The organism is Azospirillum oryzae, assembly GCF_008364795.1.
Taxonomy (GTDB): Bacteria; Pseudomonadota; Alphaproteobacteria; order Azospirillales; family Azospirillaceae; genus Azospirillum; species Azospirillum oryzae.
Genome location: NZ_VTTM01000001.1, coordinates 55,827 through 110,747, shown reverse-complemented (window position 1 = coordinate 110,747; position 54,921 = coordinate 55,827). Strand labels below are relative to the sequence as shown.

The 54,921-nt window shown below is 69.1% G+C and carries 54 protein-coding genes (1 of these 54 cut by a window edge); 14 read left to right on the top strand and 40 right to left on the bottom strand.

The window, feature by feature from the left end; all coding sequences use genetic code 11:
* Positions 1-20: 20 nt before the first annotated feature.
* Complete coding sequence (locus FZ938_RS00530; protein ID WP_149196777.1) at positions 21-665, bottom strand: MSMEG_1061 family FMN-dependent PPOX-type flavoprotein; 645 nt, start codon at positions 663-665, stop codon at positions 21-23.
* Between the two features lie 112 nt (positions 666-777).
* Here FZ938_RS00530 and FZ938_RS00525 point away from each other — a divergent pair, with 112 nt between their 5' ends.
* Positions 778-1,485, top strand: coding sequence for a TetR/AcrR family transcriptional regulator C-terminal domain-containing protein (locus FZ938_RS00525; RefSeq protein WP_149196776.1), 708 nt, complete (start codon positions 778-780; stop codon positions 1,483-1,485).
* Positions 1,486-1,510: 25 nt separating this feature from the next.
* Here the strand turns inward: FZ938_RS00525 and FZ938_RS00520 are convergent, their stop codons facing one another.
* The 6 genes from FZ938_RS00520 to FZ938_RS00495 all read right to left on the bottom strand — a co-directional run bounded on the left by FZ938_RS00520 (position 1,511) and on the right by FZ938_RS00495 (position 7,177).
* Positions 1,511-3,145: a DUF945 domain-containing protein gene (locus FZ938_RS00520; RefSeq protein ID WP_149196775.1), complete on the bottom strand. Its 1,635-nt coding sequence runs from the start codon at positions 3,143-3,145 to the stop codon at positions 1,511-1,513.
* A gap of 93 nt (positions 3,146-3,238) precedes the next feature.
* Entirely contained in the window at positions 3,239-3,907 is a 669-nt protein-coding gene (locus FZ938_RS00515) for a glutathione S-transferase family protein (protein ID WP_149196774.1), read from the bottom strand.
* A gap of 101 nt (positions 3,908-4,008) precedes the next feature.
* The gene (locus FZ938_RS00510) at positions 4,009-4,494 is read right to left on the bottom strand and encodes a GNAT family N-acetyltransferase (RefSeq protein WP_149196773.1); all 486 of its coding nucleotides are present in this window, start codon (positions 4,492-4,494) and stop codon (positions 4,009-4,011) included.
* 119 nt (positions 4,495-4,613) lie between these two features.
* A complete protein-coding gene (locus tag FZ938_RS00505) occupies positions 4,614-5,858 on the bottom strand; it encodes a TAXI family TRAP transporter solute-binding subunit (protein WP_246798986.1) in 1,245 nt (414 codons plus the stop codon).
* A gap of 187 nt (positions 5,859-6,045) precedes the next feature.
* Positions 6,046-6,540, bottom strand: a complete 495-nt coding sequence (locus FZ938_RS00500; protein ID WP_149196772.1) for a HupE/UreJ family protein — start codon at positions 6,538-6,540, stop codon at positions 6,046-6,048.
* A gap of 97 nt (positions 6,541-6,637) precedes the next feature.
* Complete coding sequence (locus FZ938_RS00495) at positions 6,638-7,177, bottom strand: hypothetical protein (protein ID WP_149196771.1); 540 nt, start codon at positions 7,175-7,177, stop codon at positions 6,638-6,640.
* Between the two features lie 402 nt (positions 7,178-7,579).
* Between FZ938_RS00495 and FZ938_RS00490 the strand changes: the two genes are divergently transcribed.
* A complete protein-coding gene (locus FZ938_RS00490) occupies positions 7,580-9,040 on the top strand; it encodes a Y-family DNA polymerase (protein WP_246457558.1) in 1,461 nt (486 codons plus the stop codon).
* A gap of 3 nt (positions 9,041-9,043) precedes the next feature.
* Here FZ938_RS00490 and FZ938_RS00485 read toward each other — a convergent pair whose 3' ends face one another.
* Positions 9,044-10,000, bottom strand: a complete 957-nt coding sequence (locus FZ938_RS00485) for an acetyl-CoA carboxylase carboxyltransferase subunit alpha (RefSeq protein WP_149196770.1) — start codon at positions 9,998-10,000, stop codon at positions 9,044-9,046.
* Positions 10,001-10,192: 192 nt separating this feature from the next.
* On the opposite strand from FZ938_RS00485, the gene FZ938_RS00480 reads away from it, so the two are divergent.
* Positions 10,193-10,978: a class I SAM-dependent methyltransferase gene (locus FZ938_RS00480; protein ID WP_149196769.1), complete on the top strand. Its 786-nt coding sequence runs from the start codon at positions 10,193-10,195 to the stop codon at positions 10,976-10,978.
* A 121-nt stretch (positions 10,979-11,099) separates the two neighbouring features.
* Here the strand turns inward: FZ938_RS00480 and aceB are convergent, their stop codons facing one another.
* Together aceB and pspF are read right to left on the bottom strand one after the other, a co-directional pair.
* On the bottom strand, positions 11,100-12,704 hold the full coding sequence (gene aceB / locus FZ938_RS00475; RefSeq protein WP_149196768.1) for a malate synthase A: 1,605 nt from the start codon (positions 12,702-12,704) through the stop codon (positions 11,100-11,102).
* 91 nt (positions 12,705-12,795) lie between these two features.
* Complete coding sequence (gene pspF, locus FZ938_RS00470; RefSeq protein WP_149196767.1) at positions 12,796-13,827, bottom strand: phage shock protein operon transcriptional activator; 1,032 nt, start codon at positions 13,825-13,827, stop codon at positions 12,796-12,798.
* A 178-nt stretch (positions 13,828-14,005) separates the two neighbouring features.
* On the opposite strand from pspF, the gene FZ938_RS30395 reads away from it, so the two are divergent.
* From FZ938_RS30395 to pspC, 4 genes are all read left to right on the top strand, one after another.
* On the top strand, positions 14,006-14,170 hold the full coding sequence (locus FZ938_RS30395) for a hypothetical protein (protein WP_174757343.1): 165 nt from the start codon (positions 14,006-14,008) through the stop codon (positions 14,168-14,170).
* A gap of 17 nt (positions 14,171-14,187) precedes the next feature.
* The gene (gene pspA / locus FZ938_RS00465) at positions 14,188-14,859 is read left to right on the top strand and encodes a phage shock protein PspA (protein ID WP_085087733.1); all 672 of its coding nucleotides are present in this window, start codon (positions 14,188-14,190) and stop codon (positions 14,857-14,859) included.
* Positions 14,860-14,933: 74 nt separating this feature from the next.
* Entirely contained in the window at positions 14,934-15,161 is a 228-nt protein-coding gene (gene pspB, locus FZ938_RS00460) for an envelope stress response membrane protein PspB (RefSeq protein WP_085087734.1), read from the top strand.
* Positions 15,162-15,366: 205 nt separating this feature from the next.
* Positions 15,367-15,768 (top strand): envelope stress response membrane protein PspC, encoded by a 402-nt coding sequence (pspC, locus tag FZ938_RS00455; RefSeq protein WP_109154894.1) that lies wholly within the window; start codon positions 15,367-15,369, stop codon positions 15,766-15,768.
* 80 nt (positions 15,769-15,848) lie between these two features.
* On the opposite strand, the gene FZ938_RS31290 is transcribed toward pspC, so the two are convergent.
* On the bottom strand, positions 15,849-15,974 hold the full coding sequence (locus FZ938_RS31290) for a hypothetical protein (RefSeq protein ID WP_281496918.1): 126 nt from the start codon (positions 15,972-15,974) through the stop codon (positions 15,849-15,851).
* A 271-nt stretch (positions 15,975-16,245) separates the two neighbouring features.
* Here FZ938_RS31290 and FZ938_RS00450 point away from each other — a divergent pair, with 271 nt between their 5' ends.
* Positions 16,246-16,812 carry an MAPEG family protein gene (locus FZ938_RS00450; RefSeq protein WP_149196766.1) on the top strand — a complete coding sequence of 189 codons (567 nt, stop codon included), beginning with the start codon at positions 16,246-16,248 and terminating at the stop codon, positions 16,810-16,812.
* Here FZ938_RS00450 and FZ938_RS00445 read toward each other — a convergent pair.
* Together FZ938_RS00445 and FZ938_RS00440 are read right to left on the bottom strand one after the other, a co-directional pair.
* Positions 16,751-17,713: a glycosyltransferase family 2 protein gene (locus FZ938_RS00445; protein WP_149196765.1), complete on the bottom strand. Its 963-nt coding sequence runs from the start codon at positions 17,711-17,713 to the stop codon at positions 16,751-16,753. The two genes, FZ938_RS00450 and FZ938_RS00445, sit on opposite strands and share 62 nt — an antisense overlap.
* Entirely contained in the window at positions 17,710-19,134 is a 1,425-nt protein-coding gene (locus FZ938_RS00440) for a hypothetical protein (protein ID WP_149196764.1), read from the bottom strand. The genes FZ938_RS00445 and FZ938_RS00440 overlap by 4 nt, the downstream gene beginning before the upstream one ends.
* 353 nt (positions 19,135-19,487) lie before the next feature.
* Between FZ938_RS00440 and FZ938_RS00435 the strand changes: the two genes are divergently transcribed.
* Complete coding sequence (locus tag FZ938_RS00435; protein ID WP_246457555.1) at positions 19,488-21,335, top strand: right-handed parallel beta-helix repeat-containing protein; 1,848 nt, start codon at positions 19,488-19,490, stop codon at positions 21,333-21,335.
* A 203-nt stretch (positions 21,336-21,538) separates the two neighbouring features.
* Here the strand turns inward: FZ938_RS00435 and FZ938_RS00430 are convergent, their stop codons facing one another.
* From FZ938_RS00430 to hemC, 4 genes are all read right to left on the bottom strand, one after another.
* Positions 21,539-22,888 (bottom strand): heme biosynthesis protein HemY, encoded by a 1,350-nt coding sequence (locus tag FZ938_RS00430; protein ID WP_149196762.1) that lies wholly within the window; start codon positions 22,886-22,888, stop codon positions 21,539-21,541.
* The gene (locus FZ938_RS00425) at positions 22,885-24,624 is read right to left on the bottom strand and encodes a mitofilin family membrane protein (protein ID WP_149196761.1); all 1,740 of its coding nucleotides are present in this window, start codon (positions 24,622-24,624) and stop codon (positions 22,885-22,887) included. Before FZ938_RS00425 ends, FZ938_RS00430 begins: the two co-directional genes overlap by 4 nt.
* 135 nt (positions 24,625-24,759) lie before the next feature.
* The gene (locus FZ938_RS00420; protein WP_149196760.1) at positions 24,760-25,530 is read right to left on the bottom strand and encodes a uroporphyrinogen-III synthase; all 771 of its coding nucleotides are present in this window, start codon (positions 25,528-25,530) and stop codon (positions 24,760-24,762) included.
* A gap of 25 nt (positions 25,531-25,555) precedes the next feature.
* Entirely contained in the window at positions 25,556-26,494 is a 939-nt protein-coding gene (gene hemC, locus FZ938_RS00415; RefSeq protein ID WP_149196759.1) for a hydroxymethylbilane synthase, read from the bottom strand.
* A 158-nt stretch (positions 26,495-26,652) separates the two neighbouring features.
* Here hemC and tsaD point away from each other — a divergent pair, with 158 nt between their 5' ends.
* Both tsaD and FZ938_RS00405 read left to right on the top strand, forming a co-directional pair.
* Positions 26,653-27,726: a tRNA (adenosine(37)-N6)-threonylcarbamoyltransferase complex transferase subunit TsaD gene (gene tsaD, locus FZ938_RS00410; protein WP_149196758.1), complete on the top strand. Its 1,074-nt coding sequence runs from the start codon at positions 26,653-26,655 to the stop codon at positions 27,724-27,726.
* Positions 27,727-27,754: 28 nt separating this feature from the next.
* The gene (locus tag FZ938_RS00405; protein WP_149196757.1) at positions 27,755-28,774 is read left to right on the top strand and encodes an NAD(P)H-dependent glycerol-3-phosphate dehydrogenase; all 1,020 of its coding nucleotides are present in this window, start codon (positions 27,755-27,757) and stop codon (positions 28,772-28,774) included.
* Between the two features lie 6 nt (positions 28,775-28,780).
* Here FZ938_RS00405 and FZ938_RS00400 read toward each other — a convergent pair whose 3' ends face one another.
* A complete protein-coding gene (locus FZ938_RS00400; RefSeq protein WP_246457552.1) occupies positions 28,781-29,653 on the bottom strand; it encodes a LytTR family DNA-binding domain-containing protein in 873 nt (290 codons plus the stop codon).
* A gap of 14 nt (positions 29,654-29,667) precedes the next feature.
* Here FZ938_RS00400 and FZ938_RS00395 point away from each other — a divergent pair, with 14 nt between their 5' ends.
* Entirely contained in the window at positions 29,668-30,072 is a 405-nt protein-coding gene (locus FZ938_RS00395; protein WP_211101025.1) for a DUF2141 domain-containing protein, read from the top strand.
* 9 nt (positions 30,073-30,081) lie between these two features.
* Here FZ938_RS00395 and FZ938_RS00390 read toward each other — a convergent pair whose 3' ends face one another.
* The 6 genes from FZ938_RS00390 to FZ938_RS00365 form a co-directional block, all read right to left on the bottom strand.
* Positions 30,082-30,777 (bottom strand): helix-turn-helix transcriptional regulator, encoded by a 696-nt coding sequence (locus tag FZ938_RS00390; RefSeq protein ID WP_149196755.1) that lies wholly within the window; start codon positions 30,775-30,777, stop codon positions 30,082-30,084.
* Between the two features lie 23 nt (positions 30,778-30,800).
* Positions 30,801-31,178 (bottom strand): VOC family protein, encoded by a 378-nt coding sequence (locus FZ938_RS00385; RefSeq protein WP_149196754.1) that lies wholly within the window; start codon positions 31,176-31,178, stop codon positions 30,801-30,803.
* A 131-nt stretch (positions 31,179-31,309) separates the two neighbouring features.
* A complete protein-coding gene (locus tag FZ938_RS00380; RefSeq protein WP_149196753.1) occupies positions 31,310-34,471 on the bottom strand; it encodes an error-prone DNA polymerase in 3,162 nt (1,053 codons plus the stop codon).
* 236 nt (positions 34,472-34,707) lie between these two features.
* Positions 34,708-35,229 carry a hypothetical protein gene (locus tag FZ938_RS00375; RefSeq protein WP_149196752.1) on the bottom strand — a complete coding sequence of 174 codons (522 nt, stop codon included), beginning with the start codon at positions 35,227-35,229 and terminating at the stop codon, positions 34,708-34,710.
* 15 nt (positions 35,230-35,244) lie between these two features.
* Complete coding sequence (locus tag FZ938_RS00370) at positions 35,245-35,811, bottom strand: hypothetical protein (RefSeq protein ID WP_149196751.1); 567 nt, start codon at positions 35,809-35,811, stop codon at positions 35,245-35,247.
* A gap of 134 nt (positions 35,812-35,945) precedes the next feature.
* Positions 35,946-37,004: a GGDEF domain-containing response regulator gene (locus tag FZ938_RS00365; RefSeq protein ID WP_149196750.1), complete on the bottom strand. Its 1,059-nt coding sequence runs from the start codon at positions 37,002-37,004 to the stop codon at positions 35,946-35,948.
* Between the two features lie 232 nt (positions 37,005-37,236).
* Here FZ938_RS00365 and FZ938_RS00360 point away from each other — a divergent pair, with 232 nt between their 5' ends.
* The gene (locus FZ938_RS00360; RefSeq protein ID WP_149196749.1) at positions 37,237-39,129 is read left to right on the top strand and encodes a potassium transporter Kup; all 1,893 of its coding nucleotides are present in this window, start codon (positions 37,237-37,239) and stop codon (positions 39,127-39,129) included.
* A gap of 117 nt (positions 39,130-39,246) precedes the next feature.
* Here the strand turns inward: FZ938_RS00360 and FZ938_RS00355 are convergent, their stop codons facing one another.
* The 8 genes from FZ938_RS00355 to FZ938_RS00320 form a co-directional block, all read right to left on the bottom strand.
* The gene (locus FZ938_RS00355) at positions 39,247-39,501 is read right to left on the bottom strand and encodes a hypothetical protein (RefSeq protein WP_085087781.1); all 255 of its coding nucleotides are present in this window, start codon (positions 39,499-39,501) and stop codon (positions 39,247-39,249) included.
* Positions 39,502-39,570: 69 nt separating this feature from the next.
* Positions 39,571-40,167 (bottom strand): hypothetical protein, encoded by a 597-nt coding sequence (locus FZ938_RS00350; RefSeq protein ID WP_149196748.1) that lies wholly within the window; start codon positions 40,165-40,167, stop codon positions 39,571-39,573.
* A 123-nt stretch (positions 40,168-40,290) separates the two neighbouring features.
* A complete protein-coding gene (locus FZ938_RS00345; protein WP_149196747.1) occupies positions 40,291-40,599 on the bottom strand; it encodes a type II toxin-antitoxin system RelE/ParE family toxin in 309 nt (102 codons plus the stop codon).
* Positions 40,596-40,859: a type II toxin-antitoxin system ParD family antitoxin gene (locus FZ938_RS00340; RefSeq protein WP_149196746.1), complete on the bottom strand. Its 264-nt coding sequence runs from the start codon at positions 40,857-40,859 to the stop codon at positions 40,596-40,598. Before FZ938_RS00340 ends, FZ938_RS00345 begins: the two co-directional genes overlap by 4 nt.
* Before the next feature lie 117 nt (positions 40,860-40,976).
* On the bottom strand, positions 40,977-41,912 hold the full coding sequence (locus FZ938_RS00335) for an Hsp33 family molecular chaperone (protein ID WP_246457550.1): 936 nt from the start codon (positions 41,910-41,912) through the stop codon (positions 40,977-40,979).
* Positions 41,913-42,151: 239 nt separating this feature from the next.
* Positions 42,152-43,096 (bottom strand): ornithine carbamoyltransferase, encoded by a 945-nt coding sequence (argF, locus tag FZ938_RS00330; RefSeq protein WP_149196744.1) that lies wholly within the window; start codon positions 43,094-43,096, stop codon positions 42,152-42,154.
* A complete protein-coding gene (locus FZ938_RS00325; protein WP_149196743.1) occupies positions 43,093-44,265 on the bottom strand; it encodes an aspartate aminotransferase family protein in 1,173 nt (390 codons plus the stop codon). Before FZ938_RS00325 ends, argF begins: the two co-directional genes overlap by 4 nt.
* A 122-nt stretch (positions 44,266-44,387) precedes the next feature.
* Positions 44,388-45,191 carry an ABC transporter permease gene (locus tag FZ938_RS00320; RefSeq protein ID WP_149196742.1) on the bottom strand — a complete coding sequence of 268 codons (804 nt, stop codon included), beginning with the start codon at positions 45,189-45,191 and terminating at the stop codon, positions 44,388-44,390.
* A gap of 122 nt (positions 45,192-45,313) precedes the next feature.
* Between FZ938_RS00320 and FZ938_RS00315 the strand changes: the two genes are divergently transcribed.
* Complete coding sequence (locus FZ938_RS00315; protein WP_149196741.1) at positions 45,314-45,910, top strand: regulatory protein RecX; 597 nt, start codon at positions 45,314-45,316, stop codon at positions 45,908-45,910.
* Positions 45,911-46,090: 180 nt separating this feature from the next.
* Here FZ938_RS00315 and rpmB read toward each other — a convergent pair whose 3' ends face one another.
* The 8 genes from rpmB to FZ938_RS00275 all read right to left on the bottom strand — a co-directional run.
* Complete coding sequence (gene rpmB, locus FZ938_RS00310) at positions 46,091-46,390, bottom strand: 50S ribosomal protein L28 (protein WP_042696295.1); 300 nt, start codon at positions 46,388-46,390, stop codon at positions 46,091-46,093.
* Positions 46,391-46,608: 218 nt separating this feature from the next.
* Positions 46,609-47,325, bottom strand: a complete 717-nt coding sequence (locus FZ938_RS00305) for a phasin family protein (protein WP_149196740.1) — start codon at positions 47,323-47,325, stop codon at positions 46,609-46,611.
* 214 nt (positions 47,326-47,539) lie between these two features.
* Complete coding sequence (gene meaB, locus FZ938_RS00300) at positions 47,540-48,538, bottom strand: methylmalonyl Co-A mutase-associated GTPase MeaB (protein ID WP_149196739.1); 999 nt, start codon at positions 48,536-48,538, stop codon at positions 47,540-47,542.
* Positions 48,539-48,800: 262 nt separating this feature from the next.
* Positions 48,801-50,441: an ABC transporter ATP-binding protein gene (locus FZ938_RS00295; RefSeq protein ID WP_149196738.1), complete on the bottom strand. Its 1,641-nt coding sequence runs from the start codon at positions 50,439-50,441 to the stop codon at positions 48,801-48,803.
* A gap of 25 nt (positions 50,442-50,466) precedes the next feature.
* The gene (locus FZ938_RS00290; protein WP_149196737.1) at positions 50,467-51,552 is read right to left on the bottom strand and encodes an ABC transporter permease; all 1,086 of its coding nucleotides are present in this window, start codon (positions 51,550-51,552) and stop codon (positions 50,467-50,469) included.
* A complete protein-coding gene (locus tag FZ938_RS00285) occupies positions 51,552-52,661 on the bottom strand; it encodes a microcin C ABC transporter permease YejB (RefSeq protein WP_149196736.1) in 1,110 nt (369 codons plus the stop codon). Before FZ938_RS00285 ends, FZ938_RS00290 begins: the two co-directional genes overlap by 1 nt.
* 92 nt (positions 52,662-52,753) lie before the next feature.
* Positions 52,754-54,604 carry an extracellular solute-binding protein gene (locus FZ938_RS00280; RefSeq protein WP_149196735.1) on the bottom strand — a complete coding sequence of 617 codons (1,851 nt, stop codon included), beginning with the start codon at positions 54,602-54,604 and terminating at the stop codon, positions 52,754-52,756.
* A 74-nt stretch (positions 54,605-54,678) separates the two neighbouring features.
* Positions 54,679-54,921 carry the 3' end of an extracellular solute-binding protein gene (locus FZ938_RS00275; RefSeq protein ID WP_149196734.1) on the bottom strand. Its footprint extends 1,620 nt past the window's final position, so the window shows 243 of its 1,863 coding nt (coding positions 1,621-1,863); its start codon lies off the right edge, out of view; its stop codon occupies positions 54,679-54,681.

Genomic DNA, 54,921 nt, shown 5'->3' with positions numbered 1-54,921 from the left:
CCCGGCCTTCGTTCCTCCTTTCATTCCATGGGAGGCGATTCGCTGTACAGCTGTTCCGCCAGTCCTTTCTGGTACATCGCGTCGATCTGGTCGGCCGTCAGATCCGCCAGTCCCGCCTGGTCCTTCACCATCTGGCCGGGAGACGGCATGTCGTGCGGTACGGACCAGGCGTCCGGTTGCCACAGATGCGAGCGGCGCAGCGCCTTGCCGCAATGGAAGAAGGCTTCCCGCACGGACAGGCGGATGGCGGCCTTGGGGATCCGCCCTTCCTCCGTCAGCCGTTCCAGCAGGGGCGGGTCCGTGGTGACGGTGGCGATGCCGTTGATCCGCAGGAAGATGTCCACGCCCGGCACCAGGAACACCAGTCCGCACCCGCCGTCGGAGGTGAGGATGTTGGTGATCGACGAAAGCTTGTTGTTGCCGGGCCAGTCGGGCAGGGCCAGCGTCTGGCGGTCTTCGGCATGGACAAAGCCCGGCCGCCCGCCGCGCGGCGAACAATCCATCCCGCTTTCCGCCATGGTGGCGACGAAGACCAGCGGCGATTCGGCGACGAAGCGCAGGCAGTGATCGTCCAGGAAGGGGAAGCTCATCTTCACGATGCGCTCGGACGGCATGTCGTAGAGCTGCCGCAGCGCCTCGACCGTGTGGATGCGATGGGGATCCATGGACGTTCCTCTGCTGGGCCGCGGTGCGCGGCGACGGGTAAACTAACGTTGTTAGATTTGGCCTAACAGCGTTAGTTTGTCAATCCCGGCAGGAAGAGGCGGACTTACGGCCATGCGTGTGCAACGACAGGACATCATCGACGCCGCGATGACCCTGCTCGACGAGGTGGGGATCGAGGGGTTGACGATGCGGCGCCTCGCCGGGGCGCTGCGGATTCAGGCCCCGTCGCTCTATTGGCATTTCGCCGGCAAGCAGGCGCTTCTCGATGCGATGGCCGACGCCCTGCTGGCCGAGATGAGGCTTCCCGCCGATGCCGGACTGCCATGGGACGAGTGGCTGCGCGAGGTGGCGACGGAGTTCCGCCGCGCCTTGAAGTCCCGGCGCGACGGGGCGCGTGTCTATGCCGGAACCTTCCCGGTCATGGACAATGTCCTGCGCGTCAGCGACCGCGCGATTGCGACCCTGCGCGCCGCCGGTGTCGACGAGCGCACGGCGGCCCATATGCTGTTCACGATGCTGTATTTCGTGATCGGCTTCACCATCGAGGAACAGGCGACCCTGCCGCCTCCCGGCGGAAGCGGTGAGGGGATCGACCTGAAACGGGTGGCGCAGCAGCTGACGGCGGAGCAGGAGGCACGCTACCCCCACGCCGCCGCCACGGTGAGGCTGCTCGTCGCGGACAATGACGACGACGCCCGCTTCCGGTTTGGTCGGGACCGTCTGATCGACGGGTTGAGGGCCGCCATCCCCAGTTCCAGCCCCAATCCAAACAAAGCCCCCGATCCAGGTTTGCCGGGATCGGGGGCTTGGCAGGTCTGAAGCTTCGGCGTGCTGTTTGCCGGGCTTACTTCTTCTTCGGCTTTTCCGCCGGGGCCGGGGCCGGTTCGCCGCCGCCGGCCAGCAGCGGGGTCATGTCGGCGCCGTTCAGCAGGAGCTGGCCGGCCTCCGTCACCTCGAACTTGTAGGTGCGGATGTCGGCGCCGGTGTCGTCCTTGCCGGCCTGACCCATGGCCTGGACCATCGCCAGACCGCCCAGCAGATCCTGGGTCTCCTTGTCGGGCTTGGCGCCCGGGGCCGGCTGCATCGCCTTCACCGCGGCGTCGATGCCGCGCAGCAGGACGTTGGCGCCGCCGGTGACGCCGAAGGCGGCCTGGGTGGCGACCTTGACCGCGCCGGTGGCGGTGCCGGCCGTCGCCGGGGTGTCGAGGTTCAGCGCGTCGATCCGCAGCTCCGTCCCGGCCTCGCCCATCGCGGCCATCGCCTGCTGCATGACGACGTCGGAGGAGGGCGGCGGCGGGGCGGCCTTGGCCTTGGCGCCCTTCTTCGGCGGCGGGGCCTCTTCCGCCTCGGCGGCCTTGGCCAGTTCGGTGAAGGCCTTCCACAGGGCGCTGTTCGGCAGCTTGGCGACCGACAGCTTCATTTCGAAGGCGCGCGGGGTGAAGGCGGCGGGGGCGGGCGACGGTGTCATGGCGAAGTCGCGCGCCTCGATGCCCATGCTGACGGTCGACATCGCCTGGTCGAGGTCGGTCAGGCCGCTGCGGAAGGCGAGCTGGCCCAGCGTCACCGTGGTCCCGTCCTCCGGATTGACGACGGACAGGTTGGACAGGCGCATGGCGCCGCTGACGCCGCCGAAGATGCCCTGCAGCTTCGGCAGCAGCTCGGCACTGGTCGGGGCAGCGCCCTTGGCGGCGGTCTGTTCCGACAGCTTCTGCAGCGCGCTGACCTTGGTCAGGTCGACGCGGGTATAGGTGGCCTCGGCGGTGACGCCGCCGATCTTCACCAACTCCTTGTTCTTGTCGTCCTTCACCGACAGGCCGCCGAAGGCGAAGGCGGCCGGGCCGCTCCACAGGGTGGCGCCGCCGGTCCCGGCCTCCGGCTTCAGGTCCTGGACCATGGTCATGGAAGCGACGGAGATCTTGCCCTTGCCGTCGGCGGCGTTGACCGCGATGTCGTTGTAGGCGGCATCGACGGCGAGCAGCGTCTCCAGCGCGCCCGACCAGGTGCTGGTGAAGGACTGCTTGCCGATGGAGATGGTGGCGGCGTCGACATACTCGTCGTTGTCGTCGAGGTTCTGCACCTTGATCGCGCTGGGCAGCGTGATCGACACGCCATACTGGCCGTCATCCTTCGGCGTCACCGACAAGAGGACGGTGCCGATGTCGAACAGCGTGCCTTCGGCATCCTCCGCCGACAGGCGGGGCAGGGCGACGTCGTAATGGTCGCCGGCCGGCTTGACGGTGGGTTCGCCCTGCCATTCGAAGCCGACTCCCTCGCCATCCTCGCTGGGCGGCGGGAACCAGCGGGGCAGGTCCTTCTTCAGCGAGGCGGCAAGCGCCTTGGCCCCGGCGTCGTCGACGGCGGGGGCGGCCTGGGCGGGCGACCAGCCGGCCAACAGCGCCAGCATGCCGCCGGCGATCAGGGCGGGCCTCAGGGAACGGACCGGCAGGGCCGGGACGGGCGAAAGACGGCTGAGACGCATCGAGGAACTTCTCCCGGGTACGATTTGGGAGCACGTTAAGCTTGATACGCGAGGCCGGTCCATGCCCCTGATGGGCCAATTCTCAAGAAGCGGTTAAAAATCCAGGTCGGCGTAGTGCCTGGGCGGCGGGCAGCCGGTGATGTTGTCGGCCAGCAGCGCGCGGAAACTGGGGCGCGACTTGATCCGGGCGTACCAGTCCTTGGCCTCCGGACTGCGGTCCCACGGCACGTTGTCGATATAGTCCAGGCAGGACAGCTGCGCCGCGGCGGCGATGTCGGCCAGGGTGAAGACCGACCCGGCCAGCCAGGGCCGCCGTTCCGACAGGAAGGCGATGTAGTCGAGGTGATAGGTGACGTTGGCCAGACCGGCGCGAATCGCCGGGGCGAAGGGGTGGCCCTGGCCGGACAGCCGCTTGATCAGCTTCTCGCCGACGAGGTTCTCGGTCACCTCGCGTTCGAACTTGTTCAGGAACCAGTCGGCGACCCGCCGCACCTCCGCCCGCGCCGCGATCTCGCGTGGCAGCAGGGGGGTGTCGGGATAGGCCTCTTCCAGATATTCGATCACGGCGAGGCCGCCGGCGGCGACCGTCCCGTCCTCCTCCACCAGAACCGGAACCTCGGCGGCCGGGTTCAGCTTCAGGAAGTCGGTGCGCCGCTCCCATGGCCTTTCGACCACGGGTTCGAAGGGCAAGGCCTTCTCGGCGAGCATCACGCGCGCGGTGCGCGACAGGGCGTGGATCGGGTGGTGGTACAGGGTTCGCATGGCGGCGCGACTTTACCGCAACGCCGCAAAGGAAAACAGCCTGCGCATCCGGGCCTGCGGGTCTCGTTGGGGGTGGGTCGGCGGGGCGGGCGGCAAGCCGTTCACCCCGCCCGCGACAGGCGGTAGAGCACCAGCGCGTCCGGCTGGTCGGAGGGGGGAGCCACCGGCGTCCAGCCGTTGTGTTCGTAGAAGGCGCGGGCGGCGGCGTTGCGGGCGGCGCAGGCCAGTTCGACCGGGTGGGGGCCGCCGCGCAGCAGGGCCAGCGCCTCGCGCAGCAGGGCGGATCCGATGCCGCGCTTGTGCCATTCGGGGTCGATGAACAGGTTGTGGATGACGCCGGCCTTGGGATCGAGCGAGACGAAGCCGACCACCGTCCCGACCACCGTCCCGGCCCCGGCCCCGTCGACCTCGGCGACCAGCACCGAATCCTCGCGCACGCAGTCGTAGTAATCGTCCAGCCCGAATCGGTCGGCGGGTTGCCAGGAGAAGGCCTGGCGGCGGCCGTGCAGGAAGATCTCGGCACAGCGTTCGGAGTCGGTGCTGCGGGCGGAACGGATCGCGATGCGCACCCCTTCCCCGGCCGCCATGCCTCTCTCCTTCTGCCCGTTGCGCCCGATCATGAGAATCAACCGGATCTCCGGTCAGACTATTCCACTGCCGGGCCGTCCGGGAACGGTCCTTTCGTCCTGTCCGGAGCAAGGGAGGTTCAGCGCGGCGCCTTGTCCCCTGCCGCCTTCCCGGTGGCAGTCTTTTCGGCAGGGGGCTTTTCGGCCGGGAGCTTCTCGGCGGGAGGCGTGTCGGCGGGGGGCTTCCCGTTCGCGGCCTTCTCGCCGCCGGCGGGGGTGGTGTCCGTGCCGGTCCCGCCGGTGGGCGCCCGTGCCGGTTCGTTGGCGGCGTTGCCGAGCAGGCCGGCCTCGCGGTAATAGCGCTCCGCCCCCGGATGAAGGGGAACCGAGACGTTGGCGACCGCGCGGGCGGGATCGAAGTTGCGGCCCTGCGGGTGGCCTTCGGCCAGGACGCGGCGGGTGTTCTCGTGCCACAGCGCGCGGACGACGCCATAGATCAGGTCGGGATCGCGGTCGGCGTGGGTCAGCAGTTCCGCCCCCAGGCTGAGCGTCGGGGTGGGGGCGCTGCCGGGATAGGCGTTGGCGGGGATCTCGTGCTCGATATAGAAGCGCTGGGTCCGCAGCAGCCGGTCTGCGGGCTCGCCGTCCAGCGGCACCAGCCGGATCGGCACCCGCGCCGCCACGTCGCTGACCGCCGCCACCGGATAACCGCCGACCATGAAGAAGCCGTCCAGCTCGCCCTTCGCCAGCCGGTCCGCCGCCATGCCGGGCTTCAGGTAGAGCGGCGTGATCGTGCTTTCCGACAAACCGTAGGCGTCCAGGATCAGCCGCGCCTCCACCAGCGTGCCGGAGCCCTCCTCGCCCAGCGAGATGCTGCGGCCCTTCAGGTCGGTCATGCGGTCGATGAAGCCGTCGGAGCGGACGACGACCTGGATCGCCTCGGCATAGAGCATGCCAAGCGAGCGCAGTTCGGCGAACGGGCGCTTGCCGGTGAAGCTGCCGGTCCCGCTGTAGGCCCAATAGGCGACGTCGGCCTGGGCGAAGCCGGCCTCCACCGTGCCGGCGCGCAGCATCTCGACATTGTCGACCGAGCCGTTGCTGGCCTGCGCCACCACGATCAGGCCGGGGATGCCGCAGCTTCCCCCTTTGTCGCAGGGGCGGGAACCCGGCGGGTTGGAGATGGCGTTGGCGATCAGCCCGCCGATCGGGAAATAGGTGCCGGCGGTGGTGCCGGTGCCGATGCGGAAATAGCGCAGATCCTGCGCGGCGGCGGGCGTGCCCAGCAGCAGGCCGGCGGACGGCAGAAGCGGCGCCAGGGCCACCCCGCCCAGCAGGCGGCCCAGCAGACGGCGGCGGGTCAGAATGGGCATCCGGGGGGCGGACATGCCGGGGCCGTCCCGAAGTCCCGATGAGGGGAACTCCGGCGGGGTAAGGCAGGCTTTGGCGTCTGCGCGGGGCACCGGGGCGTTCCGTTCGTCTGGCCCGTTGGTCCCGGAAGGGAGGGGCGGGCGGGAAGGAGGGGCGTGTCTTCAAAGATTTCCGCGCAACCCCGTCATTTCAAGGCGCAACCGGTCAAATCACGCCGACGAGGTCAAGAACGCCGGCGACTGCTACCACACCGCCACACAGCCGCACCGCGCGGTCCGACTCGGCCTGGGTCACCGCGACCGACAGACCCAGCCCGCCGCAGGCGACCAGCATCAGTCCAGCGGCGAAGCCGGCCCAATAAAGCGGCGGTCCCTGGTGGGCATGGCCGTGGAACACGGCAGCGACCGCGGCGATCAGCACCGCCAGCACGGCGGGCGCCCGCACCCCCAGCGCCACCAGCGACCCGACCACCAGCAGCGAGGCGGCCAGTCCCGGCCCGGCATAGGGCAGCCGCACGCCCATCTGGGCGGCGAAGCCCGCCGCCAGCGCGGCGGTCACGGCGGCGGCCGGCACCTGCCAGACCGCGGTGCCGCCGGCCTGTCCGGCCCACATGCCGATGCCGAGGATGCCCAGCAGATGCTGCAGCACCCACACCGGCGTGGTCAGCCCGGTGCCGAAGGCCCCCGTCAGCGTCGTCATGCGCCCGCATCCCCATCCCGTGTCGCTCCGGCAGCCGGTATGGCGGCTGAGGCGGGGCGGGGTCAAGCGGTCAGGCTCCAGGTCGGGGAAGGGGAGGCTACCGCGCCAGCGGGTCGCCCCATTGCCGCAGGTCGTTCTCGCGCTTCATCAGATCGCGCTGGCCCAGCGGGTCGAGCCGTCCCATGGCGTCGTCGGTGCGCATGCGGTCGACCTCCGGCCGGATCAGGTCGCGCTTGAAGGCATCGGTTGCGCTCTGGGACGAGGGCGGGGGCGGCACCGGGATCGGGCGCGGCGGCTGGGGCAGGGCGGCCGGGTCGGGCGGGGGCGACGAACTGCCGCGGCGGCGCTTGGGTGGCGGCCGGTCGGTGTCTCCCGAGTCGCGGCTTGCCTGCGGGACCTCTGCCTCTCGGGTTTGGGTGGTGGGCTTCGAGCCGGCGCGTGACTGCTCCGCCTGGATCTGGCTCCAGGTCCGCCGCTCCCCGCCGCCGGGAATCACCGTCTGCTCGTGGATCGGCGGAAAGGCCTGGGCACGGCCGGGCATGTCGTCGCGCAGGTCCGACGGCGCGCAGGCGCCAGCCGCCAGCAGGAGAACGAGCGGAGCCAGATGATAGGCCAGGGGCTGGAGATGTGGGGTCATCGATGGAATGTCGGCATTGCCGATCGTTTCGGCAAGATGACCCCAAAGGAGGGACTCGCCCCAAGGCCAAGCCAGCGCTAGAATGTTCTTTGTTTGTTCTGGATTGTTGGTTCTCGTATGACGCAGCCCCCTCGCCACCCTCCCTTGTCCCCCTCTCCCTCCCGGGGAGAGGGTCGGGGTGAGGGGGATGCACTGCGGGACCTTTGGGAAAATCCCGCAACGCGCCCCCCTCACCCTAACCCTCTCCCCGCCTTTCGGCGAAGCTGCGCTTCGCCTGTCGGCGCCGTAAGCCAAGCTTACGGCGGGGGGGAGAGGGGATCTAAGAGCGGGGGAGAGAGGGGCCGCCGCCGCATCCTCGCCCTGTGGCTCCCTCGCCTATCCACCGATGCGCGGGAGCGGCTGATGCCGCCGGACCTGCGCGCTCGTCCGTTCGCCCTGCTGCGGACGGAGCGCCAGCGGCGGATGGTGGTCGCGGTCAACCGGGCGGCGGCGGTGCTGGGCATCGTTCCCGGCCAGACCCTCAGCGACGCCCGCGCGCTGGAGCCGGCGCTGGAGGTGGCGGAGGCGACGCCGGAGGCCGACTCGGCCCTGCTCGGCCGCATCGCCGACTGGGCGCGGCGCTACAGCCCCTGGACCGCGGCGGACGAGCCGGACGGGGTGGTGATCGACATTACCGGCTGCGCCCACCTGTTCGGCAATCATCTTTTAGAGGGCGAAGCGTCACTGGCCGCCGACCTGACCGGCCGGCTGCGCGCCGCCGGCTTCAGCGCCCGCGCCGCCATCGCCGACACTCCGGCCGCCGCCTGGGGGCTGGTGCGCTTCGGCAGCCCGGAGGAGCGGCGGCGGGAGGTGTTGGACGGCCTGCCGCTCGCCGCCCTGCGCTTGGCCCCGGAGATGGTGGAGGGGCTGCATGCGCTGGGCCTGCGCCGGATCGGCGACCTGCATGCCATGCCGCGGGCGGGGCTGGCCGCAAGGTTCGGGGGCAGGTTGCTGCAACGCTACGATCAGGCCTTCGGTCGGCTGGACGAGCCGATCTCGCCGCGCCGGCCGGTGGCGGACCACCGCGAGCGCATGACCTTCGCCGAACCGATCGCCACGCCCGAGTCGATCGCCGGGGCGCTGCGCCATCTGTTGGGCCGGCTGTGCAAGGGGCTGGAGGCGGCGGGGCTGGGCGCGCGCCGGCTGCGGCTCGACGCCCACCGCACCGACCAGCGGGTGGACGACGAGCCGCAGAGCCTGACGCTCGGCACCAGCCGCCCGACCCGCGACCCGGCGGTGCTGGCCCGGCTGTTCGACCCGCTGCTGGAAAGGATCGAGCCGGGACCGGGGCTGGAAACGCTGGTGCTGTCGGCGGCGGAGACCGGGCCGCTGTCGGCGGTGCAGACCGGCCTGGATGGGGAGGAGGCTGACAGCGGGCTGGCCGAGCTTGTGGACCGGCTGACGCTGCGGCTGGGGGAGCGGGCGGTGCTGCGGCTGGTGCCGCGGGAAAGCTGGCTGCCGGAGCGCTGCGTGGCGTCGCATCCGCCGCTGGAGAGGTTGCCGTCGCCGAAGCCCTGGCCGGCGGGACAGCCGCGCCCGTTGCGCCTGCTGACCCCGCCCGAACCGGTGGAGGCCACCGCCCCGCTGCCCGACGACCCGCCGCTGCAATTCGTCTGGCGCGGCGTGCGCCATCGCGTCAGCCGGGCCGAGGGGCCGGAGCGGATCGAATGCGAATGGTGGCGTGGGGAAGGGTCGCTGGGGCTGGCCGTGCGCGATTACTACCGCGTGGAGGATGGCGACGGCCGCCGTTTCTGGCTGTTCAGGGCCGGACTGTACCGGCCGGGGGAGAACCCGCGCTGGTTTCTGCACGGGTTCCTGGGGTGAAACTCACCCCAGCCCCTTCTGCCCCATCTCAAGGAACTTCTCACGACGCTTGGCGCGCAGGGTGGCGCCGTCCAGGCCGTCCAGTTCGCCCAGCGACTCCTCGATGCAGTCGCCCAGCTTCTTGATCGTCTCGGCCGGGTCGCGGTGGGCGCCGCCGATCGGCTCGCTCACCACATGGTCGATGACGCCCAGTTCCTTCAGGTCCTGGCTGATCAGGCGCAGCGCGATGGCCGCCTCGCCCGCCATGTCGGAGCTGCGCCACAGGATCGACGCGCAGCCTTCCGGCGAGATCACCGAATAGATGGCGTGTTCCAGCATCAGCACGCGGTCGGCGGTGGCAATCGCGATGGCGCCGCCCGAGCCGCCCTCGCCGATGACCGAGGCGACCATCGGCACGTTCAGCCGCAGGCAGCGTTCGATGCTCTTGGCGATGGCTTCGGCCTGGCCGCGCTCCTCCGCCTGGACGCCGGGGAAGGCGCCGGCGGTGTCGACCAGCGAGACGACCGGCAGCTTGAAGCGGTCGGCCAGATCCATCAGGCGCTGGGCCTTGCGGTAGCCTTCCGGCTTCGCCATGCCGAAATTGTGGCGGACGCGCGTTTCGGTGTCGTTGCCCTTTTCCTGGCCGATCACCACCACCGAGCGGCCACGGAAGCGACCCAGCCCGCCGATGACCGCGCGGTCCTCGGCGAAATGGCGGTCGCCGGCCAGCGGCGTGAAGTCCTCGATCAGGCCGTGCACATAGTCCAGGCAGTGCGGCCGATTGGGGTGGCGGGCCACCTGAACCTTCTGCGCGGGCGTGAGCTTGGCGTAGGTCTGCCGCAGGAGCTTGTCGACCTTGGCCTGCAGCTTGGCGACCTCGTCGGCGATGTTGATGTCGCCGGCGTTGGTCAGGTGCCGCAACTCCTCGATCTTGCCTTCAAGCTCGGCGATCGGCTTTTCGAATTCCAGGAAGGTCTGCATGCCGGACACGGGTGGTTGGCGAGGCGCACAAAAAAGCGCGCGCTTGGTAGCACGCCCGGCGCGCCTGCGCCACAGCGGAAAGATGCGGGACAGCCTGGGAAGGGTTCCGCGACGAACCCACAGGGTTTATCCTTATCCGCCGGGAAATTCCAAGCCTAATCGTTGCCCGGATCGTGCAAGGCGGATCGCTGCATGCCCTCTTTCCCCCAGTCCTTCCCCCAATCCTTCAAGGACCATTTCTCCGGCCATGCCGGCGATTACCGCGCCTTTCGTCCGACATATCCGCCCGCCCTGGCCGCCGCCCTGGCCGATGCGGCGCCGGCCCGCGGACTGGCCTGGGACGTCGGTTGCGGCAATGGGCAGTTCTCCGTGGCGCTGGCAGACCACTTCGCGGTGGTCCACGCCACCGACGCCAGCGCGGAGCAGATCGCGCAAGCCCAACCGCACCCGCGTGTCCGCTATGCCGTCGCCCCGGCGGAGGAGAGCGGGCTACCCGACGGCTGCTGCGACCTGATCGTCGCGGCGCAGGCGGCGCATTGGTTCGACCTGGGTCGCTTCTATGCCGAGGTGCGGCGGGTGGCGAAGCCGGGGGCGGCGGTGGCGCTGGTCTGCTACGGCCGTCAATGGCTGGACGATCCCGTGCTGGACCCGGTGGTGGAGCGGTTCCACAACGGCACGCTCGGCCCCTATTGGCCGGCCGACCGCTGGAAGGTGATCGAGGGCTATCGCGGCATGGAGTTCCCATTTCCGGAACTGCCGGTCCCGCCGCTGGCGATGGAGGCGGTTTGGACGCTGCCGCGGCTGCTCGGCTACATGAACACCTGGTCGGGAGTGAAGGCGGCGGCCAAGGCGCTGGAGCGCAACCCGCTGGAGGAGTTCGCGGAGGAGATCGCGCCGCTGTGGGGCGATGCGGAGACGGAACGGCGGATCCGCTGGCCGCTGACGGTTCGGTTGGGGCGGGTTTTGCCCCCTCCCTAACCCTCCCCCGCTTCGCGGGAGAGGGGACTGCCGCCGCTTCGCGAATCTACCCTCTCCCGCAAAGCGGGGGAGGGAGGGACCCACGCGCCAGCGTGGGAGGGAGGGGGCCAGAGGCCGGTGCTTACGCCCCCTCCGCCACCACGCGCTCATAGGCCGGCAGGGTCAGGAAGTCGGTGAAGTCCTCGCGCGCGACCAGATCGCGGAACAGCGACGCGGCGTCGGCGTAGCGGCCCTTGGCGTAGGCGTCGGCGCCGACGCGGGCCTTCCAGGCCGACAGCTCCTCCGCGATCACGCGGTCGACGAGGTCCAGCGTGACGGCCTGCCCGTCGTCCAGCGCCGTGCCGGTGTGGAGCCACTGCCAGACCTGGGTGCGGCTGATCTCCGCCGTGGCGGCGTCCTCCATCAGGTTGAACAGCGGGACGCAACCCTGGCCGCGCAGCCACGCCTCGATATAGCCGATGCCGACCGCCACGTTGTTGCGCAGGCCCGCTTCCGTCTTCGGTCCGGCGGGCACCGCCAGCAGGTCGGCGGCGGCGACGGTCACGTCGGTGCGCTTGCGGGCGATCTGGTTCGGCGTCGGCATGTAGGCGTCGAACACCTCGCGCGCCACCTGGACCAGTCCGGGATGCGCGACCCAGGTGCCGTCATGGCCGTTGGACGCCTCGCGCTCCTTGTCGGCGCGGACGCGGGAGAAGGCGGCCTCGTTGGCCTGGAGGTCGTCCTTGACCGGGATGAAGGCGGCCATGCCGCCGATGGCCGGGGCGCCGCGGCGGTGGCAGGTCTTGACCGCCAGCTGGCTGTAGGCCGACAGGAAGGGGGTGGCCATCGTCACCTCCGCCCGGTCGGGCATGACGGCGGCGGGGTCCTTCCGGAACTTCTTGATGAAGCTGAAGATATAATCCCAGCGGCCGCAGTTCAGGCCGGCCGAATGCTCGCGCAGCTCATACAGGATCTCGTCCATCTCGAAGGCGGCGAGGATGGTCTCGATCAGCACCGTCGCCTTGATCGAACCGTGCGGCAGGTGGAGATACTCCTCCGCCACCAGGAAGACCTCGCGCCACAGCCGCGCCTCGAAATGGCTTTCCAGCTTGGGCAGGTAGAAATAGGGACCGCTGCCGCGGGCCAGAAGCTCCTTGGCGTTGTGGAAGACATGCAGGCCGAAGTCGAACAGCGCGCCGGACATCGGCTCGCCGTCCATCAGCACATGGCGTTCCTCCAGATGCCAGCCGCGCGGCCGGACCTTCAGCACCGCGGTCTTGTCGCTGAGCCGGTATTTCTTCCCGCTGGCGGGGTCCTCGTACGAAATGGTCCGGCGCACGGCGTCGCGGATGTTGATCTGCCCCTCGACCAGATTGGTCCAGGTCGGGCAGGTCGCATCCTCGTAATCGGCCATGAAGACCTTGGCGCCGCTGTTCAGCGCGTTGATGACCATCTTGCGGTCGACCGGGCCGGTGATCTCCACCCGGCGGTCGAGCAGATCGACCGGCAGCGGGGCGATGGTCCAGTCGGCCTCGCGGATCGCGCGGGTTTCCGGCAGGAAATCGGGCTTGTGGCCCTGGTCGAGCAGCGCCTGCCGCTTGGTCCGCACATCCAGCAGCCGCAGCCGTTCGCCGCCGAAACGCCCCTCCAGCTCCGCCAGGAAGGCCATCGCCTCCGGCGTCAGGATCTCCTCGAAACCGGGCTTGATCGGACCACGGATTTCAAGACCGGACATGCTGGTGGCCATCGTGCTGCTCCCCTTCCCGTATCGTGACGAACCGCTCTCGCGACGGTTGGACAACCGGTATAGCACGGGAAACGCGCAGTCCGGGGACGGCCTAAGGTCGCAGATGGGCGGGTGGGATCAGCCCGTGCTTCTTCAGCATGCCGCGCAGCTGGTGATAGCCCAGCCCCAGCGCCTCCGCCGTCTGGCGCTGGTTGAAGCGGTTGCGCTCCAGCGCCTCGCGCAGCCTGGCGGCTTCGAATGCCCGGACCTGATCGAGGATGCCGCCGTCGAACTCGGGCGTTGCGGCCCTCTCCGCGATGGGCGCGGCCTCGACGCGGGCGGTCGGCGCCGTGGCCCAAGCGGCTGTGGGGCGCCAGGGCGACTCGAAGGGGTCGAGGATGACGTGGTCGAGCGGTTCTTCGGGATCGGCCGCGGCGACGGAGCGTTCCACCGCGTTGCGCAGCTCGCGCACGTTGCCGGGCCATTCATGGCCGCGCAGCCGGTCCAGCGCGGCGGCGGTGAAGCCGTGGAACAGCGGGCGTTGCAGTTCGCGCACCATGCCCAGCGCGAAATGCTCGGCCAGCGGCGGGATGTCGTCGGGACGGGCGCGCAGCGGCGGCAGGGTCACCACGTCGAAGGCCAGCCGGTCCAGCAGGTCGGCGCGGAACCGCCCGGCGGCGGCCAGCGCCGGCAGGTCGGCGTTGGTGGCGCCGACCACCCGGACATCGACGGTGGCGGTGCGGCCGCCGACCCGTTCGATTTCGCCATACTCGACGGCGCGCAGCAGCTTTTCCTGAACGGCGGGGGAGGCGGTGGCGATCTCGTCCAGGAACAGGGTGCCGCCGTCGGCCTGCTCGATCCGGCCGATCTGCCGGCGGGTGGCGCCGGTGAAGGCCCCGGCCTCGTGCCCGAACAGCTCCGAATCCAGCAGCGACTCAGGCAGCGCCGCGCAGTTGACCTTGACGAAGGGGCGCTCCCACCGCTGCGACAGGTAATGCAGGCGGGCGGCGATCAGCTCCTTGCCGGTCCCGCGCTCGCCGATCACCAGCACCGGCCGCTCCAGCGGCGCCACCCGCGACACATGCGCCAGCGCCGCCAGGAAGGCCGGCGATTCGCCGAGCAGGGACGGGGGAGTGATAGTCATCGTCATTTTCACCACTGTTTCGCCCGATTGACGATTATATCGTCCTATCAGCGAAGCGGCAATCCGGGGCATGCACGGGCGTAAGCTTGGCAAGTCCAGGCTTCCCAACGGCTTGGCGCCGATCCGCCGGAATTGGCACGGCGGTTGCGATACCGGTGTCATGGCAAGGAGGTCATCAATGAGCGACTTCAGCGATTTCCGCCGCCGCTATGGCGGTGACCGCTTCAACACCGCGCAAGCGCGCCCGACGATGCGGCGCGTGCGCAACTATCTCGCCACGCGGCCGTCGGAAAGCTGGCTGTTCTTCTTCGCCGGCATCGTCGCCGGCGCCATCCTCGGCTGATTCACGGGACATCCACCATGAGCATCTTTTCGCGCCTGACCGACATCGTGCAGTCGAACCTGAACTCCCTGCTCGACCGCGCCGAGGAGCCGGAGAAGCTGATCCGCCTGATCATCCAGGAGATGGAAGACACGCTGGTCGAGGTGCGCTCCTCCACCGTCAAGATCATCGCGGAGAAGAAGGAGATCGAACGCCGCGTCGCCGATCTCCACCGCGAGCGCGACGAGTGGGACCGCAAGGCCGAGGTGGCGCTGACCCGCGACCGCGAGGATCTGGCCAAGGGCGCCCTGATGGCGAAGTCCAAGGTCGCCGAGCAGGCCGACGCGCTGGCCGAGCAACTGGTGCAGGTCGAAGCCGCGCTGTCCAAGGCCAACGAGGACATCGGCCGCCTGCAGGCCAAGCTGACCGACGCCAAGACCCGCGAGAAGGCGCTGGTCGCCCGCACCCAGACGGCCAGCAACCGGGTCAAGGTCCGCACCGTCCTGCATGACGAGCGCATCAACGACGCCCTGTCGCGCTTCGAGCAGGTCGAACGCAACCTGGACGAGATGGAGGGCCGGGTCGAGGCCTATGACGTCGGCCGCACCAAGAGCCTGACCGAGGAGATCGCCGAGCTTGAGGCGACTCACAAGGTCGAGGAGGATCTGGCCGCGCTGAAGGCCCGCATCGCCGCCCGCCGCAACGGCTGACCGTGGCTTGGTGCCGGGGTGGGGCGGTGACGCCCCGCCCGCTCTTCTCACGACAATAAGAAGGCCCGACGACCATGGGGTTCCTGGGTTTCGTCCTCGCGGTGCTGTTCATGGTGGTGGTGGCGCCGGTCTGGATCGTCTTCCACTACATCACCAAATGGCGCTCCCAGCGCGGGCTCACCGCGCAGGACGAACGGCTTCTGGCCGAATTGTGGGAGATCTCCAACCGGCTGGAGGCCCGCGTCCACTCGCTGGAGCGCGTGCTCGATGCCGAGGCGCCGAACTGGCGCGACAAGGTGTGAGGGGATGAGGTGTCGGCTTCGAATGCCCCCTCCCTAACCCTCCCCCGCTTTGCGGGAGAGGGGACTGCCGCCGCTTTGGCAGTGACGTGACGCCGCCAAGCATCCTGCCCCCTCCACCGCCAGAGGCGGGGGAGGGATGGGGAGGGGGCAACCGCTGCAGAACCTCCCTCCCAACCCGAAACTCAACGAAAGGACCGAGCCCGCCATGGACCGCGCGTCCCCCTACGACTCGCCGAATCCGCACCGGCTCTATCGCGATCCGCAGCGCGGGGTGCTGGGCGGGGTATGCACGGGTGTTGCCGATTACTTCGGCGTGCAGCCGGCCGTCGTCCGGCTGGCGATGCTGTTCGCCCTGTTCTTCTTTTCGGTGCCGCTGGTGATCGCCTATGTCATCGCGCTGATGGTGCTGCCGGTGCGTCCGGCGCAGCTGTATCGCGATGCCGAGGAGGAGGCCTTCTGGCGGACGGTGTCAACCAAGCCCGACCGGACGCTCGCCGGTCTGACCCAGCGCTTCCGCGACATGGAGAAGCGGATCGTCGGAATGGAGGCCTACGTCGCCTCCAAGGAATTCGAACTGAACCGCGCGATCCGCGATCTGGATCGCTGATTGCCTTCGGCAATGATCGCCGCTGCCTTCGACAAGCCGAACCGCTGATCCCCGACCGGAAAGGCCGGGGGCCGGTGTCGTCAACGCCGCTGGCGGCGCCGGTCGCGGACGCGGATCGGAATCGGTTTGGGAGTGGGCATCGTGGCGATCAGACCGGCCAACGCCGCAGCCGTCGCCACCGCACCACCGAGCAGAACGAGATCCATCATAGGCCCTCCACCATCGAGATCCCCGCGTTCACCCACATGGTGAAGCAGATGGTTAGAACATGGTAGCGAAAAGAGAGACTGACAACATCTCTCCCATCGGGGCAGCCCCCAGTACATAGCGTCATGGGACACCCTCCGCGTCGCCCGGGCCTTGATCCAAATCACGAGCCGGGCCGTTATTGGTCGAAGGAACAGGGTGCGGTCTTTTCCAGATGGGAAGCGATCGTGCCTTTGTCGAATCCCCGGCCTTCGACGGAGCCCCGACCAGATGTCCGATACCAGTCTTCGCCAAAGCGCCCCACGCCGGCGCAAATCCCTGGTGCTCCGTGCCCTGATGCTGAACGGTGCGTCGGCGGTGGTGACGGTGCTTCTGTTCGTCCTGCTGCTGTCGCTGGTGGCGCCGCCGATGGGCATCAACGCGCCGGGCGCGCGGATGGCGTTGTGGGCGCGGCTGGTCGTCTGGCCGGCGCTGGTCCTGTTCGGCATGGTCGTCGGGGTGATGGCGATGCGTGGCCGTACCCAGGCCTTCAATCCCATCGAGGACCCCGAATCGCGCGGCCAGCGCGTCTGCCAGCGGGTGCTGGCCAACAGCGTGGAGCAGTCCGTCATCTTCGTGCCGGCGCTGGCCGCCCTGGTCGCCACCCTGCCGCAGCCCTCGCTGGGGGCGGCGGCGGTGGCAACCGGGCTGTTCGTGCTGGGCCGGCTGCTGTTCTGGGCGGGCTATCTGGTGCATCCCTTCGCCCGCGCGCCGGGCATGGCGATGACGCTGACCGTCAATCTGATCGTGCTGGGCTGGGCCGTTCTGCTGCAACTGGGCGGGATGCAGCCCGGCTGACGGGCTTCTCCGCCGGCTTTCTTTCAGGAGGCGCGCTGGCCGGGGCCGCCGTCTTCGCCAGATGCAGCCAGCGGCGGTAGGCCTCGGCGCTCACCGGCGCCCGGTGCTTCAGCCCGATGCGCAGGATCTGCGGCAGGGCGAGCAGCACCTTCAGGTCGGTCGTCCGCGGGCCGTGGCGCAGGTTCTTCCAGCTGTTGCCGGCCCAACTGCGCGCCAGCCGCCACGCCATCAGCGAGGACGGGCAGCGAGCCACCTCGCGGATCAGGTCGTTGCGGTGGTTGTAGAAGCGCTCCATCCCCGGCTTGCGGCCCTTCTCGCTCTTGTCGTGGTAGACCATGATGTCGGGCAATGCCACGACGCGATAGCCGGCGCCGACCAGCCGCAGGCAGCGGTCCTTCTCCTCCCCCTGGCGGTAGAGTTCCGGCATGTAGAGTCCGACCTGCTCGACGGCGCTGCGCCGCAGCAGATGACCGCAGCCGACATACCACGGCACGTCGAAGGGGGCGGCGCCCTTGGGGAAATAGACCAGCCCGTCGCGCGTCTCGATGTTGCAGGCGACGGCGGCGACTTCCGGGTTCTCCTCCAGATAGGCGACGCAGCGAGCCAGCCCGTCGGGATCCTCGAACCAGCTGTCGTCGTCGACCGACAGGATGCAGTCGCCGGTGGTGTTCACGAAGCCGAAGTTGCGGGCGAGGATCAGCCCGCCATTGTGCGGCTGGCGGACATAGCGGACGGTCGGAAACTCCGCCCGCATCATGGCGCCGGTGCCGTCGCTGGAGCCGTCGTCGATGACGATGATCTCCATCGGCGGGGTGGTCTGGCCCATCAGCCGGGTCAGCGCGATGCGCAGCTCCGGCCCACGGTTGTAGGTGGCGATGACGGCGCTGACGGTCAGCGTCATGACGGCTCCCTTCTGACGAGATTGGGCCGGACAAGATTGGGTGGCGCCACCACCGGGCGCATCGGGTCGTCCTCCAGGATCCCCCAGGCGCGCAGCGCGCGGGTCAGCCCGATCCACAGCAGGATCGGCAGCAGCGAGAAGAAGCCGAACTTCACGATGGTGATGTTGCCGTCGCGGAACCACTGCAGGCACAGCGGCAGGAAGGCGCAATAGAACAGCACGGCGTAGCGGTTGCGGAAGCCGCTGGTCCAGAACCAGCTGTGCATGCGGCCCAGGATCAGGCCGACCACCACCATGGTGACGATCATGCCGATCCAGCCGGCGCTCATCCAGCCGTCGCCGGGCAGCGAGGTGGTCAGGTTGTAGAAGACCCCGTAGTCGTTCAGGTCCACCCACTTCACCGGCGCGCCGACCGGCTTTCCCGGCCACAGCAGGCGCGGGATCGGTTCGGTGAACAGCTGCAGGTACTGGGTGAACCAGGTGTAGGTGCCCGACTGTTTCGGCACCACCCACAGGATATAGGCGAGGAAGTCGAAATTCGCCAGATCCTGGCCGGCCAGCGCGTCGAGCGCCCGGCCGCTGCCGCTGCCGCCGTTGAAGTGCAGCAGGACGGAAACCGGGGCGTCGCCGGCCAGCACGTCGCGGAAGGCGTCGCGGTTGTTGCCCAGCACGGTGAACAGGCCCATCACAGGGATCGCGGCCAGCACATGCCACAGCCGGAACCAGCGCGTGCGGGTGCGGTACAGCAGCAGCAGCACCAGCCCCAGGATGCCCATGATGATCGCCCAGCGTCCCCAGCCCAGATAGGCGCGGTAGGCGACGAAGCCGGCGAAGGGGATGAAGGACAGCGGGTGGAAGCGGCAGACCCAGATCAGCCCCAGCGTCAGCGGCAGGCCCATCGAATGGGCTTCGGCGATGTAGCCGGTGGTGTTGGTGTAGATCGGCTGGCCGGTCAGCGGATCGCGCTCCATCTGCACGTCGCCGGTGCCGTCGAAGCTGGCGCCGGCCTGACGCTGGATCGCCGAATAGATGGCGAGCGGACCCAGCAGCAGCGCGGTGGTCAGGAAGGCCACGATGTCGACGCGGTCGAAGGAGAAGGCCGGCGCCGGCTCGCCGTTCGGGGTCCAGTCCGGCTTGACCAGACCGGCCCACATGCAGGCGGCGGCGAAGGCGATCAGCCCCACCGAACTGACCACCAGCGTCATGACGAACTGCTGCTCGTTCGGCCAGAAGCCCATGAACAGCCAGACATCGTCGAAATTCTGGGTGTGGACCAGGATCGGCCGCATGACGAAGACCAGGGCGTGGAAGATCAGGTACAGCGTCAGCGGATGGAACATCGATGCGCTGCCGGAGCTGAGGAACACCACGGTTACCAGCACCAGCACCAGGACCTGCGCGATCAGCGCCATTTCGATCATCGGCAAACAGTCCCCGGTAATTAGGCTGCGCCTGAACGGGGCGCGCGGCCCGCGGGCAAGCGGGTACGACCGGCCGGTCAGGCTAGGATGAAAAGTCAGCCTATACGCCCCGTCCCGGTCCGGCAGGGGTGCAGAGGGCGTGGCCCCTTCGCACCCGCACACCCCCTTCGCGCTTTTGCCGGTGCGGCGGGGCTGGGTCAGTCTCCCTCCTTCGGCGGCTTCGCCGTTGTTTTGGAGGAGGTTCTCCCATGTTCCGTTCCCAGCCTCGTCGTCGGAGTGGAGCGGCCCAAATCCTGCCTCGGATTTTGCTGACATCTGCATTTCTGTTTGCCGCCGCCGGTTGGGGGCCGGCGGTGGCGGCACAGACCAGTTCCGCCGAAACGACCTTCTATGTGTCTCCCAGTGGCAACGACCGCTGGTCGGGACGCCTGTCCCAGCCGTCGGCGGACGGGCGCGACGGTCCCTTCGCCACCCCGGCCCGTGCGCTGGCCGCCGCCAAGGGCAACGGCCCGGCGACCGTGCGGCTGCATGGCGGGACCTATCGGCTGACGGCGCCGCTGGTGGTGGACGGCTCGCTGCCGGGGTTGCGGCTGACCGCGGTGGAGGGGGAGCAGCCGGTGCTGTCCGGCGGCGAGACGGTGGGTGGGGCGCAACTGGCGAACGGCCTTCTGTCGGCGCCGCTGGCGCGCGATCCGGGGCTGGACGTCTCGATCGGCGGCCCCGGTGAAAGGTTGCGCTTGGACGCCGCGCGCAGCGGCGACTTCAATCCCGGCGACCCGCGCAGCGGCTGGTTCCCGGCCAAGGCGGTGCAGTCCGATCCCAAGAGCCAGGGGAGCAAGCGGCAGATGCGGCTTCCCGCCGGCGTGCTGAAGGCCGGCTGGGCCGGGCCGGGGGTGCGGGCGCAGGCGCTCGACCGCGAACGGCTGTCCGACGACCTGCTGGGCGTGGCGTCGGCCGATCCGAACGGTCTGCTGACCCTGGGCGGCGACGGGCAGTATCCTTACCGCGACGGCTCGACCGTGCGGCTGCTCGGCCATCCCGATTTTCTGACGCGGCCGGGTGAGTTCGCCTGGGACGCCAAGGCCAAGCGCCTGCTGGTGAAGCCGCCGACCGGGCTGAACAGCGCCGGGGCGGAGCTGGTGGTGGCGCGGCAGCCGGCGCTGCTGCGGCTGGACAACGCGCGCAACGTGACGGTGCAGGGGCTGACCTTCACCGACGTGCCGTGGGACGGCAACGCGGTGCTGGTGAAGGGCGGCAGCGGTGTGCGGATCGCCGACAACCGCTTCCTGCTGGTCGGCACCGCGGTGATGCTGGACGGCGCCGGCCGAAGCGAGGTGTCGGGCAACCGGATGGAGCATCTCGGCCGCTCCGGCGTGGTGCTGGCGCCGGGGAGCAGCGACAACCGCATCCTCGCCAACCGCATCAGCGACATCGGCGAGGTGCGCTTCTTCAGCGGCGGCGTGATGGGGGCCGGCATCCGCAACACGCTGATCGCCCACAACGACATCCGCCGGTCGGCCCGTTACGGCATCTCGATCAAGAACTGGAATCCGCAGACGGTGAACAGCGACAACACCATCGAGTTCAACCGCATCCGCGACACCTCGCGCCAGACCGCGGACGCCGGCGCCATCGAGATGCTGGGCCGCAGCGGCAACGACACCCGCAGCATCATCCGCTTCAACGACATCCGCGACACCGGCGGCCTCGCCACCGACGCGCAGGGGCGCTGGCTGGCCCGCTACAAGGGGTTCGGCATCTATCTGGACGACATGACCAGCGGCGTGACGGTACAGGGCAACCTGCTGGAGAACACCGGCATGGCGGCGATCTTCCTGCATGGCGGCGACAACAACCGGGTGTCGGACAACATCACGGTGATGAACGACGGCAAGGACCGCTTCCTGCGGCTGGAATGGGTGCCCAGCGCCGGAAAGAACGGACTGATGCACGGCAACGTCGCCGACGGCAACGTGGTGGCCGGCCCGTCGCCGAAGGAGCAGGTCGTCAACAGCCTGTCCGGCGGCGAATACCGGATCGAACGCACGCAGCTGGAAAATGCGGCGCCGGTTGCGGCGCCCGCCGGTATCGCCAATGCCGCCAGGGCCACCGCCCCACCGGCAGGGGGGCGCCTGCTGGACCGGCTGCTGGCTATGAAGGAACTGCCCCTCGACCGCGTCGGGCCGGAGGGGATGCGGTAAGAACAATAAGCCGGAGCGAGCCTCATCCGGCTGTCATCCCCGCGGAGGCGGGGGTCCAGGCTTCCGGTCCAAGCCGCTTGTGATGACTGGATTCCCGCCTGCGCGGGAATGACGGTCGAATGGGGGAGGCCGCGAGCATCCCGAAAAGAAAAAAGCGCCCTTCCCGGTAAGGAAAGGCGCTTTTTCTGAACCTTACTTCACCCCTACGCCGTGGCCGGACGGGCCAGCGCCGGGGGGAGGTCGGTCGGTTCCATCACCGGGACGGCGACCGTCGGAGCCTTCCAGGTCAGGGTGTCGAAGGCGCCGCAATGGCCGCACAGGCCGCCCCAGTTGTGGCTGACCGCCCCGCAGGAGCTGCAGGTCCACACCGGATCCTCCGGCGCGTTGGCGGCCTTGGCCAGCCAATCCTTCGCCGCGTCCTCGTCGTGGCGCTCACCGCGGTCCAGCTCGGCCATCAGGCGGTAGGTGCGGCGGGTCGGGCCGATCTCCATGGCGCGGTTCAGGTGCTGGCGCGCCTCGCCCCACAGCTGGGCGTCGATGGCGGCGCGGGCGACGGCGAGGTGCGATTCGGTCGAGTCCGGGGCCTGCCGCACCAGCTTCTGGAACAGCCGGACGCGGGTCAGTGCGTCATAGCTGGACACGATGGTCCGGTAGATGTCGGCCAGTTCCGGGTGCGGCGACTGACGCCACGCCCGTTCCACCACCTTGGCGGCGGGCTTCAGCCGGTCGGCGGCGAGCTGCAGGCGGGCCAGGCGGACGGCGGCGGGGACGAAGCCCGGCATCATGTCGTGCGCCGCCTGGGCGTGCGACAGGGCGGCGTCGGCACGGCCGCGGCGCTCCGCCTCGAAGCTGCGCTCCAGCAGCAGGACGGCGCGGTGGCGGCGGCCCTCGTCGGTCGGGATGGCCCCGGCCTGGATCGCCTGCTGCAGCGTGCCTTCGGCGGCAGCCCAGTCGCCGGCCTGCGCCTCCAGGTCATAGAGCGTGCCGAGCAGCCAGGGCGTGTTGGGCTGGAGCCCGCGCGCCTTGCGGGCCAGCGTCAGCGCCTCCACCCGGTCACCCGACTTGATAGCCTGGGTCAGCAGCCCGCGCATGCCGAGGAAGGCCGTCTCCGGCCGCTCCAGCATGGCGGTGAAATACTCCCTGGCGGCGCGCTCGTCGCCCTGCAGCTGGGCGGCCTGGGCCGACAGCAGCATGGTCAGCGGCGGCTCGTTCAGCAGCCCGTCGGCCTTGCGCGCCATCTTGCGCGCGGTCTGCGCGTCGCCGGCGGCGATGGCGACCATGCCCTGGGTCAGGGCGCGGTAACCGCGTTCGCGGCGGCGGACCCGGCTGTGGCGGCGGATGCGATACGGCGTGCGGATCAGCCCGCGGATCAGGCGATACCCCAACGCCGCGATGCCCAGCGCCACGATCGTGACCAGCAGGGCGACCCAGAAGGGCGCCTCGACGGCATAGCCCAGCCAATGGACGCTGACGGTGCCGGGACGGTCGGCGAGCCAGATCGCGGCGGCGATGACCACCGCGACCTTCAGAAGGAACCAGAGGGCGCGGATCATTGGGCCGTCCCCTTCCCGCCGGCGGCGGTGGTCATCAGGGCGATGGCGCGGTCGTTCAGCTGGCGCGCGGCCTGATCGGCGGCCAGACGCGCCTTGGCGTCGGCCAGCCACGGGGCGGCGGTCTGCGTGGCCGGACCCTGCAGGGCAGACAGCTCCTCAACCGCCTTGGCGAGGTTGCCCTCGTTCAGCGCGGCCTCGGCGCGGGCGACGATGGCGTTGGCGGTGGTGCCGACCACCCCGCCGCCCTCCTGGCGCACGGTGACCAGGGTGGACAGCTTGCCGACCGCGGTGTCGATCCAGCTCTTGCCCTCGCCGCGGATGTCGGCGCGGACGATCTCGCCGGCCAGCGGCTGGAAACGGTCGGTCAGCTGGGCGCGGGTCGGGATGCCCTTGGCGGCGTAGGGCGCCACGGCGTCGAGCGGCTGGGTCACGCCCGCGTCGGAGATGTTGAGGGCGCGGACCGCCTGCAGGTCCTGTTGGAACGGCTGCCCGCCCGACAGGGAGGCGCGCAGCTGACCGGCGGCCAGCACCAGCGCCTGGGCGGTGGTGGCGGCGTCCTGGCGCTCGCTGACGGCCTGGTTGACGCTGGTGACCTGCTGCTTCAGCTGGTCGACCTCGCTGCGCAGTTCCTGCGCCGCCTGGGAGTTGCCGGAGACGGCGGAGACCTTCTGCTCGAGCGTGGCGATGCGGTCGGCCAGCGCCTTCTGGGCGTCGGCGGCGCCGGTGTCGCGCGTGGCGGCCGGGCGCTTCTCAAGCGCGTCGATCCGCTGGGTCAGCGCGGAGAGGTCGGCGCCGTTGCCGCCGTTGGCGGCGGCCGGACGCTGCTCCAGCTTGCCGACGCGGTCGGCGAGCTGCTGGATCTGCGACTTCAGCGCCGGGTCGGCCGGAGCGGAGGCGCTGGAGGAGGCCGACGGCGCCGGCCAGCCGGGCAGGGCGGGACCCCACCAGGGCTCCGACAGGGCGGCGGCGCCGACCAGCAATGCTACCACCGACAGGGCGGTGGCGAACCCGCCGCCGGAGCGCGGCTCGTCGATGTAGGACGGAGTCGGGGCGATATTGGGGGCGATGGTCGGACGCGCCGGCTCGGCATCGGCGCTGCGGCTGTAGCCCGCGCTGCCGCTGGTGCCGGACGTCGTCCAGCTGCCGGTGGTGGTCTTCGACGCGTCGGACTTGATGGCATCGTCCTTGGCCGCTTCGGCCTTCTCCGCTTCGGCCTTGTCCGCGTCGCCCTTCGGCGTGTCGGCGAGGCTATCGGTGGCGCCGATCGGCGTGGCCGGCGGGATCAGGGCGTCGGACGATTGCAGTTCGGTCGCGGCACCGATGGTCGCGCCGGCCGCCGGGGTGTCGGCGCCGGGGATGGTGTCGGCCGGGGACGCGGTCGGCACCGGCTCCACCACCGGAGCGGCATCGATGATCGTGGCGGCCGGGGTGATGACGGACGCGGCGGAGGCGTCGGTCTGCCGGTCTTCGCTGGGGGTTGCCGCGTCCAGGTCGGCGTCGTCCAGCTTGATGCGGTGCTTGGCGGCGGCGGTGCGCAGGTCGGCATGGCGGGCCAGCGGGATCGCGCCCCGCTTCTTCCAGCCCTGGACCGTCGTCACCGGGGTATCCAGCTTGTGGGCCATCGGGCGGATGCCGCCGAAACGTTCGACGATGCGGTCGACCGCCGCATTGCCGGTGCTGGCGCCGTCGCCGTCACGGTCGGTGCCGGGGCGTTCGGGGCCTGGACGAGAGGTCATGGGCTGTACCTTCGGTTCGCTGTTGTTCGTTTTAACGTCACAGCCCCCTGACCGGTCCCCCTCGTCCCCCGTACGGCTGACGCACCCACCCGGAAGCACCGGGGGTGTAAGCCGTACGGCCGGACCGCGCCGGGTTCATCCGGCGACCGGCAACAGATCGAGCAGGGCGTCCTGCTCCGGCCGCGCCGCCACCCGTACGCTTCGCCACGGCGTCACTCCCTGGTCGCCGTACGCACGGGCAGCCTCCGCGACCGCGGGGCTGAGGCAGAACGCATCGACCGTACGACAACAATCGACCAGCCCCGCCTCGGCCAGCAGCCTAACAAAGGATGCGGCGGTACGGGGAGAGAAAAACAACACGCCGTCAAGCGCCGACGTACGCAAAAATGTCGCGGTATCGTCCGACAGGGTTAGCGCGGGTACGGCATCGTACATCACGCTGCGCCGCAGCATGAACCCGGCCGCCCCCAGCAGCCCGGCGAGATCGCCCGCCACCTTGCTGCCGGCCACATGCAGGAGCGTACCGACGGCCGGATCGCGCAACCGGCGGACATGTTCGGCCAGTGCGTACACATCGCCCGACGCGCTGTCGACCTGCGCGAAGCCAGCCGCCCGCGCCGCCCGTGCCGTGGCGTCGCCGACGGCGTGCACCGGACGGTCGCGCCGGCTCGTACGTTTGGAGTAGGCGCGTACGCCGTTCGCGCTGGTGAACAGCAGGGCTTGTACGTCGGACAGGTCGGGCTCCGGCCCGTCGAGCCAGACCATCGACAGCATCGGCTCCACCGCCGTGGCGAAGCCGAGCGCCTCCAGCCGGCGGACCAGCGGTTCGGCATCCTCCGCCGGGCGGGTCACCAGAAGACGCGTACGGCGGTCGGCGGAAGAGCACTCGGGCTGTTTTCCCGTCATGCGGAAAACCTGGGCGGAGGGGCGGTCAGTGCGGTGCCGCGGCGAAGAAATCGGGCGGCAGCTGCGCCCGGATCTCGGCCCCGGCGTCGGTGCCCAGCGACTCGGCCTCTGCCGCCTTGCCGCGGCGTTCCGCCCGGAAGATGACGCGTCCGTCGGTCGACAGCACCTTGGCGCGCAGATGCAGGTCGTCGCCGTCCAGCATCGCCAGTGCCGCGATGGGGGTGCGGCAGGAGCCGTCCAGCGCGGCCAGCAGCGCGCGTTCCGCCGTGACGCGGACCATGGTCTCCGCACAGTTCAGCGGAGCCAGCAGGGCGCGGGTGGCGTCGTCGTCGCTGCGGATCTCGATGCCGATGGCTCCCTGGGCCACCGCCGGGAGCATGGTTTCCGGCTCCAGCACCGCGGTGATGCGGTCGGTCAGGCCGAGACGGCGCAGGCCGGCCAGCGCCAGCAGGGTGGCGTCGACCTCGCCCGCGTCCAGCTTGGACAGGCGGGTCTGCACGTTGCCGCGCAGCGGGAAGATCTTCAGGTCGGGGCGCAGTTCCAGCACCTGGGCCTGACGGCGCAGGCCGGCAGTGCCGACCACGGAGCCGGCCGGCAGATCGGCCAGACCGCCGCCGGAGCGGGCGAAGAAGGCGTCGCGCGGGTCTTCGCGCGGCAGCAGGGTGGCGATCTCCAGCCCGTCGGGAAGCTGGGTCGGCACGTCCTTCATCGAATGGACGGCAAGATCGGCGCGGCCGTCGAACAGCGCCTCCTCCAGCTCCTTGGTGAACAGGCCCTTGCCGCCCGCTTCCGCCAATGTGCGGTCGAGGATGCGGTCGCCGGTGGTCTTGAAGACGACGATCTCGATGGCGCCGGGGGCGGCGAGATGCGGATGGGCGGCGATCAGGCGGTCGCGGGTTTCGTGGGCCTGCGCCAGCGCCAGCGGGCTGCCGCGCGTCCCGATACGGAGCGGGTGGGTCGTCATAGGGCGTGTTCTAGGGGATCCGCGCAGCTTTGCAAGGATTCGTCTGCCCCTCATACATAAGATTGAGGCGGATCAAATTTCATGCGCCCGCTTTCCCGCGCCCGCGTGCCCGCAACTCCATCCTGTACCCGGACGGCCAAGGCGGCTAGTTTGGCGCCATGATCGTTCTTGGAATCGAAACGAGCTGCGACGAGACGGCCGCCGCCGTCGTCACCGACGCGCGCGAAATCCGCGCCGACGTCGTGCTGTCGCAGCTGGACGACCACACGCCCTATGGCGGCGTCGTTCCGGAAATCGCCGCCCGCGCCCATCTGGAACATCTGGACGGGCTGATCCGCCGTGCGATGGATGAGGCCGGGATCGGCTTCGGCGACCTCGACGCGGTGGCGGCGACCGGCGGGCCGGGGCTGATCGGCGGCGTCATCGTCGGCGTGATGACCGCCAAGGCGATCGCCGCGGCGCGCGGGCTGCCCTTCGTCGCCGTCAACCATCTGGAAGGCCACGCGCTGACCGCGCGGCTGACCGACGACGTTGCCTTTCCCTACCTGCTTCTGCTGGTGTCGGGCGGCCATTGCCAGCTTCTGGCGGTGGAGGGGGTGGGGCGCTACCGCCGGCTCGGCACCACCATCGACGACGCGGTGGGCGAGGCGTTCGACAAGACCGCCAAGCTGCTGGGTCTGGGCTATCCCGGCGGGCCGCTGGTGGAGAAGGCGGCGGCGCGCGCCACCAATCCGGCGCGGTTCGATCTGCCGCGGCCGATGCTGGGGCGTCCGGGCTGCGACTTCTCCTTTTCCGGGCTGAAGACCGCGGTGCGGCGGCATGTGGAGGAGTTGGGCGGTGTCCTGTCGGATGCCGATCGCGACGACCTTGCCGCCGCCTTCCAGGCGACGGTGGCGGAGGTGCTGGCCGACCGCTGCGCCCGCGCCATCCGCCGCTTCAAGGAGGACCATCCGCAAGGCGGCGCCCTGGTGGTCGCCGGCGGCGTCGCCGCCAACAAGGCGATCCGCAGCCGGCTGTCGACCCTGGCGGAGAAGCAGCGCATGCCGTTCGTGGCGCCGCCGCTGCGCCTGTGCACCGACAACGCGGCGATGATCGCCTGGGCCGGGATCGAGCGCTTCCGGTTGGGCGAGAGCGACCCGCTGAACTTCGCCCCCCGTCCGCGCTGGCCGCTGGACCCCACCGCCGCGCCGGTGATCGGGCGCGCAGGCGTGGGTGCGGGGGTGAAGGCGTGATGGACTTCGTCAGCGTGAGAGACCTGCCATGAGTGCCGTGCCCCCCTCCCCCCTTAACCGCATCGGTGTCGTAGGCGGCGGCGCCTGGGGAACGGCGTTGGCGCTGGCGGCGTTGCGGGCGGGGCGCGAGACGCTGCTGTGGGCGCGTGAGCCGGCGGTGGTGGAGGCGATGAGCATCCGCCGCGAGAACCGCGATTACCTGCCCGGCGTGCCGCTGCCCGACGCGCTGCGGGTCACCGGCGATCTGGCCGATCTCGGCGATTGCGACGCGGTGCTGCTGGTGTCGCCGGCCCAGCATGCGCGCAGCGTCACCGCAGGCATGGCGCCGCTGCTGAAGCCGGGGGCGCCGGTCGTCGTCTGCGCCAAGGGGATCGAGCTGGACAGCCACGCGCTGATGAGCGAGGCGGTCGGCGCCGCGCTGCCGGCCGGCAACCCGGTGGCGATCCTGTCCGGCCCGACCTTCGCGGCGGAGGTGGCGCGCGGACTGCCGACGGCGGTGACGCTGGCCTGCGCCGATCACGACCTCGGCACGGCGCTGGTCGCCGCGCTGGGCAGCCGCACCTTCCGGCCCTACCTCTCGGACGACGTCGTCGGCTCGCAGATCGGCGGAGCGGTGAAGAATGTGCTGGCCATCGCCTGCGGCGTGGTCGAGGGGCGGCGGCTGGGCGACAACGCGCGTGCCGCGCTGATCACCCGCGGGCTGGCGGAGATCACCCGGCTGGCGCTGGCGCTCGGCGGCCGGGCGGAGACGCTGATGGGGTTGTCGGGCCTGGGCGACCTGACGCTGACCTGTTCCAGCCTGCAGTCGCGCAACATGTCGCTGGGGGCGGCGCTGGGCGAGGGCAAGTCGCTGGCGGAGATTCTTGCAGCGCGGCGGTCGGTGGCGGAGGGCGTCTATACCGCCGCCGCGGTGGTCGGGCTGGCGGCGAAGCTGGGCGTCGACATGCCGATCTGCGCCGCCGTGGATGCCATCCTGAACCGCGGCGCCGGGCTGGACGAAACCATCGACGGGCTGCTGTCCCGTCCCTTCCGCGGTGAGGGCGTTTAAGGGCGTTTAAGAGACGGCTTTCTCGGTCCAGCCGGCGGCGCGCACCGAGGGCGCGTGGGTGCGGCTGACCGGGACCAGCAGGCCGTTGGTCAGGCGCAGCGACAGCTTGCCGTCCGGCTTGCGCTCCACCGCCGCGACCGCCGAGGCGGCGACCCAGTAGGACCGGTGGACCTGCCGGCCGTCGATGCCCGCCAGCTCTGCCACCGCGTCGCGCATCCGCATCAGGATCAGGTCGCTGCCCAGTGCGGTGTGGACGCGGACGTAATGGTCCTCCATCTCCAGCGCCAGCAGGTCGCGCCCCAGCTTCGCCGGAATGCGGTCGAGGAAGGGGGTGGGGCGGTTGGGGGTCGGTTCGCCGCCGGGGATGGGCGCTTGCGGAGGGGCGGAGGGTTGGTGGCCGACCACGCCATGGTCGCGCAACTCCAGCCACACGGGCAGAGCCGATACCAGCGTGGTGATGACCAGCACATAGCCGTACATCTCGGCCAGCCCGGCGGGGGTGAGGAAATCCTGGCCGCGCAGCCGGCTTTCCAGCAGGGCGACAACCAGGGTCTGCAGGATGCTGACGGTCAGATAGGCCGCAGCCAGCATCAGCGGCCATGTGCGCTCCAGGTTCGGCAGGAGGCGGCGGGTGACCAAAATCACCAGTTCGAACATCGACCAGCCGCTGACGATCTGCCCGCCCCAGTAGGCAAGCCGGACGGCGAAGCCCATTTCACGGAAGGTGCCGAACGGTCCCAGCAGAGCCAATGCTAGGATGGAGGCCGCCAGCAACGGCAGGCGGCGGCGCAGCACGCGCCGGCCATAGGGAACGGGCGGCGACTGCCAGGGGAGGGCGGGGGATGAGGTTTCGGCGTTGGGTTGCGCGTTGGTCTGCAAGGATGGTCGCCCCGGTGGCTCTGCTGGCGCTGGCCGCTACGGGGACGGCCGCCGCGGGGGAGCTTCGCGCAACCGTCCGCAACGTCAAGCCCAATCAGGGCAAGGTGATGGTCGCGCTGTTCGACAGCGCCGAGGCGCAGGCGGCGAAGAGGCCGCGCGCCGGCTATTTCGTCGCCGCGCTGGGGATGGAGCTGCAGGTGGTCTTCCCCGACCTGCCGCCCGGCCGCTATGGGCTGATCGCCTTCCAGGACCTGGACAACAACGGCGAGCTTGCCACCGGCCTGTTCGGCATCCCCGCCGAACCGCACGGCTTCAGCCGCTCCGCCCGCGGCAGCTTCGGTCCGCCGGGGTTCGATGATTACGCGGTGGCGGTCGGGGCGTCGGGCGTGGCGACGACGGAGATCAAGCTGGTGGAGTGACGTCCAGCCTCACCCCCGCGGGCAGCCTTCCTGGCGCCAGCGGGCGAGATAGTCGTCCAGGCCGCGGCCGGGGATCTCGTCGAATCGGCGGTCGAGCGCCAGCAGTGTTTCCATGCGGTCGATGCGGAAGCTGCGGAACTCCTCGCGCAGCTCGCACCAGGCGCCCAGCGTCCAGACGCGGCCCCAGAAGAACAGGCCCAGCGGCTGGACCGCGCGGGCGGAATGGGTGCCGTCCTCGCGCCGGTAGTCGAACAGAACGACGCGCCTGGCGTTGATGGCGCAACGCAGCACGTCCATCCGCTCGCGCAAGGGGGCGGGGAAGGAGAAGTCGGGGACGAAGACGCGGCTGTCGGCCAGTTCGCGCCTCCGCGCCTCCGGCACCACCGCCTCGACCTTGTCCAACGCGCGGGCGGCGGCATCGGCCAGCGCGCCGCCGACCCAGGCGCGGGCGAGGCGGGCGCCGACCACCAGCGCCTCCACCTCGTCCTGGGTGAACATCAGCGGCGGCAGGTCGTAGCCGTCGCGCAGCAGATAGCCGACGCCGGCCTCGCCTTCCACCGGCACACCGGAGGAGGCGAGGTCGCGCATGTCGCGGTAGACGGTGCGCTCCGACACCTCCAGGCACCGCGCCAGTTCGGCAGCCGTCACCAGCCGCCCTTTGCGGAGATGCTGGACGATCTGGAACAGGCGGTCGGCGCGGCGCATGGCGGCGGCTCCGGTCAGGCGTGTCAGTGCATCGAATAGATGCCGACGCGGTTGCCCTCGCTGTCGATGAACTGGGCGAAATAGCCGATTTCGGGGGTGATGAGCGTCTTCGGCACGACGATCTTGGCGCCGGCCTGCTCGGCACGGGCCAGCGGGGCGGACAGGTCGTCGCCGCCGTTCAGGTAGACGGTGGTGCCGTCGGCGCTGGGCTTGCACGCCTCGTGCTGGATCAGGCAGCCCTTGACGGCGGTGCCCTCGGCCGGGAAGACGGCCATGGTCATGCCGCTGGGGCAGGGTTCCTGGACCATCTTGGCGGCGAAGACGGTCTCGTAGAAGCCGACGGCGCGGGCGAGGTCGGTGACCGGGATTTCGAACCAGGTGACGACGTGCGGAATGTTCATCGGATTGGCTCCTGACAGTGGGGGGAGGGATGTTCGTGGTTCGTGCCGGCACACCCCCTTGATAGCACACCCCCTCCTGACAGCGTGATGTCAGGAGCAATCGGCCGGCTGCATTAAAATGGCCGGCCCCCTCAATGAAAATTGCGTCCCTTGGGAAATGGTCCGGCTGCGGGTCGGTCCTCGCCGGTCAGTTCGGACAGCCGGTGGGTCAGGTCGATCAACGATTCCACCCGCAGATGCACGACTCCCTCCTGGTTCTGCACCCGGCCGGTGGCGGCCATCAGCCGGGCGGTCATGATCGGGCGGCGGAAGGTCTCGAAGGCGTCGGGCATGACGACGAGGTTGGCGACTCCGGTCTCGTCCTCCAGCGTGATGAAGACGACGCCCTCGGCACTGCCCGGCCGCTGACGGACCAGGACGAGGCCGGCGGTGGTCAGGCGCCGGCCGTCGCGCGTCCAGGCCAGCCGCTCCGCCGGGGTGATGCCGGGCAGCCCATCGCGCAGCAGCGACAGCGGGTGGGCCTTCAAGGACAGCGACAGGCTGGTGTAGTCCATCACCACATGCTCGCCCAGCGCCATGGCCGGCAGCGGTGCCTCGGGTTCTTCCGCCATTGGGCCGTCCAGGCGGGCGAAAAGCGGCAGCGGCTGGTCGCCCAGCGCCCGCACCGCCCACAGCGCCCCCCGGCGGTCGAGCCCGACGGAGCGGAAGGCGTCGGCCTTGGCGAGCTTCTCCAGCGCCGCGACCGGCAGGCGGGCGCGCCGCCACAGGTCGTAGGGGTCGCGGTAGCCGCCGGCGCGGGAGAGCACGATCGAGTCGGCGTGCGACTCGGCAAAGCCCTTGATGAGTCGAAGGCCGAGGCGGAGGTGGGGTGTGCCCTCTCCCGCCCCGGGAGAGGGAGCGTACTCCACCGCGCAATCCCACCCCGACAGGTTCACATCGGGCGGCAGCACCGTCACGCCATGCTCGCGCGCGTCGCGGACGATCTGGGCCGGGGCATAGAAGCCCATGGGCTGGCTGTTCAGCAGGGCGGCGGCGAAGATGGCGGGGTGGTGGCGCTTGATCCAGGCGGAGACATAGACCAGCAGCGCGAAGCTGGCGGCGTGGCTTTCCGGAAAGCCGTATTCGCCGAATCCCTCGATCTGCTGGAAACAGCGCTCGGCGAAGGCGGGGTCGCAGCCCCTGGCGGTCATGCCGGCGATGAACTTGTCGTGGAACAGGTGGACCTGCCCGGTCTTGCGGAAAGCGGCCATGGCGCGGCGCAGCCGGTCGGCCTCCTCGGCGGTGAAGCCGGCGCCGACCATGGCGATCTTCATCGCCTGCTCCTGGAACAGCGGCACGCCCAGCGTCTTGTGCAGCACGGGCTCCAGCGCCGGCATCGGATAGGTGATGTCCTCCGCCCCGCTGCGGCGGCGCAAGTAAGGATGGACCATGCCGCCTTGGATCGGGCCGGGGCGGACGATGGCGACCTCGATCACCAGATCGTAGAACTTCCGCGGGCGCAGCCGGGGCAGCATGCTCATCTGCGCGCGGCTTTCGACCTGGAAGACGCCCAGGCTGTCGGCGCGGCAGAGCATGTCGTAGACCGCCGGGTCCTCCTTGGGCAGGCTGTCGAGCGTCCAGCGTTGCCCGTGCACCTGCTCGATCAGGTCGAAGGCCTTGCGCACGCAGGTCAGCATGCCCAGCGCCAGGATGTCGACTTTCAGGATGCCCAGCGCGTCGATGTCGTCCTTGTCCCACTCGATGGTGGTGCGGTCCTCCATCGCCGCGTTGGCGACCGGGCAGAGGTCGGACAGCGGGCCGCGGGTGATGACGAAGCCGCCGACATGCTGCGACAGGTGGCGGGGGAAGCCCATCAGTTCGTGGGCCAGCTCCAGGGTGCGCTTGAGCCTGGGGTCGTCGGGGTCGACACCGAGCGAGCGGGCGCGCTCCTCGTCGACGCCGTCGCGGCTCCAGCCCCAGATCGACCCGGTCAGCCGCGCCACCAGATCGGCCGACAACCCCATCGCCTTGCCGACCTCGCGCAACGCGCCGCGGGCGCGGTAGCGGATGACGGTGGCGGTCAGGCCGGCGCGGTGGCGGCCGTATTTTTTGTAGATGTACTGGATCACCTCCTCGCGCCGCTCATGCTCGAAATCGACGTCGATGTCCGGCGGCTCGTTGCGGGCGGCGGAGATGAAGCGCTCGAACAGCAGGTCGAAGCGGGCGGGATCGACCGCGGTGATGCCCAGGCAATAGCAGACGGCGGAGTTGGCGGCGCTGCCGCGCCCCTGGCAGAGGATGTCCTGACCCTTGGCGAATCGGACGATGTCGTGGACGGTCAGGAAATAGGGGGCGTAGCGCAGTTCCCCGATCAGGGCCAGTTCATGTTCGACGGCGGCACGGACCTTGTCGGGGACTCCGCCTGGAAATTTCTCGGGTGGATACTTCTCCGCAGCCCCTTCCCAGGTCAGGGTGACCAGCGTGTCCTGCGGGTCGCGGCCCTCCGCCACCTCGTCGGGATATTCGTAGCGCAGTTCGTCCAGCGAGAAGCGGCAGGCCTCGGCGATCTCCACCGTCCGGGCGACGGCGTCGGGGTGGTCGCGGAACAGGCGAACCATCTCGACGGCCGGCTTCAGGTGGCGCTCTGCATTGGCGGACAGCCGCCAACCGGCCTCGTCGATGGTGGTGTGGTGGCGGATGCAGGTCATCACGTCGGCCAGCGCCCGCCGTCCGGCGCCGTGATAGAGCACGTCGTTGGTCGCGACCAGCGGCACCCCTTCCGCCTCCGCCAGCCCGGCCAGCCAGCGCAGCCGCCGGGAATCGTCGCCCTGATAGCGGTGGCTCGCCGCCAGATGGAGCTGCCCGCGCGCCAGCCCGCCGCGCCACGCGCGCAGTTCGCGCAGGAACGACTCGGCAGACTGGCCGGCGCGCTGGTGGGGGCCGATCAGCAGGAACAGCATGCCCTCGGCATGGGCCAGCACGTCGGCGCGGGCGATGAAGCACTCGCCCTTCGGCGCCCGCATCTTGCCCAGAGTCAGCAGCCGCGACAGCCGGGCATAGGCGGCGCGGTCGGTCGGGTAGGCCAGCAGGCTGTCGGCGTCGGTCAGGTCCAGCCGGCAGCCGATCAGCGCCCGGATGCCCGCCTTCTTCGCCGCCGCATGCATCTGCACCACGCCGGCCAGCGAATTGCGGTCCGTCACCCCCACCGCCGCCAGCCCGAGCGCCGCCGCGGTCATCGCCAGCTCGTCAGCGTGCGAAGCCCCCTCCAGAAAGCTGAAGTTGGTGGCGACCTGCAACTCGGCGTAACGGATCATGGCAAGGCTCCCCGGCGCTGGCGGATGGGTGCGCGCGGGGATGATAGTCCGAGAATGGGATTGGTGTCATTATTGTGGCGGGGGAGAGGATAGGTGTCGGCTGACGAAGCCCCCTCCCTAACCCTCCCCCGCTAACGCGGGAGAGGGGACTGCCGCTGAACTCCCGCAAAGATCCTGCCCCCTCTCCCGCGAAGCGGGGGAGGGATGGGGAGGGGGCACCCGCGGGAGCCCCACATTCACCCCAAGTAGGACTCCACGCCCATGACCGCGAAGCCCTTGTTTTCCGGGAAGCGGGCGTTGACCTTTTCGCGGGCCTTCTTCTCGTCCAGCGCCCAGACCAGGAAGCGGCGGCCGCGCTTCCAGCTGTCCAGCGCGGTGGGGGTGAGGCTGGCGTTGACGCGGGCGCCGTATTCGATGTTGACCACCCGCAGCAGCCAGCCCTGGTCCTTCTGGGTGCGGCGGTCGTCCAGCACATAGATGCGGCGGTCGGCGGCGCCGGCGGCCTTCAGGCGCTGCTCGAGATCCTCGCAGCCCAGTTCGGCCATCGCCTTGCGGCGGCGGGCGTCGCGCAGGTCGCGGGCCTGCTGCAGCGTGACGCGGGCGATCTTCTTGATCCGCTCCACCTGCGCCTGCTTGCGCGAAACGGCGGTGGCGATCCGCTCCTCCGACGTCTTCAGGCGGCGCAGAGCCAGCAGCAGCGACACCGCCAGCGAGGCGAGGCCGACAAGGCCGGCGAAGATGTAGGGCATGCTGTCCATGGCGCGTCCTCTGTCTCAGCTCGCTTTGGCGACGGGCGTGTCGGCGGACAGGAACTCCTGCATCCGCGTCACCGCATAGCCGAAGGCGGGCGGGTAGCGCCGCTCGATCTCCGTCCGCGCTTCCGCCATCGAGCGCGCCCACACCTCGATCATCTGCGGCTGCGCCCAACTCGGGTCGACCAGCGCGTGCTGGCTCTGCTGGACGGCGCCGGTGCCGACATATTTGTTCACGACCATGGCGACGTAGCAGGGACTGCCCTGGACCTCCTCGCCGATCAGGCGGACCAGCCGTTCGCCGGACTGGCGCGCATCCTCGATCTGACGCTCCATCACCTTGCGGCGGCGCAGCACATCCTCCACCGCGCCGTCCAGTTCCTTCAGCTCGCGGATGCGGTCGCCGCGGCGGGCTTCGAACTTCGTCTCCATCTTGGCGCGGCGGGCGATGACGTCGCGCACCCCCTCCGACCCATGGCGGCGTTCGATGGCGCGTTCGCCGAGCACGATGACGAGCTTGCCGATGCCGAACCCCAGCCCCGACAACCCGAAGGCGGTGATCAGCGCGTTGGTATAGTCCTGCCACATATGCGAATCCCCGATCGGGAATGCCATCCGGGTGGATGCTTCCGACCCTAAGGAGTACCCCCTCGCTTGCCGCGGTTCAATCGCGGCGCTGTAACGATATTTCACATGAAACATGCCGGTGGAGGACGGATGCCTTATCCCTCCGCCCGTTCCACCCGGTTGCGGCCGGCCTGCTTGGCGGTGTGCAGCGCATGCTCGGCGCGGTGCAGGGTCTGTTCGACCCCCGGTTCACCGGGCAGCCAGCTGGCGACGCCGATGCTGGCGGTGACGGGGATCGCCCGCTCCTCCACCAGGATGGGGCTGTCGGCCAGGGCGGCGCGCACCCGTTCCGCCACCACGGCGGTGCCGGCCCCGTCGGTTTCCGGCAGAAGCACGACGAACTCCGCCCCGCCGGAGCGGGCGATATGGTCGGAGATGCGCAGCGCCGCCCGCACCCGCTTCACCACCGCGCGCAGGACCGCATCGCCGGTGGCGTCGCCATGGGCATCGTTGACCGCCTTGAAGCCGTCGAGGTCGAGCAGGAAGACGCCGAGATGCCGGCCGTAGCGGCGCGCCCGCGCCAGTTCCGCCGCCGCCAGCTCCAGGAAGCGGCGGCGGTTCCACACGCCGGTCAGCGGGTCCAGCGTCGCCATGCGGTTCAGGCGGACGGTCGCCTCCTCCAGCGCGCGGCTGCGCTCGGCGAGCCGGCGTTCCAGCTCCGCCAGCCCGGCATAGGCGCGGAGCGCCGTGACCACGCTGGTGAACAGGCGGCGCGCCGTCAGTTCCGTCTTCGCGGTATAGCCGTCGATCTCATAGGCGAGGACCAGATCCTCCTCCGGCACGCGGGCCGGCTGGCCGGTGCGCAGGATGATGCGGACGGCACTGTTGCCCAGATCCTGGCGGATGCGGCGGACCAGCTGCAGGCCGGCGTCCTCCGTTTCCATCACCACGTCGAGCAGGATGACGGCGATGTCCGGGGTGTCGCGCAGGATGCGCTCCGCCTCCGCCGCGCTGGTGCAGTCGAGCAGGCGGACGGGACGGTCGCGGAATCGCAGCCGGGCGAGCGCCAGCCGAGTGACGGCATGCACCTCCGGCTCGTCGTCGGCGACCAGCACCAGCCAGGGAGGAGCGCCGGGATCGGCGGCATCCGCCGCGGCGGAGGAATTCCGCGGGTCGGGAGACTCGTCCGAGGCGAACAGGAGATCATTGGACATGGCTGCCGGCTCGGAACTGTCCACGGTACACGTAAGGATAGAACCACGCTGCCGCCGCCGATGCAACGGTGCCGAGCGCCGCGCCCGCCCCATATCATTTTGGATGGGGTGCGGCAAAATTGACGGCGGATCGGTCGGGCCGGTGGCGCGTTTCGCCATTCGGGGCTTGCGCGGCGACGCCAAGCCACCTTAGGCATGACCGTGTGTATGCAACGATCGGAGCAGACCGGGTATGGAAGCAAGCATGGACGGGCGGGAGCATGCGGCCAAGCTGCGCGCGCTCGCGCTGGGGGCGCTGGGTGTCGTCTATGGCGACATCGGCACCAGCCCGCTCTACACGCTGCGCGAATGCCTGACCGAGGGCGGCGGCTTCCCGCTGACGCCCGAGGTCATCCTGGGCGTGCTGTCGCTGATCTTCTGGGCGCTGGTGATCACGGTGACGGTGAAATACGTCGTCTTCATCATGCGCGCCGACAACCAGGGCGAGGGCGGCATCCTGGCGCTGACCGCGCTGGCCCTGCGCGGCATGCGGCCGGGACACCGGCGCACTGGCATGGTCATGGCGATCGGCGTGATGGGCGCCTCGCTGTTCTACGGCGACAGCCTGATCACCCCCGCCATCTCGGTGCTGAGCGCGGTGGAGGGGCTGCATGTCGTGGCGCCTGCGCTGGACAGCTACGTCATCCCGATCACGCTGACCATCCTGATCGGGCTGTTCGTCCTGCAGCGCTTCGGGACGGAGAAGGTCGGCAAGCTGTTCGGCCCGGTGATGATGGTCTGGTTCGTGACGCTGGCGGCGCTGGGCATCGGGCAGATCGTCCGCTATCCCGGCGTGCTGGGAGCGGTGTGGCCCGGCCATGCGGTGGAGATGCTGTTCAACCACGGCTGGCACGGCTTCCTGCTGCTGGGCGCGGTGGTGCTGGCGGTGACCGGGGCGGAGGCGCTCTATGCCGACATGGGCCATTTCGGCCGCAAGCCGATCCGCGGCGCCTGGTACATGATCGTGCTGCCGTCGCTGCTGCTGTGCTATTTCGGCCAGGGTGCCCTGCTGCTGCACGAACCGGAGGCGATCGAGAACCCCTTCTTCCATCTGGCGCCGGACTGGGCTCAGGTGCCGCTTCTGCTGCTGGCGACTGCCGCCACCATCATCGCCGGGCAGGCGGTGATCTCCGGCGCCTATTCGGTGACGCTGCAGGCGATGCATCTGCGCTATCTGCCGCGGATGGAGGTGATGCACACCTCGGAGCATGAGAAGGGCCAGATCTACATGCCGCAGCTGACCTGGCTGCTGCTGGCCGGGGTCATCGTGCTGGTGCTGAGTTTCCAGACCTCCAGCAACCTCGCCGCCGCCTACGGCATCGCGGTCACCGGCACGATGGTGGCGACCACGCTGCTGGCCTACAAGGTGGCGCGCTCGCTCGGCCGCTGGAAGCTGTGGCAGGCGGTGCTGGCGCTGGTGGTGTTCCTGTCGGTCGATCTCGCCTTTTTCCTGTCCAACCTGATCAAGGTGGAGGAGGGCGGCTGGTTCCCGCTGGTGGTCGGCGCGATGGTCTTCCTGCTGATGGCGACGTGGCGGCGCGGGCGCGAGGTGGTGCGCAAGCGGCTGGCCGAGGATGCGCTGCCCTTCGACATGCTGCTGGAGCGGCTGAAGGGTGGGTCGGTGCAGCGGGTGCAGGGCACCGCCGTCTACCTGACCGGCAACCCGCGCGGCCTGCCGCCGGGGCTGCTGCACAGCCTGAAGCACTACAAGGTGCTGCACCAGCGCGTCGTGCTGCTGACCGTCGACATCGAGGACGTGCCGCATGTGCCGGACGACCAGCGATTCGAGCTGAAGGCGCTGTCCGCCGGCTTTTTCCGGCTGATCGTCCATTTCGGCTTCAAGGACGAGCCCGACATCCCGCAGGCGCTGGAAATCCGGCGCATCCCGGGATTGCCCTTCGAGCCGATGGAGACGACCTATTTCGTCAGCCGCGAAACGCTGATCCGCACCCACGGCAAGTCCGGCCTGCCGCGCTGGCAGGAACCGCTGTTCATCTTCCTGTCGAAGCTGTCGACCAGCGCGTCGGAATATTTCTGCATCCCGCCCAACCGGGTGGTCGAACTGGGCATGCAGCTGGAGATCTAGGGCAGAGTTTTGGGGCAGAGTTTGCCGGCTAGATTTTACCGATGAGGCGGCGGGCGGGGGCGGTTTCTGCCGCCCCCGCCCGAAGGCCGCCCGCCTCATGCCGTTACCGGCCGATGCTCACCAGACAATGGATACCGGCGGCTTGTAGGCGGAGGCGGCGAACATTTGCCGCACCGCCAGTTCCAGCTTGATCTGCGCCTCCGACTTCTTGACGAAGGACAGGTCGATGTCGCCCAGGGACTTCACCACGCAGCCGGAGCGGCTGAGGTTGCGGAGCGCGGCCTGGGATGCCTGCTGTTTTTCCTCGGGGATGGCGGTGACGGTGGCCGATCCCTCCGGCGGCCGGACGACGTAGAGGTCGAATTTCGGCATGGGCACTCTCCGTTCTGACGAAAGGTCGAGTGCCCCACCGCAAAGGCCGGGCCAACTGCCGCAATGGGCTCAGCGCCGGACCATCGGCGCCAGATCCTTGCGGATGCCGGCGTCCAGGCGGGCGTTCAGGTCCTCCATCATCCGGCGGGTGATGTCGAGGAAGGTGGCCTCGCGGTCGGCCAGCGAGATGTTCTCCGCCACGGTGGTGGAGTGGGTGACGGTGGAGCGGGTCACGCCGCGGAAACCGCCGTTGCCGGTGTCCGGCACCTCGCCGGCGATTTCCACCTCGATGCGCCCGTCATAGCGTTGGGCCTGGTCGTTGGTGAAATAGCCGGTGATGCCCTTCTTGGTGGGCAGGGGCACCTCGACGATGCTGGCGTCGCGGATGGTGACGCGCACGCGCCCCGGCCCGCCGGCCGCCTGCAACCGCTCCGCCGCCCAACGCCGCACCGCCTCGGACGGCGGAACGGCGGAGCGGTTCTCCACATGCTTGGCCCCCGTCGGCCGATAGGCATCGACCACGTCGATGGTGCCGGCATTCAGCACGATCGGCCCGAAATTGGAGAAATCGACCGGCCGCGGCGCCGGCCGCGGCGGCGCGCTCTGGCAGGAGGCAAGCAGGAGGGTGGCCATTCCGGCGGCAAGGGCAAGGCGGCGCGACAGCATGGGGACTCCGGGTGAGGGAGGGTGGTTGGAGGACTGCGCCGCACTATAGCCGGCAAGGCGGAGGGGTGCATCACGCCTATTCCGGTGAATTCCTTACGGAATGCGTCGGCGTTGCGAGGGGATTCAGGACAGGTCGCCGAGCAGGGCAGGCAGATCGCGGGCGCCATGAAGGATGCGGACGATCAACGGCGGCCGGCGTTCGGCATTGTAGACGATGACGTAGGGAAAGCCGGTTAGGCTTACGAAGCGGTAAGGCGGTTCGGCCAATTCCGGGCGGGGCGTTCCGACCAGGGGATGAGTGCCGATGCGATCTGCCGTCCGGGTGACGGTATCGCGCAAGGCGCGGGCGGCGCCGGGATTGTCACGGGCGATCCAGCGGATTGCCCCCAGCAGGTCGTGGCGCGCCGCCGGCGACAGCAATGCGGCAGTCATTGGTCGCGGGAATGGATGCCGGAGTCGATGATCGCGTCGGCTTCTGCCAAGACGTCGTCGATGACGAAGCTGCCGTCGCGGTCGGCTTCGGCTTCGGCCTGGAGCAGCATGGCGTTGAAACTTTGCCGCCGCTCCTCGGCCTCCTGCAAAAGCCGCAAGCCGGAGCGCACGACCTCGCTGACATTGTTGTATCGTCCGCCTTCGACACAGTCGCGGGCGAAGCGTTCCAACTCCGGAGTCAGATGCACGTTGGTCGCCATCGCCGTCATCCCCCCCTGAGGGCCCTATGTCAATAATTGACATAGAGTATGGGCGAGGCAGACGGGGAGCGCAAGTAGACGGCCGGCGCCCAACGGCACCGGCCACCATCGCATTGCTTACGCCCCATACACGCGGTCGAGGTCCGCGTCGGTGAAGTGGTAGTCGGTCGAGCAGAACTGGCAGGTCACCTCGACCCGGCCGTCGTCGATCTTCAGCTCCTGAACCTCTTCGCGGGGCAGGCTGCGCAGCATGGTCTCCACCCGCTCGCGCGAGCAGCGGCAGCCGAAGCGGAGTGCATGGCCGTCATAGATGCGCACGCCGTCCTCGTGGAACAGGCGGTAGAGCAGGTCGGAGGCGGCAAGGTCGGTCGACAGCAGCTCGTCGCCGGTGACGCTGGCCATCAGCACCATGGCGCGGCGCCAATCGTCTTCCTTGTCCGAGGCGACCAGACCCTGCTCCTGCGGCAGGCGCTGGATCATGACGCCGCCGGTGCGCCACTGGCCGGGGGTGCCGTCCGGCTTCACCTCGCGGTCGACCGAGACGGTCAGGCCGGTGTCGATCTGCTCCGACTGGCGGAAGTAATGCTGGACGCAGTCGGTCAGCGTCTTGCCGTACAGCTCGACGATGCCCTGGTAGCGGTCGGTGTCCTGACCCTGGTCCACCGTGAAGGCGATGTAGCCCTTGCCGAGCAGGGCCGCAGCCGGGGCGATGTCGACGTCCCGCTCGGCCTTGGCCAGTGCTTCCGGATCGAACTGGGCATAGGCGCGCACGTCGCCGACCGAGGTGACATCGGCCACCATCAGGCGGATCGGCCCGTCGCCCTTGGTCTGGAGCGTGAAGATGCCCTCGTACTTCAGCATGCTGGCGAGCAGCACGGCCAGCGTCGCCGTTTCCGCCAGGAAGCGGGCGACGGTGGGCGGATAGTCGTGGCGGGTCAGGATCTCGTCGATCGCCGGCCCCAGCTTGACGATGCGGCCGCGCAGGCGCGACGCCTCGATCTGGAACGGCAGGACGAAATCATCGGTGAGCGGGCGGACGGACGGATCGTCCATAGGGCGCATTCCTTAAGACAGAGACCGGTTATGCAGGCGTAGGGCCGAAGATCGGGGCGGAGAGCGGCCGAATCAAGATCGGCAGGGCACCCATGCATGGGGGTGGCCTGTGGTTTGGGGGCGTCTTGCCCCCTCCCTAACCCTCCCCCGCTCACGCGGGAGAGGGAACTCCGCCGCTTCGAAACCTACTCCCTCTCCCGCGAAGCGGGGGAGGGTCGGGGAGGGGGCAAGTGGCGCCCTTAGTCCAGCACGCCCATGCACCAGCCGAGGATGGCCTTCTGGGCGTGCAGGCGGTTTTCCGCCTCGTCCCAGACCACCGAATGGCGGCCGTCGATGACGCCGTCGGTCACTTCCTCGTTCCGGTGGGCCGGCAGGCAGTGCATGAACAACGCGTCGGGATGGGCGTGCGCCATCAGCGCCTCGTTCACCTGATAGGGGGCGAGGATCGCCGCGCGCTCGTCCACGTCGGTGTTGTGCATCGAGGCCCAGGCGTCGGTGATGACGCATTCGACCCCGCGCACCGCCTCTTCCGGCGATTCGGTGACGACCAGACGGCCGGTGCCCTCGCGCTCCGCCCAGGCCAGCAGCTCCGGCGACGGGCCGTAGACGGTCGGGCAGGCCAGACGCAGCTCGAAGCCGAAGCGGACGGCGGCGTGCGCCCAGCTGACCGCGACGTTGTTGCAGTCGCCGATCCAGGCGACGGTCCGGCCGTTGATCGGACCGCGATGCTCCTCGAAGGTCATCAGGTCGGCCATGATCTGGCAGGGGTGGGTCTGGTCGGTCAGGCCGTTGATGATCGGGATGCTGGCATGGGCCGCCAGTTCATGCACCCGCTCCTCGCCGGTGGTGCGGACCATCACCGCATCGACAAAGCGCGACAGCACGCGGGCGGTGTCGCCGATGGTCTCGCCGCGGCCCAACTGCATGTCGTCGGGTTTCAGCACGACGACGCTGCCGCCGAACTGCTGCATGCCGACCTCGAACGATACGCGGGTGCGGGTCGAGGGCTTTTCGAAGATCAGGGCCAGCGAGCGGCCGGCCAGCAGGGTGGAATGGGCCAGCCGGTCCTTCTTCAGGTCGGCCTTGATGCGGACGGCATGGTCGAGCAGGCGGCGCAGGGTGGCGCCGTCCATCCGGTCGATGTCGAGAAAATGCCGGACCGTGTTGGTATTGTCGCCGCTCATCCCACGCACTCCTGCGCCGTCCGGTCGAGAATCCCGACGGCTTCGTTCACTTCGGCTTCGCCGATATTCAGGGGCGGCAGCAGCCGCACCACATTGTCGCCGGCCGGAACCGACAGCAGGCCGTTGGCGCGCAGCTTTGCCACCACGTCGCCGACCGGCTGGCCAAGCCGCAGGCCCAGCATCAGGCCCTGGCCGCGCAGTTCCAGGAACAGCGACGGATACTTGGCGACCAGCTCTTCCAGACGGTCGCGCATATAAGCGGACGTCTGCTGGACATTGTCGAGGAAGCCCGGCGCCAGCACGACGTCCAGCACGGCGTTGCCGACGGCGGTCGCCAGCGGGTTGCCGCCATAGGTCGAGCCGTGGGTGCCGGCGGTCATGCCCGACGCCGCACGCTCCGTCGCAAGGCAGGCGCCGAGCGGGAAGCCGCCGCCGATGCCCTTGGCGACGCACATGACGTCCGGCGTGATGCCGGCCCATTCATGGGCGAACAGCTTGCCGGTGCGGCCCATGCCGCACTGGATCTCGTCCAGGAACAGCAGCAGGCCATGCTCGTCGCACAGCGCGCGCAGGCCGCGCAGGAACTCCACCGAGCCGGCGCGGATCCCGCCTTCACCCTGGATCGGCTCGACGCAGATGCCGCCGGTCTGGGGGGTGATGGCGGCGCGCACGGCGTCGAGGTCGCCGAACGGCACCTGATCGAAGCCGTCCAGCAGCGGGTCGAAGCCGTGCACCAGCTTCTCCTGCTTGGCGGCCGAGATGGCGCCCAGCGTGCGGCCGTGGAAGGCCTGCTCGAAGGTGATGATGCGGTTCTTCTGCGGGTTGCCGCTGTCATAATGGTACTTGCGGACGGCCTTGGCGCCGCATTCCCACGCTTCCGCACCGGAGTTCGTGAAGAACACGGTGTCGGCGAAGGTCGCCTCGGTCAGGCGCTTGCCCAGGCTCTCCTGTCCGGCGACCCGGAACAGGTTGGAGGTGTGCCACAGCTTCTTCGCCTGCTCGGTCAGCTTTTCGACCAGATAGGGGTGCGCGTGACCCAGCGCGTTCACCGCGACGCCGGCGGCGAAGTCGAGGAATCGTCGCCCGTCGGTCGCGTAGAGATACGGACCTTCACCGCGCTCGAACACGACGTCGGCGCGGGCGTATGTGGGCATAACGACGGGGATCACGGCTTGGTCTCCAAAATGGAAAATCCGGCGGCCATGCCTGACCGCCGGGAACGGCAAATATCCGGAGATTGATGGGTTCTGTCAACGGATAGGGGTGGAAAAGCGCGGCGAACGCGACGTCTTTACGCCTTGAGCTTGTAACCGGTCTTGAACATGCGCCAGGCGAGCCACCACAGGCCGGCATTCACCCCCAGCATCACCGCGACGCCCAGCCAGCGCGCCCCGTCGGACACCCCGATGAAGCCGTAGCGGAAGCCGTCGATCATGTAGAAGAAGGGGTCGAAATGGGCGACCCACCAGAAGACCGGCGGCAGGGTGTCGACCGAATAGAAGGTGCCGGACAGGAAGGACAGCGGCGTCACCACGAAGTTGGTGACCGCGGCGATGTTGTCGAACTTCTCCGACCAGACGCCGCCGACCAGACCCAGCAGCGCCAGCAGCATCGACGCCATCACCGCGTGGAACAGCACGAATCCCGGATGCGGCATGTGCATCGGGATCACCGCCCAGATGGCGAGCCCCGTCACCAGACCGACCACGACGCCGCGGGTCACGCCGCCCAGCACGAAGCCGCTGACCAGTTCCATCGGCGACAGCGGCGGCATCAGGATGTCGACGATGTTGCCCTGGACCTTGGCGATGACGACGGAGGAGGAGGTGTTGGCGAAGGCGTTCTGCACCATCGCCATCATGATCAGGCCGGGCGCCAGGAATTCCAGGTAGGGTGTCGCGCCGACCATCCGCACCGCCGATCCCAGCGACAGGGCGAACACCGCGTAATAGAGCAGCGTCGTCACCACCGGCGCCCAGACGGTCTGCTGGTGCACCTTGATGAAGCGCCGTACCTCGCGTGCATAGAGCGTCCACAGGCCGATCCAGTTGACGGAACCGACATTGCGCGGCATGGGAGGAAGGGGAAGGGTCATCGCGTCACGAACTGCCTGTTGGGCTGCCTGTCGGGCTGCCTGTTGGGAACCGGCCGGTATCAGGCCACGGACTGTACGTGCGGCCTGTCCATCCGGCAACCGCCGCCGCCGAAGGGACTGCCATGAACACCGACGACAAGCGTTCCGCTCCCCCGGCCCGACCGCCGGCCAGGAAGCCGCCGAAGCGGGTCACGCCGCAATATCTGGAGAACGCGGCGCTGCATTATCTGGAGCGCTTCGCCAGTTCGACAACCAACCTGCGCCGGGTGCTGATGCGCAAGGTCGACCTGTCGGCCAAGGCCCACGGCACCGACCGCGAGGAGGGTGCCCGCTGGATCGACGAACTGCTGGCCCGCTATGTCCGCAGCGGCCTGTTGAACGACGAGACCTATGCCCGCATGCGGACGGAGAGCCTGCACCGGCGCGGCGCCTCCACCCGGATGATTGCCCAGAAGCTGGCCGGCAAGGGCATCGGCCGTGACGAAGCCGACAAGGCGCTGGACAGCCTGCGCGAGGATGTCGGGCCCGATCTGGACCTGACCGCGGCGCTGGCTCTGGCGAAGCGGCGGCGGCTGGGGCCGTACCGGCGGCCGGAACAGCGCGACGCGCACCGCGACAAGGACATGGCGGCGCTGGGGCGGGCGGGGTTCGGCTATGAGATCGCCCGGCGCGTGGTGGATGCGGAAGACCCGGACGAACTGCTGGGGAGTGAGGGTTAGACCCCCACCCGCAACAACCCACCCCTAGAAACGACGAAACGCGCGGCACCCTTTCGGATGTCGCGCGCCGCTCTCTTACCGGGAGTCGGAATCGTCCTGTACGCGTCTTAATTCTTGTCGGCGGAGCGGCAAGCGCCCCGCCTCAGCACACCAAACGCGCCCCAGATGCCGGGGAAGCGATCAGGCCGCGACCTGCTGCTTCTCCTGGGCCTTGGCGATCCGGCGCTTGATGCGACGGGCGTCGAGGCTCAGGACGGCGTCCTTCGCATCGAGCAGGAAGGCGTCGAGGCCGCCCTTGTGCTCGATCGAGCGGATCGCGTTCACCGAGAGGCGCAGACGCACCAGCTGCCCCAGGCTGTCGCTGAGCAGCGACGTTTCCTGGAGGTTCGGCTGGAAGCGGCGGCGATTCTTGTTGTTGGCGTGGCTGACGTTGTTGCCAAACTGCGTGCCCTTGCCGGTCACGGAGCACCGACGTGCCATCGGACTGATCCTTTACTTTAGCAAATGAAACCCGGTAACGGACGGCCTGCCGCCCGAAGGAGGCCGCTATATAGTCGAACAAAAGCGCCGTCGTCAAGCCGGGATCCGCGATGAAACCGCCAAAAGCCGAGTCGTCGCGGAAGGGTGGAGAGTCGAAGCGCGGCGGCCTCTTCGATCTGGCGAAGAGACGCGCCGCGCCAATCTTGCCGTGACCGGTGTCAGTTCACGGTGGGGGAGGTCTTCGACGCCGGCTTGGCGGCAACCGGCTTGGCGGCGCGGCGCGGCGCCGGCTTGGCCACGGCCTTCACCTCCTCGGCGATGGCGGCGGCCGGAGCGGCCTGCTCGGCCTTCACCGTCTCGACCAGTTCCTGCACCGGAACCTCGACCGGCTCAGCGGCGGCGGTGGCGGCGACAGGGGCGGTTTCGGCAACCTGGACCGGAACAGGGGCCGGAGCCGGCGCGGCTTCCGGAGCCTCGACGACCGGGGCCGGAGCGGGGGCTTCGACCTTCGGCGTCTCGACCTTCGGGGCGGCGGCCTTCGGGGCGGCGACCGTCACCAGCGTCGGCTTCGGAGCTTCGGCCTTGGGGGCCGGAGCGGCAACCGGAGCGGCATCGGCGGCCGGAGTCGGCAGAGTGGTGATCTCGGCGGCGATCTTGGTGGAGACGTCCAGGAAGCCCTGCACGCTCTCGGTCACGCGGGCCTGGGTGGTGGACAGCCAATCGCGCTGCAGCGCCGCCAGATCGGCGGGGGTGCGGGCCTTGCCCAACCCGGCGGCCAGACGGCTGGCGTCGTTCACCGACGCGGTCACGCCGTCGAACCAGCGGCGGTAGCCGTCCTGGACCAGGGTGGCGACGCGGGCGGACTTGGCCGCGGTGGTCTGGGCGTTGGACTTGAACAGGTTCAGGACGTTGGCGGGGGTCGGCTGAGCGGTCATGGCGTTGTCTCCCGTAGGTGATGGCACGTTGGCGGAAACGGAAAGGCCGCTCCGGCGTAACCCCAGGAGACCGCGGGCACCCCGGCCCAAGCGCCATGTACGAATCGACAAAGCCCGAATCGACACACGTCGCCCCTTTCCCGCCCGGCGCAGAATAGCCCTACGGTTGGTGCGGTGCAACGGATTTGTTGCGGTGCAGCATAAGCTGAACGGATTATGCTCGATCGGATTGGGCGAGGAAGCGCCCCAGAAGGGTGTGGGCGGCGGCGGCCGGGATGGTGGTTCCGGCGGTCACCTCCGCCTCGAGTCGCGCCAGATCGGCCCGCACGGCGGGGTGAGAGCGGAAACGGTCGATCAGCGTCTCGCGGATCTCACTCCACAGCCAGGCGCGGGCCTGCTCCGCCCGACGGGTGGCGCGGGCGCCGTTGGCTTCGGTCAGCGCCTTATGCTCGCCGATGGTCTGCCACACCGTGTCGATGCCGATCTTCCGGAAGGCGGAGCAGCTGAGCACCGGCACCCGCCAGTCGCCGTGGCGCAGCAGGGCCAGCGCGTGGCGGTAGTCGGCGACGGTGTGGCGGGCGGTGGCGGCGAGGTCGCCGTCGGCCTTGTTGACGACCACGAGGTCGGCCAACTCGACGATGCCCTTCTTGATGCCCTGCAGCTCGTCGCCGCCGGCCGGCAGCAGCAGCAGCATGAACAGGTCGACCATGTCGGCGACCGCCGTCTCCGACTGGCCGACGCCGACCGTCTCCACCACGATCACGTCGAATCCGGCGGCCTCGCAGATCAGCATCGCCTCGCGCGTGCGGCGGGCCACGCCGCCCAGCGTCGTCCCGGCGGGGGAGGGGCGGATGAAGGCGTTCGCCTCGCGCGACAGGTCGACCATGCGGGTCTTGTCGCCCAGGATCGAGCCGCCGGTGCGCTGCGACGACGGATCGACCGCCAGCACCGCGACCTTGTGCCCCAGCCCGATGACATGCAGCCCGAACGCCTCGATGAAAGTGGATTTCCCCACACCCGGCACGCCCGAGATGCCGAGTCGCACCGAGTTGCCGGTATAGGGCAGCAGTGCCGCCAGCAGCGCCTCGGCGGTTTCGCGATGATCGGCACGCGTCGATTCGATCAGCGTGATCGCACGGGCCAGCGCCCGCCGGTCCCCCGACCGGACGGCATCAGCGAGGCGGGCGGCGTCTTGCAGGGCGGTGTCGGTCATGGCGTCGGCGTCAGTCAGTGCGAGGGGAGCGGTACCCTAACCGCGGAGCGGTCCGGGATAAAGCTTTTGGCGGGGCGGCGGGTTGTCCCGGACAATGCGGTTCCGGGGGTGTGGGCTTTCCACGGATTTCACGGATGTGACGACCCGAAGCGGCAGTCTCCGGGTAAGGCCAAAGCGTCGCCACGTTCAGAAAAATCCGTGTCGAAATCCGTGAAATCCGTGGAGATCTTGCCCGCACAGCATGCACTGAGGGGATCGCACCCTACGTCCGCACCGCCGGCGACTCCACGGCTTCGAGGTTCAGGGCGGCGGCGAGCAGGGCGCGGGTGTACTCCTCGCGCGGGTCCTCGAAGATGCGCTGGGTCGGACCCTGTTCGACCACCTTGCCGTCCTTCATCACCATGACGTGGCTGGACAGCGCCCGCACCACCCGCAGGTCGTGGCTGATGAACAGATAGGCGAGGTTGTGGCGGGCCTGGATGTCGCGCAGCAGGTCGACGATCTGCGCCTGCACCGACATGTCCAACGCCGAGGTCGGCTCGTCCAGCACGACAAATTTCGGCTTCAGCACCAGGGCGCGGGCGATGGCGATGCGCTGGCGCTGGCCGCCGGAGAACTCGTGCGGGTAGCGGTTGCGGGCCTCGGGAGGCAGTCCGACCTCCTCCAGCGCGCGGGCGACCATCGCCTCGCGCTCCTTGCTGTCGCCGATGCCGTGGATGCCCAGCCCCTCGCCGATGATCTGGCCGACCGACAGGCGGGGCGACAGGCTGCCATAGGGGTCCTGGAAGACGATCTGCATCTCCCGCCTCAGGCCCCGCAGGCGCTTCGGAGCCCAGCCCTGGATGTCGGTGCCGTCGAAGCGGATGGCGCCCTCGCTGGCGTGCAGCCGCAAGAGCGCAAGGCCCAGCGTCGTCTTGCCCGATCCCGATTCGCCGACGACGCCCACCGTGTGGCCGCGGCGCACCGCGACATCGACGCCGTCCACCGCCTTGATATGGCCGACGGTGCGGCGCAGCAGGCCCTTCTTGATCGGGAAATAGACCTTCAGCCGGTCGGCGGCCATAACCTCCGCCGCGTCGTCGGGCGGGTTCAGCGGGTTGCCGCGCGGCTCGGCCGACAGCAGCTTCTGGGTGTAGGCATGGCGCGGGCGGATGAACAGGTCGTCGACCTTGGCCTGCTCGACAATCTCGCCCTGGTTCATCACGCAGACGCGGTCGGCCATCTTGCGCACCACGCCCAGATCATGGGTGATCAGCAGCAGCGCCATGCCGAAGCGGCTCTGCAGATCCTTCAGCAGCGCCAGGATCTGCGCCTGGATGGTGACGTCGAGCGCGGTGGTCGGTTCGTCGGCGATCAGCAGGTCGGGCTCGTTGGCCAGCGCCATGGCGATCATCACGCGCTGGCGCTGTCCGCCCGACAGTTCGTGCGGGTAGGCGGTCAGCCGCTTTTCCGGGTCGGGCAGGCCGACGAGGCGCAGCAACTCCAGCGTGCGGGTGCGGGCCGCGCCGGTCGATAGGCGCTTGTGCAGGAACAGGGTCTCGTTGATCTGCCGCTCGATGCTGTGGAGCGGGTTCAGCGAGGTCATCGGCTCCTGGAAGATCATGGCGATGCGGTTGCCGCGCACCTGCCGCAGCGTCCGTTCGTCGGCACCCAGCAGTTCGGTGTCGCGGAAGCGGATCGAGCCGGCGGGATGGTGCGCCATCGGGTAGGGCAGCAGCTGCAGGATCGACAGAGCCGTCACCGACTTGCCGGAGCCCGATTCGCCGACGAGCGCCAGCGTCTCGCCCTTCTGGATGTCGAAGGACACGCCCTTGACGGCCTGCGTCGCACCGGCGTCCGACCGGAAATCGACACGCAGGCCCCGCACGGACAGCAGGTCGGGATTGGGGGGCATAATGGTCATGTCGGACTCTTCACGGTCGTCATCGTCACTCCGCCGCCTCCTTGCGTGCGGCGGTCGCCGCGGCGGCCTCGCCCGGCATCGCCGTGGACATCTGGGCGATGGTCTTGCGCGGGTCGAAGGCGTCGCGCACCGCCTCGCCGATGAAGATCAGCAGGCTCAGCATGATCGCCAGCACGAAGAAGGCGGTCAGGCCCAGCCAGGGTGCCTGCAGGTTGGCCTTGCCCTGGGCCAGCAGCTCGCCCAGCGACGGCGAACCGGGCGGCAGGCCGAAGCCGAGAAAGTCAAGCGCGGTCAGGGTGGTGATCGAGCCGTTCAGGATGAAGGGCATGAAGGTCAGCGTCGCCACCATCGCGTTGGGCAGCACATGGCGCACCATGATTGTGACGTCGCCGGCCCCCAGCGCCTTGGCGGCGCGCACGTAATCCAGGTTGCGCGCCCGCAGGAACTCCGCCCGCACCACATGGACCAGCGCGGTCCAGGAGAACAGCAGCAGCAGGCCCAGGAGCCACCAGAAGGTCGGCGTCACCACGCTGGCCAGGATGATCAGCAGGAACAGGGTGGGCAGCCCCTGCCAGATCTCGATGAAGCGCTGGAACAGCAGGTCGGTCAGGCCGCCGAAATACCCCTGGACCGCGCCGGCGGCCACGCCGATGACGGACGAGAAGGCGGTCAGCACCAACCCGAACAGCACCGAGATGCGGAAACCGTAGATCAGCCGCGCCACCACGTCGCGCCCCTGGTCGTCGGTGCCCAGCCAGTTGTCGGCGGACGGCGGCGCCGGGGCGGGGACCGGCAGGTTGTAGTTGATGGTGCGGTAGCTGTAGGGGATCGGCGGCCAGACCATCCAGCCCTTGGAATTGATCAGGTCGCGGACATAGGGGTCGCGGTAATCGGTCTCCGTCTCGAACTCGCCGCCGAAGGTGGTCTCCGGGTAGGCGTTGAAGACGGGCCAGTAGTAGTGGTTCTCGTACTCGATCACCAACGGCTTGTCGTTGGCGATGAACTCCGCCCCCAGCGAGACGAAGAACAGCACCAGGAAGATCCAGAAGGACCAGAAGCCGCGGCGGTTCGCCTTGAAGTTGGCCAGCCGGCGCCGGGTCAGCGGAGTCATCACACCCTCCGCGATTCGAAGTCGATGCGGGGATCGACCATCACATAGGTGATGTCGCCGACCAGATTCATGATCAGCCCCAGCAGCGTGAAGAAGTACAGCGTGCCGAACATCACCGGATAGTCGCGATTGATCGCCGCCTCGAAGCCCAGCAGCCCCAGCCCGTCAAGCGAGAAGATCACCTCGATCAGCATGGCGCCGGTGAACAGGATGCCGATGAAGGCGCCGGGGAAGCCGGCGATGACGATCAGCATGGCGTTGCGGAAGACATGGCCGTACAGCACGCGGTTTTCCGTCAGGCCCTTGGCGCGGGCGGTGATGACGTACTGCTTGCCGATCTCCTCCAGGAAGGAGTTCTTGGTCAGCATGGTCAGGCCGGCGAAGCCGCCGATCACCATGGAGATCACCGGCAGCGCCATGTGCCAGAAGTAATCCAGAACCTGCTTGTACCAGGGCAGGTCGCTCCAATTGTCCGACACCAGCCCGCGCAATGGGAACCAGTCGAAATAGCGCCCGCCGGCGAACAGCACGATCAGCAGCACGGCGAACAGGAAGCTGGGAATCGCATAGCCGACGATGACGACGCCGGAGGTCCAGACGTCGAAGGGCTGGCCATCGCGCACCGCCTTGGCGATGCCGAGCGGGATGGAGACCAGATAAACGATCAGCGTCGTCCAGATGCCGAGCGAGATCGACACCGGCATCTTCTCGATCACCAGATCGACGACCCGGCGGTCGCGGAAGTAGCTGGTGCCGAAATCGAAGCGGATGTAGTTCGACATCATGTGGATGAAGCGTTCGTGCAGCGGCTTGTCGAAGCCGAACTCCTTCTCCAGCTGCTTGATGAAGGCGGGATCCAGGCCCTGGGCGCCGCGGTACTTGCTGCCGCTGTCGCCGCCGGCCTGGTTCTGGCGCTGGGCGGTGTTGGCGTCGCCGCCGGCCGAACCGCCGATGCGCGAGGTCGCCTCCACCGCCGTGCCCTGGACGCGGGCGATCATCTGCTCGATCGGGCCGCCGGGGGCGATCTGCACGATCAGGAAATTGATCACCATGATCCCGAACAGGGTGGGGATGATCAGCAACAGGCGGCGGATGATGTAAGCCAGCATCGCGGGTGTCCCGACCCTCCCCAATCCACAAAGGAAACGACAGCTTAGACCAGACCGTTCCACGTGTCAGAGCATTGTACGTCTCAGGCGGTTCAGGGTTCCGTGCGGCGCGCGCTGCTGGCCAGCTTGGCGTTCTTTTCCGGATCGACCCACCAGCTGTCCTGGAAGCCCAGGCCGTATTTGGGTGCAACCGCCGGATGGGAGAAACGGTTCCAGTAGGCGACGCGGTACACCGTGTCGTGCCAGTGCGGGATGACGTACCAGTTCCACAGCAGCACGCGGTCCAGCGCCCGGGTGGCGGCGATCAGCGACTCGCGGTCGGGGGCGGCGATCAGCGTCTCCACCAGCTTGTCGACCACCGGGTTCTTGATGCCGATGGCGTTGCGGCTGCCCGGCTGGTCGGCGCGCGAGGATTCCCAGTAGTCGCGCTGTTCGTTGCCGGGCGACAACGACTGCGCGAACCGCTCGATGATCATATCGTAATCGAAATTATCGGTGCGGTTCTGGTACTGCGCGCTGTCGACCACGCGGATCTGCGCCTCGATGCCGGCGCGCTCCAGATTGCGGACGAAGGGCTGGACGATGCGTTCCATGTCCGCCTGCACCAGCAGGATCTCGAAACGGAAGGGCTGGCCTTGGGTGTTGACCAGCTTGCCGTTCTTCAGCTCCCAGCCGGCGTCCTTCAGCAGGCCGAGCGCGGTGCGCAGGTTGCCGCGGATGTTGCCGCTGGCGTCGGTCTTCGGCGGCTCGTAGGACTTGGTGAACACCTCGTCCGGGATCTGGCCGCGGAAGGGTTCCAGCAGCTTCAGTTCGGCGGGAGAGGGCAGGCCGGTGGACGCCAGCTCGGTGTTGGCGAAATAGCTCTTGGTGCGCTGATAGAGGCCGTAGGACAGGTTTGCCCGCGTCCATTCATAGTCGAACAGGTAATTCAGCGCCTCGCGCACGCGGCGGTCCTCGAAGATCGGCCGGCGGATGTTGAACACGAAGGCCTGCATCCCCTGCGGGTCCTGGTGCTTGATCTCCTCCTTGACGATCTGGCCGTTCTGCACCGCCGGAACATTGTAGCCGGTGGTCCAGTTCTTTGACGAGTTCTCCAGCCGGAAATCATAGGCGCCGGCCTTGAACGCCTCGAACGCCACGTCGAGGTCGCGGTAATAGTCGTAGCGGATGCGGTCGAAATTGTAGCGGCCACGGTTGATCGGCAGGTCCTTCGCCCACCAGTCCTTCACCCGCTCGTAGGTGATGGAGCGGCCGGGCTGCACGTCCACCACCTTGTAGGGACCGCTGCCGACCAGCGGCTCCAGCGTCGTGGTGGCGAAATCGCGATTGGCGAAGGCGTGCTTGGGCAGCACCGGCAGTTGGCCCATGATGACCGGCAGCTCCGGATTGTTGCCATCCCGGAACGAGAATTTGACCGTGTGTTCGCCGGTCTTCTCCGCCTTCGTCACGTCGGCGTAATAAGTGCGGTAGAGCGGGTGGCCCTTCTCCCGCAGCGTGTCGAAGCTCCAGATCACGTCGTCCGCCGTGACCGGCTTGCCGTCCTGGAAACGGGCCTCCGGCCGCAGGGTGAAGGCGACCCAGGTATGGTCCGGCGCCACCGCGATGCTTTCGGCCAGCAGGCCGTATTCGGTGATCGCCTCGTCGCCGTTGCTGGTGGTCAGGGTCTGGAACGCCAGCCCGGAGCCGGCGGCGGCCTGTCCGCGCAGGATGAAGGGGTTCAGGTTGTCGAAGCCGCCGAAGGCCATCAGCTTGACCTCGCCGCCCTTCGGCGCGTCGGGATTGACGTAGTCGAGATGCTGGAAATCCGGTCCGTATTTCGGCTTGCCGTGCAGGGCCAGGGCGTGGCTGCCCTTCTCCTGCGCTACGACCGGAGTCGCCAGCAGCAGAAGCCCCGTCATCGCCGCTGTCATACCGGTGCCCAGCCACCGCATCCGACCCGTCATGCCCGATCCCCTCCCTCGCTTGTTTTCTCGAAAAGCGTTCAGCCTGATGGAGTTAGCCCGGCAATGGGGCGTCATCAAGGCTGCGCCGCCTTACCAGCCGGATCGACCCACCAGGTCGCCGGGAAATTGGTGCTGCGATAGTCCTGGTCGTATTTCGGCCAGACCGTGGGATGGGCCAGCCACGCCTTGTGGGCGATCCAGCTTTCCGGATTGTACCATTGCGGCACCATGTAGAAGCCCCACAGCAGAACGCGGTCGAGCGCGCGGGTCGCCGCCTGAACGCTGTCCAGATCCTTGGCGGCCAGCGCCTTTTCGAT

Excerpts from the sequence above, each read along its gene's own strand:
- FZ938_RS00530 (WP_149196777.1), bottom strand. The coding sequence starts at position 665 with ATGGATCCCCATCGCATCCACACGGTCGAGGCGCTGCGGCAGCTCTAC.
- FZ938_RS00525 (WP_149196776.1), top strand. The coding sequence starts at position 778 with ATGCGTGTGCAACGACAGGACATCATCGACGCCGCGATGACCCTGCTC.
- FZ938_RS00520 (WP_149196775.1), bottom strand. The coding sequence starts at position 3,145 with ATGCGTCTCAGCCGTCTTTCGCCCGTCCCGGCCCTGCCGGTCCGTTCC.
- FZ938_RS00515 (WP_149196774.1), bottom strand. The coding sequence starts at position 3,907 with ATGCGAACCCTGTACCACCACCCGATCCACGCCCTGTCGCGCACCGCG.
- FZ938_RS00510 (WP_149196773.1), bottom strand. The coding sequence starts at position 4,494 with ATGGCGGCCGGGGAAGGGGTGCGCATCGCGATCCGTTCCGCCCGCAGC.
- FZ938_RS00505 (WP_246798986.1), bottom strand. The coding sequence starts at position 5,858 with ATGTCCGCCCCCCGGATGCCCATTCTGACCCGCCGCCGTCTGCTGGGC.
- FZ938_RS00500 (WP_149196772.1), bottom strand. The coding sequence starts at position 6,540 with ATGACGACGCTGACGGGGGCCTTCGGCACCGGGCTGACCACGCCGGTG.
- FZ938_RS00495 (WP_149196771.1), bottom strand. The coding sequence starts at position 7,177 with ATGACCCCACATCTCCAGCCCCTGGCCTATCATCTGGCTCCGCTCGTT.
- FZ938_RS00490 (WP_246457558.1), top strand. The coding sequence starts at position 7,580 with ATGCCGCCGGACCTGCGCGCTCGTCCGTTCGCCCTGCTGCGGACGGAG.
- FZ938_RS00485 (WP_149196770.1), bottom strand. The coding sequence starts at position 10,000 with ATGCAGACCTTCCTGGAATTCGAAAAGCCGATCGCCGAGCTTGAAGGC.
- FZ938_RS00480 (WP_149196769.1), top strand. The coding sequence starts at position 10,193 with ATGCCCTCTTTCCCCCAGTCCTTCCCCCAATCCTTCAAGGACCATTTC.
- aceB (WP_149196768.1), bottom strand. The coding sequence starts at position 12,704 with ATGGCCACCAGCATGTCCGGTCTTGAAATCCGTGGTCCGATCAAGCCC.
- pspF (WP_149196767.1), bottom strand. The coding sequence starts at position 13,827 with ATGACTATCACTCCCCCGTCCCTGCTCGGCGAATCGCCGGCCTTCCTG.
- FZ938_RS30395 (WP_174757343.1), top strand. The coding sequence starts at position 14,006 with ATGAGCGACTTCAGCGATTTCCGCCGCCGCTATGGCGGTGACCGCTTC.
- pspA (WP_085087733.1), top strand. The coding sequence starts at position 14,188 with ATGAGCATCTTTTCGCGCCTGACCGACATCGTGCAGTCGAACCTGAAC.
- pspB (WP_085087734.1), top strand. The coding sequence starts at position 14,934 with ATGGGGTTCCTGGGTTTCGTCCTCGCGGTGCTGTTCATGGTGGTGGTG.
- pspC (WP_109154894.1), top strand. The coding sequence starts at position 15,367 with ATGGACCGCGCGTCCCCCTACGACTCGCCGAATCCGCACCGGCTCTAT.
- FZ938_RS31290 (WP_281496918.1), bottom strand. The coding sequence starts at position 15,974 with ATGGATCTCGTTCTGCTCGGTGGTGCGGTGGCGACGGCTGCGGCGTTG.
- FZ938_RS00450 (WP_149196766.1), top strand. The coding sequence starts at position 16,246 with ATGTCCGATACCAGTCTTCGCCAAAGCGCCCCACGCCGGCGCAAATCC.
- FZ938_RS00445 (WP_149196765.1), bottom strand. The coding sequence starts at position 17,713 with ATGACGCTGACCGTCAGCGCCGTCATCGCCACCTACAACCGTGGGCCG.
- FZ938_RS00440 (WP_149196764.1), bottom strand. The coding sequence starts at position 19,134 with ATGATCGAAATGGCGCTGATCGCGCAGGTCCTGGTGCTGGTGCTGGTA.
- FZ938_RS00430 (WP_149196762.1), bottom strand. The coding sequence starts at position 22,888 with ATGATCCGCGCCCTCTGGTTCCTTCTGAAGGTCGCGGTGGTCATCGCC.
- FZ938_RS00425 (WP_149196761.1), bottom strand. The coding sequence starts at position 24,624 with ATGACCTCTCGTCCAGGCCCCGAACGCCCCGGCACCGACCGTGACGGC.
- FZ938_RS00420 (WP_149196760.1), bottom strand. The coding sequence starts at position 25,530 with ATGACGGGAAAACAGCCCGAGTGCTCTTCCGCCGACCGCCGTACGCGT.
- hemC (WP_149196759.1), bottom strand. The coding sequence starts at position 26,494 with ATGACGACCCACCCGCTCCGTATCGGGACGCGCGGCAGCCCGCTGGCG.
- tsaD (WP_149196758.1), top strand. The coding sequence starts at position 26,653 with ATGATCGTTCTTGGAATCGAAACGAGCTGCGACGAGACGGCCGCCGCC.
- FZ938_RS00405 (WP_149196757.1), top strand. The coding sequence starts at position 27,755 with ATGAGTGCCGTGCCCCCCTCCCCCCTTAACCGCATCGGTGTCGTAGGC.
- FZ938_RS00390 (WP_149196755.1), bottom strand. The coding sequence starts at position 30,777 with ATGCGCCGCGCCGACCGCCTGTTCCAGATCGTCCAGCATCTCCGCAAA.
- FZ938_RS00385 (WP_149196754.1), bottom strand. The coding sequence starts at position 31,178 with ATGAACATTCCGCACGTCGTCACCTGGTTCGAAATCCCGGTCACCGAC.
- FZ938_RS00380 (WP_149196753.1), bottom strand. The coding sequence starts at position 34,471 with ATGATCCGTTACGCCGAGTTGCAGGTCGCCACCAACTTCAGCTTTCTG.
- FZ938_RS00375 (WP_149196752.1), bottom strand. The coding sequence starts at position 35,229 with ATGGACAGCATGCCCTACATCTTCGCCGGCCTTGTCGGCCTCGCCTCG.
- FZ938_RS00370 (WP_149196751.1), bottom strand. The coding sequence starts at position 35,811 with ATGTGGCAGGACTATACCAACGCGCTGATCACCGCCTTCGGGTTGTCG.
- FZ938_RS00365 (WP_149196750.1), bottom strand. The coding sequence starts at position 37,004 with ATGTCCAATGATCTCCTGTTCGCCTCGGACGAGTCTCCCGACCCGCGG.
- FZ938_RS00360 (WP_149196749.1), top strand. The coding sequence starts at position 37,237 with ATGGAAGCAAGCATGGACGGGCGGGAGCATGCGGCCAAGCTGCGCGCG.
- FZ938_RS00355 (WP_085087781.1), bottom strand. The coding sequence starts at position 39,501 with ATGCCGAAATTCGACCTCTACGTCGTCCGGCCGCCGGAGGGATCGGCC.
- FZ938_RS00350 (WP_149196748.1), bottom strand. The coding sequence starts at position 40,167 with ATGCTGTCGCGCCGCCTTGCCCTTGCCGCCGGAATGGCCACCCTCCTG.
- FZ938_RS00345 (WP_149196747.1), bottom strand. The coding sequence starts at position 40,599 with ATGACTGCCGCATTGCTGTCGCCGGCGGCGCGCCACGACCTGCTGGGG.
- FZ938_RS00340 (WP_149196746.1), bottom strand. The coding sequence starts at position 40,859 with ATGGCGACCAACGTGCATCTGACTCCGGAGTTGGAACGCTTCGCCCGC.
- FZ938_RS00335 (WP_246457550.1), bottom strand. The coding sequence starts at position 41,912 with ATGGACGATCCGTCCGTCCGCCCGCTCACCGATGATTTCGTCCTGCCG.
- argF (WP_149196744.1), bottom strand. The coding sequence starts at position 43,096 with ATGAGCGGCGACAATACCAACACGGTCCGGCATTTTCTCGACATCGAC.
- FZ938_RS00320 (WP_149196742.1), bottom strand. The coding sequence starts at position 45,191 with ATGACCCTTCCCCTTCCTCCCATGCCGCGCAATGTCGGTTCCGTCAAC.
- FZ938_RS00315 (WP_149196741.1), top strand. The coding sequence starts at position 45,314 with ATGAACACCGACGACAAGCGTTCCGCTCCCCCGGCCCGACCGCCGGCC.
- rpmB (WP_042696295.1), bottom strand. The coding sequence starts at position 46,390 with ATGGCACGTCGGTGCTCCGTGACCGGCAAGGGCACGCAGTTTGGCAAC.
- FZ938_RS00305 (WP_149196740.1), bottom strand. The coding sequence starts at position 47,325 with ATGACCGCTCAGCCGACCCCCGCCAACGTCCTGAACCTGTTCAAGTCC.
- meaB (WP_149196739.1), bottom strand. The coding sequence starts at position 48,538 with ATGACCGACACCGCCCTGCAAGACGCCGCCCGCCTCGCTGATGCCGTC.
- FZ938_RS00295 (WP_149196738.1), bottom strand. The coding sequence starts at position 50,441 with ATGACCATTATGCCCCCCAATCCCGACCTGCTGTCCGTGCGGGGCCTG.
- FZ938_RS00290 (WP_149196737.1), bottom strand. The coding sequence starts at position 51,552 with ATGACTCCGCTGACCCGGCGCCGGCTGGCCAACTTCAAGGCGAACCGC.
- FZ938_RS00285 (WP_149196736.1), bottom strand. The coding sequence starts at position 52,661 with ATGCTGGCTTACATCATCCGCCGCCTGTTGCTGATCATCCCCACCCTG.
- FZ938_RS00280 (WP_149196735.1), bottom strand. The coding sequence starts at position 54,604 with ATGACGGGTCGGATGCGGTGGCTGGGCACCGGTATGACAGCGGCGATG.